The 57,671-nt window shown below is 71.8% G+C and carries 45 protein-coding genes and 1 pseudogene; 16 read left to right on the top strand and 30 right to left on the bottom strand.

Translation table 11 applies throughout. From position 1 onward, the window contains the following. Both AB0D14_RS23375 and AB0D14_RS23380 read left to right on the top strand, forming a co-directional pair. A partial coding sequence (locus tag AB0D14_RS23375; RefSeq protein WP_362781994.1) for an MFS transporter occupies window positions 1-931 on the top strand: 931 nt, incomplete at its 5' end. A gap of 211 nt (window positions 932-1,142) precedes the next feature. Continuing rightward, window positions 1,143-3,509: an AAA family ATPase gene (locus tag AB0D14_RS23380; RefSeq protein ID WP_362781996.1), complete on the top strand. Its 2,367-nt coding sequence runs from the start codon at window positions 1,143-1,145 to the stop codon at window positions 3,507-3,509. Window positions 3,510-3,660: 151 nt separating this feature from the next. On the opposite strand, the gene AB0D14_RS23385 is transcribed toward AB0D14_RS23380, so the two are convergent. From AB0D14_RS23385 to AB0D14_RS23395, 3 genes are all read right to left on the bottom strand, one after another. Then, window positions 3,661-4,008 (bottom strand): hypothetical protein, encoded by a 348-nt coding sequence (locus AB0D14_RS23385; protein ID WP_362781998.1) that lies wholly within the window; start codon window positions 4,006-4,008, stop codon window positions 3,661-3,663. Between the two features lie 174 nt (window positions 4,009-4,182). After that, on the bottom strand, window positions 4,183-5,406 hold the full coding sequence (locus tag AB0D14_RS23390; RefSeq protein ID WP_362782000.1) for a damage-control phosphatase ARMT1 family protein: 1,224 nt from the start codon (window positions 5,404-5,406) through the stop codon (window positions 4,183-4,185). A 153-nt stretch (window positions 5,407-5,559) separates the two neighbouring features. Then, on the bottom strand, window positions 5,560-6,960 hold the full coding sequence (locus AB0D14_RS23395) for a S1 family peptidase (protein ID WP_362782003.1): 1,401 nt from the start codon (window positions 6,958-6,960) through the stop codon (window positions 5,560-5,562). 361 nt (window positions 6,961-7,321) lie between these two features. Here AB0D14_RS23395 and AB0D14_RS23400 point away from each other — a divergent pair, with 361 nt between their 5' ends. Continuing rightward, window positions 7,322-8,344, top strand: coding sequence for an alpha/beta hydrolase (locus tag AB0D14_RS23400; protein WP_362782005.1), 1,023 nt, complete (start codon window positions 7,322-7,324; stop codon window positions 8,342-8,344). Here the strand turns inward: AB0D14_RS23400 and AB0D14_RS23405 are convergent. Next, a pseudogene (locus AB0D14_RS23405) lies at window positions 8,304-8,396 on the bottom strand (DNA-binding response regulator); the annotation flags it as partial. The gene AB0D14_RS23400 and the pseudogene AB0D14_RS23405 sit on opposite strands and share 41 nt — an antisense overlap. 67 nt (window positions 8,397-8,463) lie before the next feature. Between AB0D14_RS23405 and AB0D14_RS23410 the strand changes: the two are divergent. Beyond that, a complete protein-coding gene (locus tag AB0D14_RS23410) occupies window positions 8,464-9,315 on the top strand; it encodes a GNAT family N-acetyltransferase (protein ID WP_362782008.1) in 852 nt (283 codons plus the stop codon). A gap of 122 nt (window positions 9,316-9,437) precedes the next feature. Here the strand turns inward: AB0D14_RS23410 and AB0D14_RS23415 are convergent, their stop codons facing one another. Beyond that, window positions 9,438-10,262, bottom strand: coding sequence for a class F sortase (locus tag AB0D14_RS23415; RefSeq protein ID WP_362782010.1), 825 nt, complete (start codon window positions 10,260-10,262; stop codon window positions 9,438-9,440). Beyond that, window positions 10,252-10,896: a hypothetical protein gene (locus AB0D14_RS23420; RefSeq protein ID WP_362782012.1), complete on the bottom strand. Its 645-nt coding sequence runs from the start codon at window positions 10,894-10,896 to the stop codon at window positions 10,252-10,254. Before AB0D14_RS23420 ends, AB0D14_RS23415 begins: the two co-directional genes overlap by 11 nt. 379 nt (window positions 10,897-11,275) lie before the next feature. On the opposite strand from AB0D14_RS23420, the gene AB0D14_RS23425 reads away from it, so the two are divergent. From AB0D14_RS23425 to AB0D14_RS23440, 4 genes are all read left to right on the top strand, one after another. Beyond that, on the top strand, window positions 11,276-13,513 hold the full coding sequence (locus AB0D14_RS23425; protein WP_362782014.1) for a hypothetical protein: 2,238 nt from the start codon (window positions 11,276-11,278) through the stop codon (window positions 13,511-13,513). Window positions 13,514-13,659: 146 nt separating this feature from the next. Then, window positions 13,660-14,217, top strand: coding sequence for a hypothetical protein (locus tag AB0D14_RS23430; RefSeq protein ID WP_362782015.1), 558 nt, complete (start codon window positions 13,660-13,662; stop codon window positions 14,215-14,217). 80 nt (window positions 14,218-14,297) lie between these two features. After that, window positions 14,298-15,512, top strand: a complete 1,215-nt coding sequence (locus tag AB0D14_RS23435) for a histidine kinase (protein WP_362782017.1) — start codon at window positions 14,298-14,300, stop codon at window positions 15,510-15,512. Continuing rightward, window positions 15,509-16,111 carry a response regulator transcription factor gene (locus AB0D14_RS23440; protein WP_362782019.1) on the top strand — a complete coding sequence of 201 codons (603 nt, stop codon included), beginning with the start codon at window positions 15,509-15,511 and terminating at the stop codon, window positions 16,109-16,111. The genes AB0D14_RS23435 and AB0D14_RS23440 overlap by 4 nt, the downstream gene beginning before the upstream one ends. Here AB0D14_RS23440 and AB0D14_RS23445 read toward each other — a convergent pair. From AB0D14_RS23445 to AB0D14_RS23490, 10 genes are all read right to left on the bottom strand, one after another. Continuing rightward, entirely contained in the window at window positions 16,084-17,649 is a 1,566-nt protein-coding gene (locus AB0D14_RS23445) for an ATP-binding cassette domain-containing protein (protein ID WP_362782021.1), read from the bottom strand. The two genes, AB0D14_RS23440 and AB0D14_RS23445, sit on opposite strands and share 28 nt — an antisense overlap. After that, window positions 17,646-18,470 (bottom strand): ABC transporter permease subunit, encoded by an 825-nt coding sequence (locus AB0D14_RS23450; RefSeq protein WP_362782024.1) that lies wholly within the window; start codon window positions 18,468-18,470, stop codon window positions 17,646-17,648. Before AB0D14_RS23450 ends, AB0D14_RS23445 begins: the two co-directional genes overlap by 4 nt. Next, complete coding sequence (locus AB0D14_RS23455; RefSeq protein WP_362782027.1) at window positions 18,467-19,420, bottom strand: ABC transporter permease; 954 nt, start codon at window positions 19,418-19,420, stop codon at window positions 18,467-18,469. The genes AB0D14_RS23450 and AB0D14_RS23455 overlap by 4 nt, the downstream gene beginning before the upstream one ends. After that, window positions 19,417-20,994 (bottom strand): ABC transporter substrate-binding protein, encoded by a 1,578-nt coding sequence (locus tag AB0D14_RS23460; RefSeq protein ID WP_362782030.1) that lies wholly within the window; start codon window positions 20,992-20,994, stop codon window positions 19,417-19,419. The genes AB0D14_RS23455 and AB0D14_RS23460 overlap by 4 nt, the downstream gene beginning before the upstream one ends. Window positions 20,995-21,068: 74 nt before the next feature. Further along, complete coding sequence (locus AB0D14_RS23465; protein ID WP_362782033.1) at window positions 21,069-21,884, bottom strand: class I SAM-dependent methyltransferase; 816 nt, start codon at window positions 21,882-21,884, stop codon at window positions 21,069-21,071. Next, the gene (locus tag AB0D14_RS23470) at window positions 21,881-23,131 is read right to left on the bottom strand and encodes an MFS transporter (RefSeq protein ID WP_362782311.1); all 1,251 of its coding nucleotides are present in this window, start codon (window positions 23,129-23,131) and stop codon (window positions 21,881-21,883) included. Before AB0D14_RS23470 ends, AB0D14_RS23465 begins: the two co-directional genes overlap by 4 nt. Window positions 23,132-23,133: 2 nt before the next feature. After that, window positions 23,134-24,180 (bottom strand): dipeptide epimerase, encoded by a 1,047-nt coding sequence (locus AB0D14_RS23475; protein WP_362782035.1) that lies wholly within the window; start codon window positions 24,178-24,180, stop codon window positions 23,134-23,136. Continuing rightward, the gene (locus AB0D14_RS23480; RefSeq protein ID WP_362782037.1) at window positions 24,177-25,289 is read right to left on the bottom strand and encodes a PLP-dependent cysteine synthase family protein; all 1,113 of its coding nucleotides are present in this window, start codon (window positions 25,287-25,289) and stop codon (window positions 24,177-24,179) included. The genes AB0D14_RS23475 and AB0D14_RS23480 overlap by 4 nt, the downstream gene beginning before the upstream one ends. Then, window positions 25,286-26,164 carry a DUF364 domain-containing protein gene (locus AB0D14_RS23485; protein WP_362782314.1) on the bottom strand — a complete coding sequence of 293 codons (879 nt, stop codon included), beginning with the start codon at window positions 26,162-26,164 and terminating at the stop codon, window positions 25,286-25,288. The genes AB0D14_RS23480 and AB0D14_RS23485 overlap by 4 nt, the downstream gene beginning before the upstream one ends. 5 nt (window positions 26,165-26,169) lie before the next feature. Continuing rightward, window positions 26,170-27,426 carry an ATP-grasp domain-containing protein gene (locus AB0D14_RS23490; RefSeq protein ID WP_362782040.1) on the bottom strand — a complete coding sequence of 419 codons (1,257 nt, stop codon included), beginning with the start codon at window positions 27,424-27,426 and terminating at the stop codon, window positions 26,170-26,172. 254 nt (window positions 27,427-27,680) lie between these two features. Between AB0D14_RS23490 and AB0D14_RS23495 the strand changes: the two genes are divergently transcribed. Continuing rightward, the gene (locus AB0D14_RS23495) at window positions 27,681-28,403 is read left to right on the top strand and encodes a peptidoglycan-binding domain-containing protein (RefSeq protein WP_362782041.1); all 723 of its coding nucleotides are present in this window, start codon (window positions 27,681-27,683) and stop codon (window positions 28,401-28,403) included. 115 nt (window positions 28,404-28,518) lie between these two features. Here the strand turns inward: AB0D14_RS23495 and AB0D14_RS23500 are convergent, their stop codons facing one another. Next, window positions 28,519-31,794 carry a family 78 glycoside hydrolase catalytic domain gene (locus AB0D14_RS23500; RefSeq protein WP_362782044.1) on the bottom strand — a complete coding sequence of 1,092 codons (3,276 nt, stop codon included), beginning with the start codon at window positions 31,792-31,794 and terminating at the stop codon, window positions 28,519-28,521. Between the two features lie 220 nt (window positions 31,795-32,014). Here AB0D14_RS23500 and AB0D14_RS23505 point away from each other — a divergent pair, with 220 nt between their 5' ends. Together AB0D14_RS23505 and AB0D14_RS23510 are read left to right on the top strand one after the other, a co-directional pair. Beyond that, window positions 32,015-34,633: an AAA family ATPase gene (locus AB0D14_RS23505; protein WP_362782045.1), complete on the top strand. Its 2,619-nt coding sequence runs from the start codon at window positions 32,015-32,017 to the stop codon at window positions 34,631-34,633. 126 nt (window positions 34,634-34,759) lie between these two features. Beyond that, a complete protein-coding gene (locus tag AB0D14_RS23510; RefSeq protein WP_362782047.1) occupies window positions 34,760-36,157 on the top strand; it encodes an FAD-binding oxidoreductase in 1,398 nt (465 codons plus the stop codon). Between the two features lie 42 nt (window positions 36,158-36,199). Here AB0D14_RS23510 and AB0D14_RS23515 read toward each other — a convergent pair whose 3' ends face one another. The 4 genes from AB0D14_RS23515 to AB0D14_RS23530 form a co-directional block, all read right to left on the bottom strand. Continuing rightward, the gene (locus AB0D14_RS23515) at window positions 36,200-37,009 is read right to left on the bottom strand and encodes an SAM-dependent methyltransferase (RefSeq protein WP_362782050.1); all 810 of its coding nucleotides are present in this window, start codon (window positions 37,007-37,009) and stop codon (window positions 36,200-36,202) included. 35 nt (window positions 37,010-37,044) lie between these two features. Further along, window positions 37,045-37,587 (bottom strand): hypothetical protein, encoded by a 543-nt coding sequence (locus AB0D14_RS23520; protein ID WP_362782053.1) that lies wholly within the window; start codon window positions 37,585-37,587, stop codon window positions 37,045-37,047. 218 nt (window positions 37,588-37,805) lie between these two features. Further along, entirely contained in the window at window positions 37,806-38,051 is a 246-nt protein-coding gene (locus AB0D14_RS23525; RefSeq protein WP_362782056.1) for a DUF397 domain-containing protein, read from the bottom strand. A gap of 3 nt (window positions 38,052-38,054) precedes the next feature. Further along, on the bottom strand, window positions 38,055-38,876 hold the full coding sequence (locus AB0D14_RS23530) for a helix-turn-helix transcriptional regulator (protein ID WP_362782317.1): 822 nt from the start codon (window positions 38,874-38,876) through the stop codon (window positions 38,055-38,057). A gap of 291 nt (window positions 38,877-39,167) precedes the next feature. On the opposite strand from AB0D14_RS23530, the gene AB0D14_RS23535 reads away from it, so the two are divergent. The 3 genes from AB0D14_RS23535 (at window position 39,168) to AB0D14_RS23545 (ending at window position 42,063) form a co-directional block, all read left to right on the top strand. Next, window positions 39,168-40,598: a hypothetical protein gene (locus AB0D14_RS23535; protein ID WP_362782059.1), complete on the top strand. Its 1,431-nt coding sequence runs from the start codon at window positions 39,168-39,170 to the stop codon at window positions 40,596-40,598. Window positions 40,599-40,837: 239 nt separating this feature from the next. Next, window positions 40,838-41,416 carry an ATP-binding protein gene (locus AB0D14_RS23540; RefSeq protein ID WP_362782062.1) on the top strand — a complete coding sequence of 193 codons (579 nt, stop codon included), beginning with the start codon at window positions 40,838-40,840 and terminating at the stop codon, window positions 41,414-41,416. A 17-nt stretch (window positions 41,417-41,433) separates the two neighbouring features. Next, window positions 41,434-42,063, top strand: a complete 630-nt coding sequence (locus AB0D14_RS23545; protein WP_362782064.1) for a DUF6624 domain-containing protein — start codon at window positions 41,434-41,436, stop codon at window positions 42,061-42,063. Between the two features lie 71 nt (window positions 42,064-42,134). Here AB0D14_RS23545 and AB0D14_RS23550 read toward each other — a convergent pair whose 3' ends face one another. From AB0D14_RS23550 to AB0D14_RS23570, 5 genes are all read right to left on the bottom strand, one after another. Next, complete coding sequence (locus AB0D14_RS23550) at window positions 42,135-42,488, bottom strand: hypothetical protein (protein WP_362782066.1); 354 nt, start codon at window positions 42,486-42,488, stop codon at window positions 42,135-42,137. 157 nt (window positions 42,489-42,645) lie between these two features. Continuing rightward, complete coding sequence (locus tag AB0D14_RS23555) at window positions 42,646-45,681, bottom strand: AAA family ATPase (protein ID WP_362782068.1); 3,036 nt, start codon at window positions 45,679-45,681, stop codon at window positions 42,646-42,648. 63 nt (window positions 45,682-45,744) lie between these two features. Next, on the bottom strand, window positions 45,745-46,095 hold the full coding sequence (locus tag AB0D14_RS23560) for a UBP-type zinc finger domain-containing protein (protein WP_362782071.1): 351 nt from the start codon (window positions 46,093-46,095) through the stop codon (window positions 45,745-45,747). Next, complete coding sequence (locus AB0D14_RS23565; RefSeq protein WP_362782073.1) at window positions 46,092-47,564, bottom strand: ATP-binding protein; 1,473 nt, start codon at window positions 47,562-47,564, stop codon at window positions 46,092-46,094. The genes AB0D14_RS23560 and AB0D14_RS23565 overlap by 4 nt, the downstream gene beginning before the upstream one ends. Beyond that, window positions 47,561-49,237 (bottom strand): FAD-dependent oxidoreductase, encoded by a 1,677-nt coding sequence (locus AB0D14_RS23570; RefSeq protein ID WP_362782076.1) that lies wholly within the window; start codon window positions 49,235-49,237, stop codon window positions 47,561-47,563. The genes AB0D14_RS23565 and AB0D14_RS23570 overlap by 4 nt, the downstream gene beginning before the upstream one ends. Window positions 49,238-49,413: 176 nt before the next feature. Between AB0D14_RS23570 and AB0D14_RS23575 the strand changes: the two genes are divergently transcribed. Beyond that, window positions 49,414-50,241: a DUF1206 domain-containing protein gene (locus AB0D14_RS23575; RefSeq protein WP_362782079.1), complete on the top strand. Its 828-nt coding sequence runs from the start codon at window positions 49,414-49,416 to the stop codon at window positions 50,239-50,241. A gap of 80 nt (window positions 50,242-50,321) precedes the next feature. Here AB0D14_RS23575 and AB0D14_RS23580 read toward each other — a convergent pair whose 3' ends face one another. The 4 genes from AB0D14_RS23580 to AB0D14_RS23595 all read right to left on the bottom strand — a co-directional run bounded on the left by AB0D14_RS23580 (window position 50,322) and on the right by AB0D14_RS23595 (window position 56,359). After that, window positions 50,322-52,769 (bottom strand): GH92 family glycosyl hydrolase, encoded by a 2,448-nt coding sequence (locus tag AB0D14_RS23580; RefSeq protein ID WP_362782081.1) that lies wholly within the window; start codon window positions 52,767-52,769, stop codon window positions 50,322-50,324. Between the two features lie 321 nt (window positions 52,770-53,090). After that, window positions 53,091-54,236, bottom strand: coding sequence for a S1 family peptidase (locus AB0D14_RS23585; RefSeq protein WP_362782084.1), 1,146 nt, complete (start codon window positions 54,234-54,236; stop codon window positions 53,091-53,093). Between the two features lie 169 nt (window positions 54,237-54,405). Further along, complete coding sequence (locus AB0D14_RS23590; protein ID WP_362782087.1) at window positions 54,406-54,846, bottom strand: PPOX class F420-dependent oxidoreductase; 441 nt, start codon at window positions 54,844-54,846, stop codon at window positions 54,406-54,408. A gap of 205 nt (window positions 54,847-55,051) precedes the next feature. After that, window positions 55,052-56,359, bottom strand: coding sequence for an endo-1,4-beta-xylanase (locus AB0D14_RS23595; RefSeq protein ID WP_362782320.1), 1,308 nt, complete (start codon window positions 56,357-56,359; stop codon window positions 55,052-55,054). A 358-nt stretch (window positions 56,360-56,717) separates the two neighbouring features. Between AB0D14_RS23595 and AB0D14_RS23600 the strand changes: the two genes are divergently transcribed. Further along, window positions 56,718-57,485, top strand: coding sequence for a L,D-transpeptidase family protein (locus AB0D14_RS23600; protein WP_362782090.1), 768 nt, complete (start codon window positions 56,718-56,720; stop codon window positions 57,483-57,485). Window positions 57,486-57,671 lie beyond the last annotated feature (186 nt).

The following is a 57,671-nucleotide window of genomic DNA, read 5'->3' on the forward strand; positions in this document are numbered from 1 at the left end:
ACCCGTCCTGCGCGGACCCGTCCTGCGCGGACCCGTCCTGCGCGGACCCGTCCTGCGCGGACCCGTCCTGCGCGGACCCGTCCTGCGCGGACCCGTCCTGCGCGGACCCGCAGGGGGCGAGACGTCGAGCGCCCCGGTCGTACGGCGGCTCGACGTGCCGGGCGCCGGTCTCCTGGCGGTAACCCTGATCAGTCTGGTCCACACCCTCGTCGGCCTGCCGGAATCCGGCTGGACGGCCGCCACCGCCCTCGGATTCCTGTGCGCGGCGGTGGCCCTGGTCGCTTTCGTCCGGCACGAACGCCGTACGGACGGGCCGCTGATCCCGCCCGAGGCGTTCCGCTCGGCCGCGGTCACCTCGGCACTCGGCGTGCTGGTGAGTGTGTCGGCGGCGATGTTCGGCGCGCTGTTCCTCGGCACGTACTACCTGCAGGACGTCCTGGCTCTGGACCCTCTGCGGAGCAGCCTGCACGCGCTGCCGCTCGCCGTGACGATGGTGGCCGGGGCGCCGGTCTCCGCGGTTCTGCTCCGCCGGCACGGCCCCCGGCGGGTGAGCGTGGCGGGCATGCTCCTCGTAGCCTTCGCCACCCTGCTGATGTCCCGCCTCGACGAGGCGTCGGGCTCCGTGGTGATCGGCGGCTGCTTCCTGCTGCTGGGCGCCGGGTTCGTTGCCGTGCTGGTCACCGCGACGGCGGTCGTCGTGCGGGAGTCGTCCGTGGAGTCTGCGGGCGTCCTGGGCGGACTCCAGCAGACCGCGATGAACGTCGGCCCGGCGCTCGGGGTGGCGCTGGCCGCGACGCTCGTCCGCACCGACGCGGCCTTCACCTCCTCCGCGATGGGCCACGCACTGGTCGTGCTCGCGGCCGTGGCCGCGCTCGGCGCGGTGCCGGCCGCCCGGCTGCCGGCCCGCGGCCACGTCCACTCCTACGCGTAGAACGGCCTCGGTCGCAAGCCGGTCGCAAGCCGGGCGCGGGGCGCCGGGTCCAACCGCATCGCGAGGCGTCCGCGGGTATTCGATCCTGGACGCCCGGCGGTCCAGCAAGTGGCCCCTGGGCGCCAGGGGCCGCGCCGAACCCTCTCCGGGCGCACCTCCGCGGTACTACCGTGTAGAGGGGTATATGCGCCATCTGCGGAAAGGTTGACGCGTGAGCGATCAGAGCCTGTCCACGCGAGGCAACCTGCCCGCCGGGCTCTCCCTGTTCGTCGGGCGGACGAGCGAGTGCGCGGCTGTCGCCGAAGCCCTTGAGGTGAACCGGCTGGTCACGCTCACCGGAATCGGAGGGGTGGGAAAGACCCGGCTGGCCCTGCAGGTCGCCGGCCATGTCCAGTCCCGGTTCGCCGACGGGGTGTGGCTGGTGGAGCTGGCCGAGTTGCGGGGGCGTGCCCTGCTTGTACGCGCGGTGGCCGATGCGGTCGGGCTGCGGGAGCGGTCCGCGCGCCCGCTGCCGGAGGTACTGGCCGAGTTCCTCACCGACAAGAGCACGCTGCTGATCCTGGACAGTTGCGAGCATCTTCTCCACGACTGCGCGGCGCTGGTCCGCTCCCTGCTCCGTAACGCGCCGGGCCTGCGCGTCCTGATCACCAGCCGCCAACCACTCGGCCTGCCCGGGGAGCAGGCCGTCCCTGTGGCCCCGTTACCGATCGAGCCGCGGCCCGCTCCGCACGGTGCGGACGAACTCTCCGACGCGGCGCGGCTGTTTCTGGACCGTGCCGCCCGCGTGGCGCCCGACGCGGCCACCGAATGCCACCGTCAGCTGCTGGCCGTGCAGGCGCTGTGCGCACGGCTGGAAGGCATCCCGCTGGCGATCGAACTCGCCGCCGCGCGACTGCGCGTCCTGTCGGTCGGGCAGATCGACGCGATGCTCAAAGACCGGTTCGCGCTCCTGGCCAACCACACGCGCGGCACACCCCTGCGCCATCGCGCGCTGCGCGCCGCGATCGGCTGGAGCCATGAACTGTGCACCCCCGCAGAACGGTTGACCTGGGCTCGGCTGGCCGTCTTTGCCGCCGCCTTCGACGCGGACGCCGTCGCCGAGGTATGCGCCGATGAGAACCTGCCGCGCGACGACATCCCGGAAGTGCTGGAAACGCTCGCCGACAAGTCCATCCTCATCCGCGAGAGCGGCCGTGGTGACGTGCGCTACCGCATGCTGGACACGGTGCGAGAGTACGGCGGCACCTGGCTGCGGGAGCTCGGCGAGGAGCAACGGGTGCAGTGGCGGCACGCCGCGTTCTGCCTGTGGCTGGTGCGCCGGGCCGAAGCGGCCTGGTCGGGTCCCGCCCAACTCGCCTGGCACGCACGGATGTCGGCGGACATGCCCGACCTGCGCGCCGCCCTTGAGTACCTGCTCTCCCACCGCGGACCCGAGAACTCCCGAATGGCCCTCGAAATCGCCTCCCGGCTGTGGGTCGAGTGGATCGGCTGCGGACGCCTGCGTGAGGGCCGGGATTACCTGGAACGGGCGTTGCGGCTGCTGCCGGTCGAAGCGGGTACCGACCGTACCCGGGCGCTGTGGGTGTGTGGCTGGATCGCCAGCGTGCAGGTCGACGCCGACGGTGCCGCCCCCTACCTGGAGGAGGCCGCAGCCGACGCTGCCCGGCTCGGCGACACCGAAGGCACCGCATTCAGCATGCAGTGGCTGGGCCAGGTCGCCTTCCTGCGCGGCGACTGGGACCAGGCCATCGCGCTGCTCACCCAGGCCGTCGGCCTTCACCACCCGAAGGCCCCCCTCAACCCCGGCCCGGTCCCCGCCCGTTGCGCCCTGGGAGCGGCCTGGCTCGCCCGCTCCCGCACTCGGGAAGCCCGCGCGGTCCTGGAAGAGGCCCGCGAACTGTGCACCGCCAACGGAGAGATCTGGATGCGCTCGCACCTCGACTGGCTGCTCGCTCAGACCGACCGGTCCCTCGGTCGCTTCTCCGCCGCCATCGCCCGCGTTCGGGACGCCCTGTGGGTGCAGTACGCCTTCCACGACGTGATCGGCATGGCCGTCACCCTCGAAGTCCTGGCCGGACTGCGTGCCTCGCTTCTCGACGGCGAACGGGCCGCCCAACTGCTCGGCTCGGCACGCACGATGCGCCAGACCTACGCCGTGGCGGTCACCGGGGCGCCGTTCCTCGCCTCGATACGGACACGGGCAACCAGAACCGCCATGGAACAACTGGGCACCACCACTTACGAGGCAGCCTTCGCCAAGGGCGCCCGGATGCACATCGCAGAGGCTGTCGCCTACGCGCTGGACGCACCGCTCGCGCCCCCACCGCCGACCCCGACGGCGCACAGCCGCCCGCTCAGCACCACCGAGGCAGACCTCTGCCGACTCGTCGCCGAGGGCCTGGACGACCAGGCCATCGCTGAACAGCTGCGCATCGACCCCCGATCCGTCGCGGATCGCATCGCGGACGTCCTCACCAGCCTCGGACTCGCCGACCGCTCCGGGCTGTCCTTCTGGGCCACCCGATACGGATCCACGGACCCCGGCAACGACCATCCCACCGCGCCCCAGCCGAGCTGAGGCGACCGCGCACAACCGGAATCTCGTACGCCTTGCCACACAGGTCCCTTTGCACAACCCCCGCACAAGGGCCGGGAGGCCCTCCCCGGGGGAGTGCCATGAATCAGGCTCTGCTCCGTAGTCCGCGCTTGGTACTGGTGGGCGCTCGTATTCAACTGTCGCCAATTCCCCGTGGAACCCAACCTGCTGGTGACCGTGTGTGATCTCCAGCGGCGTATCGGCTCCAGGTCCCGCCGGTCTCGTTGAGGAGTGCGGACAGGTGGTCGGGGCGGAAGGGCTGACCCGCCCGGCGTCCGGGGAACAGCCAGGGGGATGCCTGGTTGGTGGCGGTGTTCATGTGGTCGCGGTCGGCGATGTAGTCCAGCAGCAGGGAAGGGGCCGGCTCGGGGATGGGTGAGGCCGGTTCCCCGAGCCGGAGAAGTACTGCTTCTCCGTTGTGCACCACGTCGTCGACGGTGAGCCGGACGACCCGGGTGAGGGGCTGGGCATAGAGGAGCACGATGACTCCGGCGACGCGGAGGTTCTTCGGTGTGGGTCAGCCGCGGCATCCTCACCGAACCCGACCTGTTCACCCTGCCGAACCGACGGCGTCCGCACCAGACACGGACTCAACTTGAAACTCGATGAAAGCCCGTATAACGCCCTCTCTGAGCCTGTGTCACCGCTGGAACGGTCAGAGCCTGACCTGGATCAGGGCATGCGTCCCACTCGTGCGCCAGGGCTCCGTGCTCGCGTCCAGTTCCTCCAAGGTGCTCGGTGCCAGCCCGGTCACGACGTCGCACTTGAGCGTCCGCAGGGCCGCCACCGGGCCGGGGAAGTACGCGGTGGCCTCGGCGAACGGGGTGGTGGCCGGCCAGTGCCGGTCGCCCACCAGGCGGCGGTAGTTGAGGTCGCCCTTCATGACGGTGAGCGAGGCGGACGCGAAGTCCTCCCGGAGGTCGGCGGGCATCCGGTCGTAGGAGTGTGGCGCGCAGGAGAACGGGTGGGTGCGCAGGACCAGCCGTCCGTCGCCCACGGCCTGCCGCAGCCGTTCGCCGACCGCCGCCGCGTGGCCCGACGCACCGGTCAGCCGGTCGAGGCAGGCGAGCGCGTCGGCGGTGGTGGCGTCGGAGACGTAGTACGGATACGGCTTGAGGTGCAGGACGACGGAGGCGGCCCGCCCGGTGGTGAGCAGGTGATCGGTGAGGACGAGGTCGGGGAGCAGTTCGGGGCCGGCGTTGTCGGCGACGAGACAGACCCTGCCGGGCTCGCCGGCCGCGAGGTTCTCCCACAGCGCCTGCGAGTCGTCGACGACGAGACCCTGCACCCTGTCGGCCAACCCCGCCTCGCCCGCCGACAGCCGGAAGCCGAGATCGGCACGGTTGCCCCAGAGGGAGGAGAGCAGGAGCGTACGGTCCTGCTCCTTCGGGGGGAGCCCGGGGAGGCGGTCGAACGCGGACAGTTCCTCGTCGACCTTGGCGCCCGCGAGTTCGGCGTTCTTGAAGGGGGCGAAGGGATCGATGCCCTGCCAGGGGCCCGGCGTGAAGTGCCGCAGGGCGGCGAGGAGTTTGCGGTAGAAGAAGCTTTCCGCCCAGAGGAACGGCACATCCGCCCAGCGCTGCCCGTAGTACGGCTCGTCCCGCCAGTCCCCGGCGCCCGGTTCGCCGTCGTCCAGCCGTCCGACGAACCCCTTGGTGATCTCGTCGAGGAGGGCGTCCAGCGCCCGCTGCAGTTCGGGTGGGTACGGGGTGGCCCGCCGTACCCGCTCGATGAGGGCCGGGTGTCGCTCGTCCAGCACGCTGCGGGCGAAGGAGCCCGGGGCGCCGACGACGACGGGGGCACGGTCTTCGGCGGCGGCTGCGGCACCTGCTGTGACGTCGGCGGGGGCTCGGCCGGTGTGGCGACTGGGGTGCGTCATGCCTCCAGTAAACCGCCCGTGCCGCTCACCGGCCGGCGAGCCCGTCCCACCGTGACGTCTGCCCCACCGTGACGTCGGCCCGCTCTCCGGTCGGCAGCCGGCGGAAGTGGTCGTGGAGGTCGGCCGGGGCGCGGACGAGCACCGCCTCGATGATCAGCCCCAGCTCTGTGCGTACTGGTTGCGGTAGCGCCTGCGACCCCGTTGCGAACGGATCCGCAGGGCCACCAGCGCGAGCAGACTCCCCGCGATGACGAACAGCCCGGGGCCGAGGTTCCTGTACTCCCCGAGCCGGTCCAGTGCCGAGGTCACGCTGCCAGTCTGCCCCTGGGGGGCCGTGTCCACCGGACCCTTGGCGCCCGGCAGGGCCGCGCCACCGGGGGCGGTCGAGGACGTGGCGGGCGGTACCGCCGCGCCCGCGGCACCGCTGCTGCCGGACGAGGGTGTGCCCTGGCCGGCCGCTGCGGGATCGCTCGCCAGCTTCACACCGAGCGAGTCCAGCGCCTTGGTCACCGGCTGGAAGAACGTCGTGCCGCCGGCCGCGCAGTCCCCGCTGCCGCCCGAGGTGACGCCCAGGGCCAGTCCGTCGGCGAACATCGGGCCGCCGCTGTCGCCCGGTTCGGCGCACACAGTGGTCTCGATGAGGCCGGAGACCGTGCCCTGCGGGTAGTTCACCGTGGCGTTCAGGCCCGTCACCTGGCCGGACTGAAGGCCGGTGGTACTGCCGCTGCGGAAGACCTTCTGGCCGACGGCCGGATCCGCCGCCCCGATGATCCGTATGCCCTGGCCGTCGCCGACGCTCACGATGTCGGCCCCGTTGAGGGCGGTGCCGGGGTCGTACCGCACGAGCGAGAAGTCACTGCCGGGGAACGAACCCGCGATGGTGGCTCCGACCTGTTTGGTTCCCTGCTGGTCCGAGAACCACGTCGTGCCCACGGGGCCGCAGTGGCCGGCCGTGAGAATGAAGTTGTTCTGTCCGTTCGTCACGTTGAAGCCCGCCGAACAGCGTCCCGAACTCGCGAAGATCGAGTCGGCGCCGTTCAGCCGCGGGGTGAACGTGCCCTCCGTCCGCTCCATGCGTACGGACTTGCCGATGCCCTCGGCGACCTTCGTCATCCGCGCCCACGCGGCGGCGGAGACGGTGCTGTCGGCGCGCACCACCACCTGGTTGGTCGCGTAGTCCATGGCCCAGGAGGTGCCGGCCACCTTGGGCGCGTCCTTCAACGCCGCGGTGGCGGACTTGAGGTCGCGCATGGTGTGGCTGACGACCTTGGCGACGGCACCGGCGTCGCGTACGTCGGCCGCCGCCTTCTCGTCGGTCACCGCGACTACCGGGCGACCCTTGGCGTCGATCCAGCTGCCGGCCGTACGCGAGGTGCCCAGGTCGGCGACCAGGCCCTGGCCCGTCCGCGCGGCCCGGGTCTCGGCGTTGGGAGTCTTCGGATCGCCCGACGTCTCGCTCGCCATGGCTTGCGAGACCATCAGCCCTCCGCAGGCCAGCCCGCCGATGGCGGCGAACCGTGCGATTCGCTGAACATTCCGTCGTGCGTGCCTCATCCACTGCTCCCGTGCGACTGTCCTGACACAGCGTCACTTTCGCGAGCGTTCCCGCGAGGTGAACGCCCTCCTTCAGTACGTGCCGTCGCACGGTCCGGTTCACCGAGCCGCCAGGGCGTTCGGAGTCGGCGCAAACCCGCCTGTCATCCGGGCGGCGCCGGGTCACGCCGGGTCATGCCGGACCGTGTCGGCGCACCCCGGGACGCCCGGAGCGGTGAACGCGGCGTCGGCTCCGTCTCCCGACACGCTTTTGCCGAATCTGCCGAATTTGCCGAAACGGCAACATCCTTCGCCTCTCGGTGCGGGCGACGCCATGATCGGCAGCAGCGGAACCCATGCCAACCCGCGTCAAGGAGGACATATGTCGCAGGACGTCAGCCCGTTCACCCCGGCGGAGGCCCAGCACCGACTGGTCGACGTCCCCGGCGGCCGCATCCACCTGGTCGAGCAGGGCACCGGCCCGCTGGTCCTGCTGGTCCACGGCTTTCCCGAGCTCTGGCACTCGTGGCGCCACCAGCTCCCCGCGCTCGCCGCGGCGGGCTACCGCGCGGTAGCCATCGACGTACGCGGCTACGGGCGCTCCTCGGCACCGGACGACGTGGAGGCGTACCGGATCGGGGCCCATGTCGAGGACAACGTGGCCGTCGTCCGGGCGCTCGGCGAGGAGAGCGCCGTGATCGTCGGCCACGACTGGGGCTCGACCATCGCCGCCGACTCCGCGCTGCTCAGGCCCGACGTGTTCGCCGCCGTCGGGATGTTCGGTGTGCCGTACGCGCCCCGGGGCGGTATGAGGCCGACCGACGCCTTCGCCATGATCGGCGGGGACGAGGAGTTCTACGTCAGCCACTTCCAGGAGCCCGGCCGGGCGGAGGCGGAGATCGAGCCGGACGTACGGGCATGGCTGGCCGGCTTCTACGCCACGCTGGCCGCCGACACGATGCCGGCGTCGGGAGAGGGCGCGGTCTTCTTCGTCCCGAAGGGCGGCAAGCTCTCCGACCGGTTCGTGAAGGACCGCCCGTCCTGGCTCACGGACGAGGAACTCGACTTCTGCGCAGCCGAGTTCGAGCGGACCGGACTCACCGGCGCGCTCAACCGCTACCGCAACATGGACCACGACTGGGAGGACCTCGCCGACCACGAGGGCGCTCCCATCACACAGCCGTCGCTCTTCGTCGCCGGTGAACTCGACGCCTCCATCGCCTGGTTGGCCGACGCGATCAAGGCGTTCCCCAGCACCCTCCCGGGCCTGGTCTCCTCGCACCTCGTCGAGGGCTGCGGCCACTGGGTCCAGCAGGAACGCCCCGACGAGGTCAACCGGATCCTGACCGACTGGCTGAAGTCCCTCAACGGCCCGACGACACCAGCCCCGACTCGTACGCGATGATGACGAGCCGTACCCGGTCCCGGGCGCCGAGTTTGGAGGGGAGCCGGGACACCGGCACCGTTGCAAGAGCGGTCTCACGCTGAGACGGCCCCATGCTGCGAAGGGAGCACAGAGAAGCCATGAATGCCGACCGATCGCCCCTCTTCTGCGACACCGTTCTGGCCGAGCGCATCGAGCGGGTCGAGGCGCAGCTCATCGCCAAGGGCAGCGAGGCGGCCCACCGGCGCAGGCCGGACACGGCGGGGTTCGTGATTCCTGTCGCGGGCGGCGTGGCGAGTTTCGCCGAAGAGGACTCGCCGCTCAACAAGGTCGCGGGGCTCGGCTTCGGTGGCGTACCGAGCGCGGCCGATCTCGACGAGGTCGAACGGTCCTTCACCGCCTGCGGCTCCCCCGTACAGATCGAGCTCGCCCACCTCGGTGACCCCGCGATCGGTGCCCTGCTGACCGAACGGGGCTATCGGCTCGTATCGTTCGAGAACGTGCTCGGCCGTGGTCTCAAGAGGGAGCACGAGTGCGTCACGCCGACCGGGGTCGAGGTCCGGCCGAGCGGCGACGACGAGTTCGAGCAGTGGCTCGACGTCGTGACGGAGGGCTTCGCCCACCCCGACGCACAAGGGGTGCCCTCGCACGAGGAGTTCTCGCGCGAGGTCATCGCCAGGGCCGTACGCGATCTCGCGGCGGCGGCCGGCGTCATGCGCTGCGTCGCGCTGCGCGACGGGGTCATTGCCGGCGGCGCCGGCTACCGCATGGCCGAGGGCATCGCGCAGCTCACCGGCGCGGCGACCGCACCGGCGCACCGGCGCCGGGGTGTCCAGACCGCGCTGCTTTCGACCCGGCTCGCCCACGCCACGACCGCCGGCTGCGACATCGCCGTCATCACCACGCAGCCGGGGTCCAAGTCCCAGCAGAACGCGCAGCGCCAGGGCTTCGATCTGCTCTACACCCGAGCCATTCTGGTGAAACGGCCCTGAGAGCCTGTGTCCACCGCCGCCAAGTCCCCGATGCCGCCGCGCGGGGTTCTGGCGTCCCGCATCCCCGTCCGTCGGGTGTGTTCCCGTCTGTCGGGCGCCGCCCAGCAGACGGGAACGTGGCCCTAGGTATTGCGCCAGGGCCCCCGTGCCGTCGTCAGATGTGCGAAGACGACGACATTGCTCTGGTAGCCGGTCTTCCGGTCGTACACCCCGCCGCAGGTGATCAGCCGAAGCTCCGGACGGTTTCTGGCGCCGTACACCTCCTGACTGGGAAAGCGCGCCTTCTCGTACGTGCGGACGGCGTCCACCGTGTAGACGGCGGTGCGTCCGTCGGCGCGCCGGGCCTCGATGAGCCGGCCGGGAGTCAGTGTGCTCAGGCCGGCGAAGACCGCGGGCCCGGAGCGGGTGTCCAGATGGCCGACCACCACGGCGGTGCCCACCTCTCCGGGGGAGGGCCCGCCCTCGTACCAGCCGGCCAGCTTGGGTTTGTCGAGCGGTGGGGGAGTGAGCTGCCGCCGCCGGTCCAGACGCAGTCCGACCAGCGGCGCCTCCAGGCCGAGAGACGGGATGCTCAGCGCTGTGGGCTTGGACCGCGGGAGCTGGAGCGGTTGAGACGGCAGAGGTGTCTGAGGCGCTTGGGGTACCTGGGGTACTTGGGGTGCTTGGGGTGACCAGGGTGGTCGGGTCGGCAGGGTCGGACGGCGGACGGGAGGCTGTTCGGGAACGGAGCTGCGCCGGGGCTCCGGTGTCGCGGAAGCGGGCGGACCCGGGGACGCGAACGCGTCCCCGGGTTCCACCGTCGAGGCGGCGGCCGGCACAGCGGGCCGGCCGTCGTCCTCAATCCACCAGATGCCGCCCATCACCAGCGAGAACGCCAGGATCGCCGTTCTCGTCAGGCGGTAGGCACGCGTGTGGTACCAGGGCCTGGGCGCGTGACTAAGCGACACCGTTGGGCCGGCGACGCAGCTGCCGGAAGTAGACCAGGCCGGACACGCCGACCAGGCCCACCGCTCCGGCGGCCGCGACCGCCGACACGGTCGGCACGTCGGCGAGACCACCGCCACCCGCGGGCACGGCGCCTGTGGGGGCCTGGGCCTTGGCGTCCGGCTTGGCATCCGGCTTGGCTGCCACGTCCGCCTTGGTCGCCGCGTCCGGCTTGCAGTCGACCTTGAAGATCTTCTCCTTGCCGGCCCCCGTCACGCCCACGGGCTTGAAGGTGAGCTTGTAGTCGCCGTCGGGCAGCGCCAGCGTGTCCGTGTAGCCGGTGCCGATGGGGAGGGCGAGGGTGCCGGTGAGCGTGGCGCTGGCCGAGGCCAGCGGCTGTGGCTCGATGGTCCAGGTGACACCCTCTACGCCGTCGAAGTTGAAGGCGGACAGGTAGAACTTGCAGACCTTCGACTCGGTGCGCTGGTCGGTGGGGGACGTCGTCTCGGCGTGGATCTTGACGTCACCCTTGTCGCCGGGGGCGGCGGCGTATGCGGCCGGTGCCCCGAGGAGGGCGGTGCCGGCGAGGGCGACCGCGGTGAGGGTTGCGGCGCCGGTGCGGGCGCCGACGGAGCGGGAGAGCGGTGAGATGGGCATACGAGTCCTCCGAGCGGAATGATTGTCGTACAAATCGTTTCTGCATCCGACTCCCTTTCACGTTTGCGGGCGGGAAACGCGGCGCATCGCTGATGCAGAGTCAGATGTCGCCCGTCCGGACCAACGTTCTGGGGCCCGCAGCCTCACCGACGTCCTCGGAGGACCCTGCCTCGGCGAGGTGAACCAGCGGACGGGAGACCGTGTCGCATTTCTGCGGGACAGTCGTATTTCTGCGGGACAACGGAAAGGATCGTTGACGCGGCGGGAGCACGGTGCCAACGTTCACGCACCAGTCCTCCCGGCCGGTCGGGACCCTGGGTGGCGTCGATGGACGCCGCCCGTTGCACGGCGCATCAAGGCGAACGGAGGACTTGTCGCCATGTCGACAGCCAGTGGAGACCCGACCACGGGGACGGCCGACTTCTCGGCGCCGCCCCTGGCCGACGCGTCCGTCCCCGAGGAGTGGGACGACGGACAGGACACGATCCAGGACCGGAGCGACACCGAAGCGAGCGCGGCGGAACAGCGCCCGACCGCCGGTGGATCAACCGCGCAGGCCGGTGGCTCGACCGCGCACGCCGGGCCCGGCGCCGCACTCCCGGCCCACCGACCCACCCGCGGCCGCTACGGCGGCAGCAGCAGCGGCTACGAACTGGACCTACGCGTGGACGTCGACAGCGTCCCCGGCGGCCCGAAGGTGCTGCGGAAGGTCAGCGGTGACTTCTTCAGTACGAGCGGCGGTACGAAGGCGTACTTCGGCTCGTTCATCGTGGACGCGCCCACCGTCTCCTGGAGCGCGACCCACGTCGTCATCAGGGGCGTCGCCACCTACACCTGGCAGACCGCGTTCGTGCTCGTGCGGGTCACCATCCCCCGCAGCAGGGCGAACCAGCGGCCGGGCGCCGCGACCGTCGAGTTCCTGCGCCCGCCGAGCCAGCCGGGCGCCACCTACGTCTGCCCGTACGTCTCGCCGTACTTCCGTACCGTCGAGTGGGAACAGGACTCCGTGACCGGGGCCGTGCCCTTCCTCTCGTACGACACCGGATCGCTTCCGCAGCCCGCCAACAGCCCGGCCCGTACCCTCACCGTGCCCAGGGCCTACGCCGAGGCCGGTATCGAACTGCTGGTCTCCGGCACCGCGAACACCATCGCGAACAGTCAGAGCGGCTGGACCAACACCGAACTGCACGGCGCCATGGAGGCCAACTTCAGCCTCTGGCGCAACACCCCGCAATGGAAAGTGTGGCTGCTGGTGGCCAGCAGCTACGAAGGCATGGCGGGCGTACGCGGCATCATGTTCGACGCCGCCGACTCCTTCCAGCGGCAGGGCTGCGCGGTCTTCTACGACCTGATCCAGGGCGCCGACCCGGAAGCACAACGCGCCATGCTGCGCACGTACGTTCACGAACTCGGCCACTCCTTCAACCTGTTGCACTCCTGGCAGAAGAATCTGGCGACGCCCCCGGCCCCGCTCGGCGGCAACAACGGCTTCGCCGACCTGTCCTGGATGAACTACCCGCAGAACTACCAGCCGTTGAACGGGAACGGCGGAGCGGCCGCCTACTGGGGCGCCTTCCCCTTCCAGTTCACCGACAACGAGCAGATCCACCTGCGGCACGGCTTCTACCGGAACGTCATCATGGGAGCCAACGCCTTCGCCACCGGCGCCGCCGACATCGAACCGGCGCTGTTCGACGAGCCCCTCACCGACGAGTCCGGCCTCCGCCTGGACCTGCGTTCCGACAACGCCGGCTTCTCGTTCGGCGAACCCGTGGTCGTGGAGCTGAAGCTGGAGACGACCGACCTGCGCGGCCGCTCCACGCACAACCACCTCCACCCCGACGACGAACTCGTCAGCATCGCCATCCGGCAGCCCTCTGGACGCACCGTGCTCTACCGGCCGCTGCTGCGCCGCTGCGTCGACCAGGACCAGACCGTACGCCTGGACGCCGGCCGGCCCGCGATCTACAGCAGCGCCTACATCGGCTACGGCCGCGACGGGCACTACTTCCAGCAGCCGGGCACCTACCAGCTGCGCGCGGCCTATCTGGCGTCCGACGGATCCCGGATCGTCTCACCGGTGCTGCGGCTCGACGTGCGGCACCCCGTCAGCCAGGACGACGTCCGGCTCGCCGAGCTGATGATGGGAGAGGAGCAGGGCAAGATCCTCGCCCTGCGCGGCTCCGACTCGCCGTCACTGCAGTCCGGCAACGACGCGCTCCAGGAGATCATCGAGCGGCACGCCACGCACCCCTTCGCGGTGTACGCGCGCCTCGCCAAGGGCCTCAACTTCGAGCACGAGTTCAAGAGCCTGAGCCCCGACAAGACCGAGCTGACCGTGCGGCCCCCTGACCCCAAGTCCGGGATCGAGCAGCTCACCCAGGTCGTGAAGGCCTCCGAGCAGGGCAAGGGCGTCGACAACCTGACGCTCAACCTGGTCTCGCGGCGCCTCGCCCGCGCCTACGCCCGCCAGGGCGACCTGGAAGAGGCCAACTCCACGCTCGACCAACTGGTCCGGCACTTCGACACACCCGCGTTCAAGCCGTATGTCGTGGAGGCCGTACGCGACCAGGCCGACACCACGAAGGCACGGCTCAGCGCCGAGTTCGGCGGCTGACCCGCGCCGCGCCCAGGAGGGCACTCACGGGAGCCCCTCTGCCCGTGAGCGCCCTCCCGGCGGCTCGCACCGGCGGGCTTGTGGCAGCATCGCGGACAGGCCCCGGACGACGGGAGACGGGGAGGCGCAGGAAGGGAAGCCACCGCGTGATCGACCTCGTCCTGTACGGGCCGAGCGGCCCCCAGCCCCTCGGCCGCCCGGTTGCCGTACGGGTGGAGCTGCGCAACACGGGCGAGCGCGACCTGTGGATCGCGGGAGTGCTCGACGGCTCCGAGAACGGACTGCGCTTTCCGCGCTATCTGCCGACCGTGCGGCGTGTCGAAGGCGCCGAGGGTGCCGAAGACGTCGAGCGCGTCGAGGGTGCCGAGGACGGCCTCGTCGTGGCGTCCCCGGCACCGGCCGAGGACCCCCTCGTCGGCCCGCTCCGGCCTGCGGACCTGCGCCGGCTGGCGCCGGGCGAGTCGTGGGACCCGACCTCGGGCCCGGGCTGCCTGCCGCTCATGACGTTCGCCCACTTCGCTCCTCGGCGGTCCGGCCGCTACCGCTACACCCTCACGTTCGACACCGAGGCCGCCCGGCCCGAGGACTGGCTGGGCGGCTTCGGGGTGGCGACCGGCACCGGCCGGGAGGACCTTCTGGCACTCGTCGCGCGGGTGCCTCGTACGACGGTCGTGGCCGCCCCGGTGGAGGTGGACTTCCGCTGAGCGGCGGTCGCAGGCCACAGGTCACGGACGGGGCGGGGCTGACCGGGCTCCGGCGCCATACGTGGTGGACCGTGCCGGGCATGGCCGTGTGCGTTCAGCTTCTCTTCGTCGGGGAGTGGATCCTCGACGAGGACGTCGCACTCTGGGCCCGGGGCCCGGCCGCCGTCGCGCTGGCGGTCGAGGCGGTGGCGACCGCGGTGCTGCTCACCGGACGACTGAGACTGCTGCCGGCGGCGGGCACGCGCCCGGGCGGACCGCCCCTGGGCTGGCTGATCGCCGCTTGCGCGGCCGGGGTCGTGCTGGCGGTGTGCCCGCTGGCCGTGCGCAACTACGAGTTGTGGGCGGTGGCGCCCGCCACGGTGGTGGCGATCGTCGCGACCTACCTCGCACCGCACGGCAGACGGCCGCTGATCATCGCCGCGGTGGTCCTCGCGCCTCTGCCCGGCGGTGTCGTCAGCCTGGCCGCCGGAGACGGAGAGCTGGCGCACGCCGCGCTGTTCCCGGCAGGGCTGGTCGCATTCACCGTCTGGGTCGTGCTCGGGCCTCTGTGGGCGTGGGACACCGCGCGACGGCTCGACGAGGCGCGGCGGCTGGAGGCGGAGCTCGCGGTGAAGGACGAGCGTCTCCGGTTCGCCGCGGACCTGCACGACATCCAGGGGCACCACCTTCAGGTCATCGCGTTGAAGAGCGAGTTGGCGGCCAGGCTCGTCGAGGTGGCCCCGGAGCGCGCCGCCGCCGAGATGAAGGAGGTGCGGCAACTGGCCGCCGACGCCCTCAGCGACACACGTGCCGTGGTGCAGGGCTACCGCCGGACCACCCTGGACGACGAGATGGCCAACGCGACCCGGGTGCTGTCCGCCGCCGGCATCGAAGCCCGGACGACCCTCGAACCGGCGACGGCCACCACCGGACTGGGCGAGTCCGCCCGGCACCTGCTGGGCCTGGTGATGCGGGAGGCCACCACCAACGTGCTCCGCCACAGCCGGGCCCGGCACGCGGAGGTCGACTACCGTGTCACCGGCGGACGCGCCCGTCTGCGCGTGAGCAACGACGGCGCCGACGAGCACCCGGACGCCGGCCATGGCACGGGACTGCACTCACTCGCTGAGCGACTGCGGGTGGCCGACGGCGAGTTGACCTGGGGCCGGGACGGTGAACACTTCGCGGTCACGGCCTCACTGCCGACGGACCCGGCCCGTCAGGCGGCCCCGGCCCGTCAGACTGCCCGGGCGAACCCCGCCGCCCCGGCGAACCGGTCCGCCCCGGCGAACCCCGAGAACGGAGCGGCGCGTTGATCCGCCTGCTGATCGCCGACGACGAGGACCTTCTCAGAAGCGCCCTGGCGGCACTGCTCGGACTGGAGCAGGACCTCACCGTGGTCGCCGAAGCCGCCACCTCCACCGACGCGGTACGGCTGGCCCGTGAGCACCGTCCCGACATCGCCGTCCTCGACCTGGAGATGCCGCCCACCGACGGACTGCGCGCCGCCGAGGAGATCCGGGCCGGGCTGCCCACGCAGATCATCCTGGTCACCCGGCACGCCCGCCCCGCCGTGTTGCGCCGCGCGCTGGCCGTCGGCGTCCGCGGGTTCGTCCCCAAGACCACCTCTGCGGCGGTGCTTGCCGGAATCATCCGCGACATCGCCGCCGGCCGTCGTTACGTCGACCCCGACATCGCCGCCTCCGCGCTGACCGAGGACGACTGCCCCCTAACCGACCGCGAACTGGAGGTTCTGCGTGCGGCCCGCACCGGAGCCTCGGTCGTCGAGATCGCCGCCGTGGTCCATCTGGCCCCCGGCACGGTCCGCAACTACCTCTCCGCCGCCATGTCCAAGCTGGGAGCGCCCACCCGGCACGCCGCCGCCCATCAGGCCTGGCAGGAGGGCTGGATCTGACCCGAGGCCGCCACCAGCGACACGGTGAACGGATGCGAGGGCGCCGTCAGAACCTCCCGGGCGGGTCCCTCCTCGACCACCTCCCCGGCATCCAGCACCGCGATCCTGGTGGCGAGCCGGGCCGTGTCCAGGTCGTGGGTGATGAGGACGAGGGAGAGGTCGTCGCGGTCACGGAGCAGCCCGGCGAGCAGGCCGAGGATGGCCCGGCGCGTGACCGAGTCGAGTCCGGAGGTGATCTCGTCGCACACCAGAACCCGAGGCTGTGCGAGCAGGGCCCGGGCGAGCGCGGCCCGTTGGAGTTCACCCCCGGACAGCAGGGCGGGTGTGCGCGCCGCCGACTCGTCCGGCAGGCCGAGCCTGTTGAGCGCGTCCACCGCCTCGGTCCGTGCGTCCGCGGCCGGCACTCCTCTCAGCCGTACCGCCGTCCTGGCCACCTGGTCGAGCACCGGCCGACGCTCGTCGAAGGAGGCGCGCGCGTCCTGGAAGACGTACTGCACGGCCGCCAGCCGGGCTCGCCCCCGGTCACGCAGACTGCGGGGCAGCCGGACCCCGTCGAGCAGCACCTCTCCCTCGTATGTGCGATGAAGTCCGGCCAGACAGCGGGCGAGAGTCGTCTTCCCGCTGCCCGAGCGGCCGAGGACGGCGAGGCATTCGCCGGGGCGCACGCCGAGTTCCGGGACCCGCAGCACCTCGACACCGGGCCGGTGACGGGCGCGCAGCCCACGGACGCGCAGTGCGGCCTCCGGACGAGGTCCGGTCGGAGCGGCCTCCGCCTCCGCGAAAGCCGGCCGTTCCGCGAGGAGTCGACGCGTCCACGGGTGTGAGGGAGCCGACCACACCCGTTCCGTGGGGCCGGACTCCACGACTCGGCCGTCGCGCAGGACGAGTACCTCGTCGGCGAGCGCGCGTACCGTCTCCAGGTCGTGGCTGAGCAGGACGACCCCGATCCCGCGTGCGGCGACCGCCGCCAACTCCGCGACGACCCGGCGCCTGGTGAGCGCGTCCTGCCCTGTGGTGGGCTCGTCCGCGACGACGACCCGCGCACCGAGCAGCAAGGCCTGGGCGAGTACGACACGCTGCTGCTGGCCGCCCGAGAGCTGATGCGGGAAGCGTCGCAACAGCGTTGTTCCGCCGGATAGTTCGGATGGTTCGGACAGTTGGGCCGCTTTCAGTGCGCGCAGGACGCGCTCCCGTGCTGCCGGACGCCGCTCGGGGCGAGGCAGCTCCCGCACCTGACCGCGCGCGATGTCGTGCAGCAGCGCACCGATCCGCCGCGCGGGATTGAGCACCTCCGCCGGGTGCTGCGGGACGTAACCGACCAACGCCTGCGTCACCCGTACGGAACCGGTGACCCTCGCGCCCGACGGGAACTCGCCCAGCAGCGCACGCCCCGTGGTCGTCTTCCCGCTGCCGGAGGCCCCGACCAGCGCGGTCACCCTGCCGGGCAGAACCCGCAGGCTCACCCCGTCGACGATGCGTCTGCCGCCGACCTCCACGGTCAGCTCCTCGATCTCCGCGACCGCCGTTGTCCCGTTCATGAACTGTTCCGTTCGGTCCTGAGCAGCGCGTCGAAGAGCAGGTTGCACCCCGTCGTCAGCGCCACGATCAACAGCGCCGGGACGACCACTGCCCAGGGCTGCACGAGCAACCCCGTACGGTTGCGGTCCACCATCACCGCCCAGTCGGCCGCGTCCGGTGCCACCCCGATGCCCAGGAAGGCGGCCGTGGCCACCAGGTACAGGACACCGGTCAGCCGTACCCCCGCGTCGGCTGCGAGCGGCCGCAGGATGGACCGCCCGACATGACCCACGGCGATACGCCACCACGACTCGCCCTGCATCCGCAGCGCCTCCACCGCCGGCCGTGCGGCCACGTCCGCCGCGGCGGCCCGGACGATCCGCGCGGCGTCCGGGATGTTCACGAGCGCCACCAGCAGCGCGAGCCCGGTGGCCCCGGGGGTGAACACGGAGGCCACCAGCAGGATCATCAACAGGGACGGCACGGCCAGCAGGACGTCCAGCGGCCGCATCAGCCCCTCCTCCAGCCAGATTCTGTGCGTCAGGGCGCTGATCAGCCCGAGCGGCAGCGCCACGAGATACGCCAGCGCCGTCGCCGTGAGCGCGACGACCACCACGGGCCGGCCGCCGAGCAGCACCTGCCGCCACACGTCACGCCCCACGAAGTCCGTGCCCAGCCAGTGCCCGTCGCCGAGCGTGAACGAGGCGGCCCGCGGTCCGGGTCCGCCCGCGACCAGCGGCCCGCACAGCGCGAGAACGAGCGGCACACACACCAGCACGGCCCCGAGCGCGAACCGAGCCGCCGGCAGCCCCCGCCGAAGCCCTGTCCGAGGCGCCTTCACGCGGCCACCTCCGCCCGCGGCGCGAACCGGTGGGCGACGAGATCGGCCCCCAGGTTCAGCACTACCGTGAGCACCCCGAAGACCACCGCGAGTCCCTGCACCACCGGCACATCCCGCTCGGCCACGGCGTTCATCAGCACGGTCCCGAGGCCCGGAATCACGAACAGGGCCTCCACGACGATCACCCCGCACAACAACCAGTCGACGGTACGGGCGAGTTGCTGGGCGGCGGGCGCGACCGCGTTCGGCAGGGCGTGCGCGTACCGCACCCGGGCGCCCGGAACCCCGTACCGCCGGGCATGCGCGACGTACGGCGAGGCGAGCGCGTCGATCATTCCGGCGCGCACCAGCCGGGACAGCGAGCACACCGGGCGGGACAGCAGGACGAGCACCGGCAGGACGAGCGCGGCCGGATGCCCGGGCAGATCCGTGCCGTAACCGACTGCCGTCGGCGGCAGCCAGTCGAGCCGCAGCGCGAACACCGTCACGAGCAGCACCCCGAGCGCGAACTCCGGCACCGCGTACACCCCGAGCGTCACCGAGCTGACCAGCCGGTCCACGAACCGCCCTTCGAAACGCGCGGCCAGCACCCCGAGCCCGACTCCGATCGGCACCAGCAGCGCGAGGGTGAGCGTGGCGAGCAGAAGCGTGGGACCGAAGGCACCGGAGATGTACGAGGTGACGGGCCGCCCGGAGGCCAGCGAGGTCCCGAAGTCCGCGTGCGGCAGCCCGGTCGCCCAGTCGGCCAGCCGTTCGTACGCGGGCCGGTCCAGCTCCATCGCCTCACGGATGGCGGCGATCCGGGCGGGGTCCGGCTGGTCCCCGGCGAGAGCCACCGCCGCGTCGCCCGGCAGTGCCTCGGTCAGCGCGAAGACCAGCAGCACCACGGCCACGGTCTGCGCACCGCCGAGCAGCAACCGCCGGGCGACCCACGAGCCGAGTCCGCTCACGCCAGCCAGACCTTGTCGAACCGCGCCCAGTCGAGCGTGTTCGCGGGCGCCTCGCGCTCGACTCCCCTGACGCTCCTGGCAGTTCCGATGATCCAGTCGGCGAACCCCCACACCAGGAAGCCGCCCTCGGCGTACAGCCTGCGCTGCATCCGCCCGAACACGGCGGCGCGTTCCTTCCCGTCCTTCGTGGACTGCGCCTGCTGGTAGAGCGCGTCGAAGTCCTTGTGGTGCCACCGGGTGGCGTTGGTGGTGGAGTCGGTGAGGAGCCGCTGCGAGAGGTGCGACTCGATGGGCATGGCTCCCGAGCGGTAGCAGCACAGGGTTCCGGAGTCGAGGATGTCGGCCCAGTACGAGTCCTTGCTGCCCATCCTGACGTCGACGGTGACGCCTGCCTCGGCCGCCTGGTCGCGGAAGATGCTCGCCGCCTCGGTGAAACCGGCCGCGACCGCCGAGGTGTCCAGGGTGACCTTCAGCTTCTCCGCGCCCGCCTTCTTCAGGAGGGAGCGGGCCCGGTCGAGGTCCTGCTCGCGCTGGGGCAGATCGTCGGCGTAGTACTCGTAGCCCTTGCCGAAGAGGTCGTTGCCGACTTCGCCCGCCCCGGACAGGGCCCCGTCGACGAGTTCCTGGCGGTCGGCGATGAGGAAGAACGCCTCGCGGACCCGCCTGTCGTCGAAGGGCGCCCGGTCGGTCTTCATGGCGAAGGCCTGCATGGCGCTGTTCTGCAGCCGCACGATCTCGATCTGGCCCTTGCCCTCGTGGGCGCGCGCGGTCGTCGGGTTCAGCTCATGGGCGTACTCGACCTGCCCGCCGAGCAGCGCGTTCACTCGCGCGGACTCCTCGTTGGCGACGACGAACTCCACCTCGTCGAGGTGCGGGGCGCCGTCCCAGTAGTCGTCGTTGCGGCGGAAGAGCGCCGAGCTGCCCGGTGCGAACGACACGAATCGGAACGGGCCCGAGCCGACCGGCTTCTTGTCGAAGCCGGAGTCCGAGGACCCGTCGGGAACGATGTACGCGCCGAACGCGGCCAGCACGTTGGGGAATTCGGCGGTCGGCCGCTTGAGGACGAACTCGATGGTCCGCTCGTCGACGGCCCGGCTCGCTTTCAGGTCGATGGGTTCGAGGGAGGCCTTGGCGCGGAACGCCTTCCCGGGGTCGGCGATACGGCGGTAGCTGAACAGCACATCCTCGGCGGTGACCGGCTTCCCGTCGTGGAAGTCCGCTTTCCGCAGGGTCACCTTCCAGCGGTCGAGCCCCGAGTTCGGCTCCCAGCCGGCGGCCAGGCGCGGCCGGGCGGAGAGGTCGTCCCCGTAGTCGGCCAGCTTGTCGAAGAGCGCCTTGGCACGGGCCACGTCGGCGAACAGGTTGGCCAGGTGCGGATCGAGCGTCTCGCTCGCGCCGCCGCCCGCGAAGGCGGCCCGCAGCCGCCCGCCGCGCCTGGGTTTCCCGTCCTTCCCGTTGCCGGAGCCGTCCGCGGCGGGGTCGTCCGGTCCGCCGCAGCCGACGAGAGCGAGGGCGCCGATGCCGGAGGCGGCCGCGAGAAGGCCTCTGCGACGGAGGCGAGGGTAGTCACGCATGAGGATGTCCTTGCTGTGCGAGGTCTGCTGGGTGAGGTGTGGCGTGAGGTGAGGCGTAGGGAGGTGCGGCGCGGTCAGCCGGCGAGACGTGCCACCACGTGCAGCCGGTCGGCGTCGGTCGCGGTGCCGGGCAGATCGCCCTCCTGCCAGGGCGGTTCGGTGCGCGGCCCCGGACCGTCGTGCAGCGCGAGCACGGCGAAACCGTGCGCGGTCAGGAAGTGGCGCAGTTCCAGCGGGAGGAGCAGCCGCCATGCCGAGCGCTGTTCGACGGGAGCCGAGCCGTCGTCGGCGGTCCAGATGCGGGTACGGCGCAGGAGTTGCGCGGTGCGGTCGATGTGCAGGGTGGTCGTCGACCGGTACGAAGTGCCTTGCCAGGCAGTGCTGTTGACCTTCGGCGTGTTCAGCAGGTCGTCACGGCCGAGGAAGTAGGCGCCGTTGCGCAGCTCGGCGACGAGGAGCCCGCCGGGAACCAGAGCCCGGCGGCAGGAGGCCAGGAATCCGTCCAGTTCGTCGTTGGTGTGGCAGTACAGGAGTGAACTGTCCAGGCACACCACCGCGTCGAAGACCCCGGGGCCGAGGGAGAAGTCCCGCAGATCGGCGCGCACATAGCGTGGGCCGGGGTGCCGGAAGCGGGCGTACGCCAGCATCGCCTCGGAGAGGTCGGCGCCGACGACCGACCGGCCCGACGCGTGCAGCTGCGCCGCGTCCCGCCCGGTGCCGCACCCCAGGTCGAGGACCGCTGGACCGGCCCCGTACCGGCGCAGGCAGTCCTCGGCCCACCGCCCGGCCAGCCGCTCGGGATCGGGGAACCTGGCCTCGTACAGCTCCGGGTGGTCGGTCAGCAGATTGCCGGTCAGCAGATCGTCTGTCAGCGGATCGGCGCTCGTCATGCCGTCGCCTCCACGGGAACCGGGCGTACGGGCAGTGCCCCGAGGCGGCGCAGCCAGGTGACCCCGCCCGCCGACGCCAGCCCGAACCCCAGGCAGCAGGCCCAGGGCAGCCAGGCCGTGTCCCACCGGCCCCCGGCGTCCATGGTCCAGCCCACGACCGTGTTGCCCACGGCCGCGGCGACCCCCGACACCATGTAGAAGATCCCGAAGTACGTGCCGGTCAGTTCCGGTCTGCCGAAACCGGGGATCAGCTCCATCACGAAGGGCTGCGCGACCATGACACCGACGTAGAGGAGGAGAACGCCCACGAGAACGGGTACGGCGTGCCACACCCGCGGGGAGGCCCCCGACACCAGCATCGGCGGCAGGAAGGCGAGCCCCATCAGGGTGAGCCCGGCACCGATGGCCCGCCTTCCGTACGCCTTCAGTGCCCGGGTGAGGCGCAGCTGCAGCGCGAGATTGGCGAGCGTTCCCACGAGGAAGACCAGTCCGGCCGCACCGTCCCAGCCCGTGGCCCGGCGGACGCCGTCGGGCAGCAGCAGGTACAGCTGGTTCTCCAGGGTGAACATGCCGACCATGGCCAGGGAGAAGGCGAGGAACGCGCGGTTGCCGACCACCTCGCGCCAGTCCGCGAGCACGGTGCCCGAACTCGGCGGCACCGCCCGCGCGGGCAGCATCAGCGCCTGTGCCACGGTGAGCAGCGCGAAGATCGCGGCGGCGGTGAGGGCGGAGGCCCGGAAGTCGACGAGCAGCAGGACACTGCCGAGCAGCGGCCCGACGAGCGCCCCAGTGGTCGCGAACACGTTGAACAGCGCGAAAGCCTCGGCCTTGCGCTCGCCCGCCTCCTGCGCGAGACAGGCCCGCACGGCCGGGTTGAACAGCGCCCCGGCGAGCCCGCTCAGCACGGACGCGGCCAGCAGCACCGCGAGTCCGTCGCCGAGCGCGAACAACGCGAAGCCGACGGTACGCACCGCGCAGCCGGCGATGATGACTCCGCGCGCGCCGAGCCGGTCCGCGGCCGAACCGCCGATGAGGAACAGCCCCTGCTGGCTGAGGTTGCGCACCCCGAGCACGATCCCGACGACGGCCGCCGACATGCCCAGGTTCTCGCCCAGATGCGTGGCCAGATAGGGGATGAGCAGATAGAAGCCGGTGCTGACGCCGAACTGGTTGACGAGGAGGAGCCGGATCGCGGGCGAGAAGCCCCGTATCTCATGCAGGGTCTTCTGCGGCGTCTTCTGTCGCATCTTCACGGCCCGTCCGCCTCTCCCGCCGGCCGCTCCCGTACGCCGAGCCCGGGCAGTTCACTCGCCCGTACGACACCGTCGGCGCCGCCGATCCCGGTCCACGGGTCGTCGGCGAGCAGCAGATGTCCGTCGAGGTCGGCCCAGCGGGCCCGGTCGGCGAAGTGCACGGCGGGCGCGAGGCCGAGCGTGCTGGCGGTGAGGCAGCCGAGCATCAGCTCGGTGCCGCTGCCGGCGATCGACTCGGCGATACGCAGTGCCGCTCGGGGCCCGCCGCACTTGGCGAGCTTGACGTTCACGCCGTGCACGCGGCCCGCGAGTCGCCGTACGTCCTCCTGGCCGACGGCGTCCTCGTCGGCGATCAGGGGCAGCGGTGAACGTTCGGCGAGCTGTGCCAGGCCCTCCGGATCACCGGGGGCGACGGGCTGTTCGACGGCTTCGACACCCAACTCGGCGTACTGGGGGATGAGTCGACGGGCCTGGTCGAGGGTCCAGGCGCCGTTGGGGTCGAGCAGGAGCCGGGTGCCGGGCACGGCGGAGCGGATGGCGCGTATGCGGTCGAGGTCGTCCTCGGGGTCCGGGGTGCCCGCCTTCGCCTTGATGAGGGCGAATCCGGCGTCCACGAGTGCGCGTGCCTGCGCGGCGGCGTGCGGGGCCGGGACGATGCCGATGGTGCGGGCGGTGCCGGCGCTCGGAGCGCTCGTGGCACCGAGGAGCCGGTACACGGGGGCGTCGGCCCGTTTACCGCACAGGTCGAGCAGCGCGGCCTCGACAGCCGCGGTCACCGCGGACGGCCGCCCGTCTGCCGGCGGCTCGCGGAGCGCGCTCTCGGGGTCGGGGAAGCGGCCCAGGGCACGGCCGGACTCGTACAGCTGCCATTGCAGAGTGTCGGTGTCGAGGCCGTAGTAGACGCTGGTGACGGCCTCGCCGTGGCCGTGCAGGCCTTCGTGCTCGATCGTCAGCCAGACGGCGTCGCGGGCGGCCGTCGTCGAACGGGAGATGCGCAGCGGCTCGGCGAGCGCGAGCCGCACGGTGCGCAGGGTGGCCTTCACGGGCGCCTTTCCAGGGTGTGCGGGGGATCGCTGGGCAGGGGATCGGCGTGCAGGGGATCGGTCACCGTGGTGCAGCGGACCCAGCCGGTGGCCTCGACGGCGCGTGCGTGCGGGATCTCGACCGGGCGGGTGGCGGCGGCGGACAGGTCGAGGCCGTGCGCGGCTGCGAAGCCGTCGTCGTAAACCGTGCCGAGATAGCGGTGGGGACCGTCGGGGAACACGGTGGCGACCTCGGCGCCGGGATGGACACGGGCCGCCCACGCGGAGACCAGTGCGACCGCCCCGGTGCTCCAGCCGCCGCTGACGAAGCTGCCGCGGGCCAGCCGCCGGCAGGCGTCGGCCGCCTCGGCCGGGCCGACCCAGTGCACCTCGTCGAAGGCCTCGTAGGCCACGTTGCGCGGATGGAGGCTGCTGCCCAGCCCGCGCATCAGCCGGGGTCTGGCGGGCTGGCCGAAGATGGTGGAACCGGTTGCGTCCACACCGATCAGCCGCAGCCTGGGCCAGTGCCTGCGCAGCGGCCCCGCGATCCCGGCACTGTGACCGCCCGTGCCGACGCTGCACACCAGCACGTCCAAGTGGTCGAGCTGGGCGGCGAGTTCGGCGGCGAGCGACGCGTAACCGGCGATGTTGTCGGGGTTGTTGTACTGGTCGGGCCAGTACGCGTCCGGCAGCGTCCCCAGCAGCTCGCGCAGCCGGGTCAGCCGGGCCGCCTGCCAGCCGCCGACCCCGGAAGGACGGTCGACGAGTTCGAGACGGGCTCCGTACGCGCGCAGCAACTGCCGCATGGACGGTTCGAGTTCGGTGTCGCCGACGAGCACGATGGGATGCCCCAGTGCCTGCCCGGCGAAGGCGAGCCCGATGCCCAGTGTCCCGGAGGTGGACTCCACCACCGGTGCCCCGGGCCGCAGTTCGCCCCGGTCACGGGCGCCGAGCAGCATGGACACCGCGGCCCGCGCCTTCATGCCGCCGGCGGCGAGGCCTTCCAGCTTGGCCCAGAACCCTGGCTGCGGACACGGCAGGTCGGCGCTCACCCTGGCCAGCGGGGTGCGGCCGAGCAGGGCGAGGAGGCCGGGGTCGGCGGCGAGGGGGCGCAGGGCGGCCGTGGTCACAGTGCGGCCTCCGTGCGGCCGTAGCGGTGGATGACACCCGGGCCGCCGTCGAGCCAGAAGAAGGGATACGGCTCCGCGCACACCGCGCTCACTCCGGCACCGAGGAACCTCGGCAGGACGGCACTGCCGGTCTGGGCGAACATCACCAACTGCCGGCCGCTGCGCAGGGCGTGCTCCCGCAGGGGCTCGAAGGACCCGTTGCCGAGTGTCATACCGGAGGCCAGTACGGCGTCACAGCGGTCGAGTTCGGCGTGGGCGTCGGTGACGACGTGCTCGCCCCACTCCGTCCTACCGCCCTTGAGGTCGCACGGTATGTACCTGATTCCCCGCGAACGCAGGGCCTCAAGAAGGGAGTTGACGACACCGACGACGAGGACGGTCTGCCCCGGTTCGAGGTCAAGGAGCTCGACGACGGCCCGCGCCCGGGCTCGGGACTTCTCCAGGGAACTTCCGGCGGGCAGGGGAAAGGGCAGTGCCCCGTTCTGCCGCGTGTGCGGGAGCCCGTGCATCAGACAGGCGTCCAGCGCCGCGACCCGGACCGAGGGGAGCGGGTGCTCCAGCAGTCGCGCGACCTCCGCCCCGGCGCAGTCGTCCACCGCGCCGCGCGGCAGCGCGCCGGGCTCGACCGCGCACGAGCCGACCGCCTGGCCGAGGCGCAGACTGAGTACCTCGTTGCGGTAGCCGCCGCGGCGCCCGTCGTGCCGCACGGCCTGACTCGTGGTGAACGCCACTGCGACGCGCAGGCTGTGCGGATCCGGACCGAACCCACCGGCCAGAACCTGCCGCACCAGATCGTCGTACGAGGCCGGTGTGGCACCGGCAACCGCTGTCGCCGCCGGTGTCGTGGCTGGTGGCAGTCCGGTCCCCGCCCTCATCGGACTCATCGGACGGACACCCGCGGTCGCAGCCCGGAGAGCAGCGACTCGACGCGGCCTCGCGCGCCAAGCCCGCCGGCGTCGCCCGCCATGACATGTCCGAGGTACTCGTTGTTGCTGCCGGCCGCCTTCACCGCGCGACCCGGCTCGGCGAGCTGCACCTCCAACACGCCCTGCACCCCGTGCACTTGGCCAGAGCCCTCGATCGACTCCAGTGTTCCCTCGGTGTCCGGCACTAGAAAGCCGACGGCGGCGCTGCGCAGTCCGGTGTCGCGCTGTCGCAGGTCGGGGGTGCGGCCGAGAGCCACGTCCACGCAGGCGGCGGCCAGGTCGAGACCGGTGACGTGACGGATCAGCTCGGTGATGCGGTTTCCGGCGGGGCGCGGGTTGACCTCGACGACGCGGGGCCCGGCGCCGGTCAGCCTGATCTCGGTGTGTGCCACGACCGAGTCGAGACCGAGCGCCTCGACCGCCCGCACCGCGGTGTCCTGGGCGGCCGCCGCCTCGGCGGGAGCGAGGGCGGCGGGGAACATGTGGCCGGTCTCGATGAAGGCCGGCGCCCCGGCGAGGCTCTTGTCGGTCACGCCCACCACATGCGTCGTGCCGTCGAACGACACGGTTTCCACGCTGACTTCGGGACCGTCGAGAAGCTCCTCAAGGAGGAGGACGGGCGCCCGCACCTGACCGCGGGCGTTCAACGGGAAGTCCGTGATCGCCCGGCAGGCCTCGGCGAGGTCCCGCTCGTCGTCGACGCGCCGCACGTACATGCCCGCGCAGAGGTCGACGGGCTTGACGACCAGCGGGAATCCGAGCTCCCGTGCGGCTTCCTCGGCCTCGGCCCGGTCGGCGCAGACGGCGAAACGAGGGCCGGGGACACCGGCCCGGCCGAGGACATGACGGGTGGCGTCCTTGCGGCACGCGGTCTCCACGGACTCGGGAGCCGGCCCGGGAAGGCCCAGACGGGCGGCGATCCGCGCGACGGTGGGCAGGTAGTAGTCGCAGGACGTGACCACCGCGTCGAAGCCGAGCGCCCCGTGCAGCCGCTCCACCTCGGGGAGCAGCGAGGCGACGTCGTTCGTTTCGGCGGTCAGCACATTGCGAGCCGCGAGCAGGGGATGGGCCGTGCCCTCCGGGGCGGAACGCAGATAGTGATGCAGGTCGCGGGTGAGGAAGGTGAACTCGTGCCCACCCTCCCGGATCGCCCGTGGCAGCAGTCTGCTCATCGACCCGACCCAGCTCTCGATCACCAACAGATGAGCCACAACTCCCCTTTCACGTACACCGGTTGAGCTTCCGGGCACGCCAGGGGCACCCCATGGCGGGGCGCGGACAACGTGACCGCCCCACACGTTATCGACAATCGTTTTCATTGTCATCTGATGGTCGACCTTTGTTGCCGTCGCGGCAAAAACGGCGGAGCGGCCCGCCCCCGCGTGCGCGGCTCGGCAGCGCTCCGTTGAACCACCGGGCGGGGGTGTCCGTATCCCTTTTCAGCAACGCGCGGAGGGAGAGCAGCTTGTCGACACCGTTCGACCCCGAAGAGCCATCGCGTCGGTCGCCGCTGGAGCCGACCAACGTCCTGCGCCGTCGCCGGCCGGGGTACCTCTCGGATCTGGTGCGGCAGGTGCAGGAGAGGGAACGTGACTCGGACGAGGGTTACGAGATCGTCGCTGTACCGGGGGCGGAACGCACCGCACTGCCCACGGTGACGGAGGACGACACCCAGGAACTGCCGCCTGTCACCGTGAGCGACGGCAGGCCGGCGCGACGCGTCCGCCCGGCCGCACGCGGGCCGGCGCACGGCCGTAGTTTCCTGCTCCGCCGTACGGTGCTCGGCGTCGCCGCGGGGGCCGCGGCGCTGGCGGGGTTCGGTGCGGCTCTGCTTCTCACCTGGGACAGGGACGCCGGTGACGCCGCGCAGGAGGCGCCCCCTGCCGCGTCGTCCGCTCCTGCCGCACCGTCCGCTCCCCCCGCTTCGTCCGCCGTTCCCGGGGGCGTCGACCCGGACGGCGCCGGCACCTTGCGCGAGGGCGACAGCGGGCCGGCGGTGAGTGACCTGCAGACGCGGCTGCTGCGTATCCCCGACGTGTACGACCAGGACACGCCCAGCGGCGTGTACGACGCCACGCTGACGGCGGCGGTGGCACGTTTCCAGCTCTGGTACGGCATCCGGGGAGACGAGACGGGCGTGTACGGCAACGACACCCGCAGCGACCTCGAATCCCGCACGGCCTCGTGACGCGCCGTGCGGCACCGGACCCTGAATGACGAGCCCAGAAGCCGGAGGTCGGATCTCCCGCAGCGGGCCGCACCTGCGGCCCGCACCCGCAAGCCTCGTTCACCCGGTGGCCCGGTCACCCAGTGGCCCGAGCCACGAACTCCCAGCCCCCGTGCGTCACTTCATACACGACGAACTCCGGATCCACCCGCACGAATGTCGCCCCGCCCGGTGCGCGCACCGCCGAACGCCCGGTCGCCGGCACATGCACCTCGGCCGTCGACCCCACCGGCACCCGCACCGAGAGCCGCACCGAACCGTCCACGACCGACCAGGCGGCCGAAGCCCGGCCGCGGACCGTGCGGACCGATGTGTGGGCCCAGTCCACCCCCGTACGGCCGTCGGGGCGCACCGTGAAGGTCCGGTAACCCGCGTCCCCGGGGCGCAGCCCGGCCACGTTCTCGTACAGCCACTGCACGACCGTGCCCTGGAAGTAGTGGTCCCGGGACCGCGAGTCGAGCGGCCACATCTCCCACATGGTGTCGGCGCCGTTCTCGAACCAGTGGCCCCAGCTCGGGTACGTACGCTGTGTCGCGATGGCACGGGCCACCTCGGGGTGACCCTGCGCGGACAGCTGTCGCAGCAGGACGCTGGTGCCGAGGGCGCCGGTGTTCAGATGGTTGCCGCGCTGCTCGATGTCGGCGAGGAGCGAGTCGACGACACTGGCCCGCGCACCCGGCGGGACCAGTCCGAAGGCGAGCGGAACGCAGTTGTTCGTCTGCCGGTATCCGGGATCCTTTGCCGTGCGGTAGTGGCCGTCCGGGCCCAGGAAGGCAGCGTTGAAGGCCACCTTGAGTCCCTCCGCGGCCTTGCGGTAGCGATCGGCGACCGCGGAGTCATGGAGCAGATCCGCGAGTTCCGCCGTGCCGACGAGCGCCCGGTGCAGGTACGCCGTCGCCGTCAGCCGGGTGTCCTCGGGCGGGTTGCCGCCGTACCCCGGCGGCAGATAGTCGCCGAGCGCGGTCACGGCGAGGCCGTCCTTCAGCCGGGAGATCTCCCAGTCCAGGTAGCGGGTGAGCGGCGTCCAGTGGTCGCGGGCCAGCCGGTCGTCCCCGTACACGCGGTACATCTCCCGCAACAGGAACGGGTACACGGTCGTCCACTCGGGGGACGGGCCGAGGTCGCCGTACCCCCAGCCGCCGCTCGGCACGATCACCGGCAGCTGCCCGTCCGGGTTCTGACTGTCCTTCAGGTCGCCGAGCCACTTGGAGAGGAAGCGGTGCACCCCGAGCGCGTACGCCATGATCGGCGCGCCCAGCTGGGCGTCACCGGTCCAGCCGTTCTTCTCGTACATCGGCGTGTCCGTCGGAATGCCGTGCAGGTTGTTCAGGAGCGTGCGCCGCATCGCCCGCTCCAACCGCTCGTAGAACGGCTCGGAGCAGGCGAAGGAACCCGTCGCCTCCACCGGTGTGTGCACGACACGGCCCAGCACCTGCGACGGCTCGGGCTTCGCGGGCAGCCCGCTGACCTGCACATAACGGAAGCCCTTGTACGAGAACCTCGGCTCCCACACCTCGTCGGCGCCGCCGCCCGCGCACACGTATTCGTCGGTCTGGAACCGGCCGGGCACGTGCCCCGTCTCGGCGTGCACACTTCCATCGGACTTCAGTTTCTCGCCGTGGACCAGGCGTACGGTCGTCCCCGCCGCGGCGCGCACGGTCAGCTTCGTCCAGCCGGCCATCGTGCGGCCCATGTCGACGACGTACACGCCCTCGCTCAACTCGTCGACGGCGACCGGGCGTACGGTCTCGACGACCTCGATCGGATCGTGCGGCTGTGCGCGCAGCGTGCCCTTCGGGGCGTCCCGGCGCTCTGTTCCCTGCCAGCCGCTGTCGTCGAACCCTGGCCGTGTCCATGCCCCGGGCGCCTTACGGGCATCGTAACTCTCGCCCGCATAGAGGGAGTTGGAGCGGGTCGGGCCCTCGGTGATCCGCCACCGGCCGTCCGTGGCGACCGTGGTGCGTGAGCCGTCGGGGTGGTCGATCTCCAGCTGGCCGAGCAGCCGTGGCTCGCCGTGCCACGGGGGGCGGTGCCAGTTCCAGACGTTCGGTGTCGTCATGCCGAAGAAACCCCGGCCGAGGCTCACACCGATCGCGTTGGCACCCCGGCGCAGGTGGTCCGTCACGTCGTGCACCGCGTACAGCACGGTCTCGTCGTAGTCCGTGAAGCCGGGGTCGAGGACCTGGCGGCCGACGCGTACACCGTTGATCTGTGCCTCGTAGTAGGCGAGTCCGCTGATGTAGAGGCGGGCGCGGGCGACCGGCTTGGAGAGGGTGAACTCGCGGCGCAGCAGCGGAGCCGGCTGCTCGGGCGCCGCGATCGACACGCCGTCGCCCCAGGGGCCCTGCCCGTAGGGCGCGAGCACCGCCGCCTCAGGCCACGAGGAGTCGTCGAACCCCGGTTGCTGCCAGCCCTGTTGTTCGTCGTCGGCGCATCGCCACCCGTTGCCCGTGACCAGCTCGGTGGCCCCCGTCCCGTGCTCCACGAGGAGCCGTACGAGCAGGCCGCCGGGGTTGACCGACGCGTTGCCGCGGTTCGTCGCGAGGGCGGCGACCACCAGGCGCGCGGAGTCGCCGGCCCGCACCTGCTCGGTGACGTCGACGAGTTGGCCCTGGCGCCAGGCATCGGTCTGTTCGGCCTGGTGCAGCACCTGCCGGCCGTCGAGATAGAGGGTGAAGTCGTCGTCGGCCGTCGCCAGCAGGGTGGCTCTGCGGATCTCCGAACCCGCGGGCGGCGTCAGCGTGCCGCGGAACCACCGGGGCCCGGCGGGCGCGTCGTTCGAGGTCGCGCCGGGCGACCAGATCCAGGACGCGCCGTCGAACGTCGGCGGCTTCGGGGCGGCCGCCGCACCGATCCAGAACCCTTGCCAGGAGTCTCTGGACAACGTTGTCTCCCACCAGCGGGGTGCGCTCCACGCCGACGGCCGGCCCTCGCCGTCCCAGACCCTGACCTGCCAGTGGTAGCGGGTGCGCGGCCGTAGGGCGGGGCCCGCGTACGCGAGGGCGACGCTGCGGTCCGACGCGACCCGGCCCGAGTCCCAGACCGCGCGCCGTCCCTCGCGCAGGTCCCGCTCGCTCAACGCGACCCTCACCCGGTAGGCGGTCTGCCGGGCACCGTGCCCGCCGGCCGCCAACTCCCAGGTGAGCCGGGGCTGTTCCACTTCCGTGCCGAGCAGCGTCTCGGCGTACTCGACGGTCGTGCGCTCGACCCGCAGCCTGCCCGGCGGTGCGGCCTCGGCCTGCGGGTGTCCCGAGGCGGAGGCGGCGGTGGCGCCGGAGGTGAGGGCGGCGGAGGCGCCCGCTCCGGCGACCGAACTCCGGAGAAAGGCGCGGCGGTTCCAACCGTTGGTCATGCGGGGTCCCTTGGTTGCGTACGTGCGCGGATGCGGATGCGGGTGCGGATGTCGAAGCGAAGGGTGGGCGGGGCGAGAGGGGAGAGGCGTGAGATGCGGAGGCGCGAAGAGGGGCATGGGGAGAGGCGCGAGGTCGTTTGAAACGTTTCACGCGTCGTTGAACGATCCTATGGGTGCCGCTGTGGGGCTTCAAGAGGCGTGCGTGTGCCAGCATTGGGCCGTGGATGGGGGGATCCTCGAACGAGACCACGAGCTGGACCGGCTGGCCTCCGCCGCCAGGGACGCGGCCGACGGAGCCGGCTGCGTCGTGCTCGTCCACGGTGAGGCGGGCATCGGCAAGTCGAGCCTGGTGAAGGCCATGCCGGGAGTGCTGCCCGCCACGGCACGTGTTCTGGTGGGGGAGTGCGACGACCTGGCGACGCGTCGGCCGCTGGGCCCCTTCCGCGATCTCGTCGGCGGCGTCGGCGCGGAACTGGCCCGGGCGCTCACGGCGGGCGGGGACCGGCCGCGGGTCTACGACGCGCTGCGGGCGGAACTCGTCGCGGCCCCGCATCCGGCCGTCCTCGTCATCGAGGACGTGCACTGGGCCGACGAGGCCTCGCTCGACGCACTGCGGTTCCTGGTGCACCGCGTGGAACGCCTGCCGGCCGTGCTGGTCCTGACCTACCGGGACGACGAACTGGACCGCCGCCACCCCCTGCACCACCTCCTCGGCCAGGTCTCCCGGGCCGAACGCGTGCACCGCCTGCCCCTGTCCCGGCTCTCCCCGGCCGCCGTACGCAGTCTCAGCGCGGTGAGCGGCCTGGATCCGGCAGAGGTGTACGCGGTCACCTCGGGCAACCCGTTCTTCGTCGCCGAGGTCGTGGCGGCCGGCGGTGCCGGTGCCGTACCGCCGACCGTGGTCGACGCGGTCCTCGCCCGGCTGCGCGACCTGGACGACCGGACCCAGGACGCCCTGGAGCAGCTCGCCGTGGTGCCGTCCGCGGTCGAACGCCCCCTCGTCGAGGCCCTGCTGACGCACGGCGTGGCCGAACTGGCGCTCGCCGAACAGCGCGGGCTGCTGACCGTGACACCGGAACGGGCCGGATTCCGCCACGAGTTGATCCGCCGGGCCGTCGCCGACTCGCTGCCCGCCGCACGGCGCATCGAACTCAACCGCCAGGTCCTCGCCGCACTCGTCGCGAAGCCCGGCTCCGACCCGGCCCGCGTCGTCCACCACGCGGCGCAGGCCGGGGACCAGGACGCGATCGCCCGGTACGGGCCCGACGCCGCCCGTGATGCCGCCGGCGCGGGCGCACACCGGGAGGCCGCGGCCCACCTGCGGCTCGTCCTGCGGCAGCGCGACCGCTTCGGCGCGGCCGAACTCGCCGGTCTGCTGGAGCGGTACGCCATCGAGAGCTACACCATCGCCGACTCGGCGGCCGCCGTGGACGCCGAGCGGGACGCGGTCGCGTTGCGCCGGTCCCTCGGCGATACCCGGGCGCTCGGCGCGGACCTGCGCTGGCTCTCCCGTATCCACTGGTGGGCGGGGAACGCGGACGACGCGCAACACGCCGCCCGGGAGGCCATCGCCGTCCTGGAGGACGTGGGCGACGACCGGCTGCTCGCACTCGCGCTCAGCAACACCTCCCAGCTCCACATGCTCTCCGAACGCACCGCCCAGGCCATCGACTTCGGCGAACGGGCCATCACGCTGGCCCGCCGCACGGGCGACACGGCGATCCTCGCGCACGCCCTCAACAACGTCGGCTCCGCCCGCTGGCGCGCCGGCGACCCGCTGGGCCGCGCCCAGTTGGAGGAGAGCCTGCAGGTCGCGCTGGCCGCCGGTGAGGTCGAGCACGCCTGCCGCTCGTACGCCAACCTCATCTGGACGCTGCTCGAACGCCTTGAGTACACCGAGGCCGACCGTTTCCTCGCGCCCGGCATGGAACTGGCCGACCGGGCGGAGCACGTCGGGTTCCTCAGCTATCTCCATGTGGCGATGGGGCTGCGGAAGCTCGCCGCGGGCGCCTGGGACGACGCGGAGCGGCACGCCGAGATCGGCGCCCACGACTTCGTCCCCGCCCGCTGCCCCGCCCTGACCGTCCTCGCCCGGGTCCGGGTCCGGCGCGGCCGCAGCGGTGGCGAGGAACTGCTCGACCAGGCCTGGGAGATCGCCGTACGCACCCGCGAACTCCAGCGCACCGGGCCGGTCGCCGCCGCCCGCGCCGAGGCCGCCTGGCTCCGGGGCGATCACAAGGAGGTGGCCGAGCTGGCCGGGGAGACCTTCGAACAGGCATGCCGTCTGTCCGTCGTCCCGCACCGCGCCGAACTCGGCCACTGGCTCACCAGGGCCGGACACCCCGTACCGGCGGACGCCTCGGACCACCCGTACGCGCTCCAGACCGCCGGCCGCTGGCGGGAGGCGGCGCGGGCGTGGCACGCGGCGGGTTGCCCGTACGAGCATGCCGCCGCTCTCGCCGAGAGCCCGGACCCCGAGGTCAAGCTCGCCGCTCTCGCCCGGCTCGACACGCTCGGTGCCGAACCCCTGGCGCGGCTGGTCCGCGCGGAACTGCGACGACTCGGTGTACGCCACGTCCCGCGCGGGCCACTCGCCGCCACCCGGGAGAACCCCGCCGGTCTCACCGAGCGCCAGCTCCAGGTCATGCGGCTGCTGGCGCAGGGCCTGACCAACCCCGAGATCGCCGAGCGGCTCGTCGTGTCGGTCCGTACCGTCGACAACCACGTCGCCGCCGTACTGGACAAGCTCGGTGCCCGCACCCGGCGCCAGGCCGCCGCCCGTGCCACGGAGCTCGGGATTCTGCCGGGTCGCGACACCCAGGCAGACGCGCGAGAATAGGCAGACGTAGGTAGGCGAGGCGGCCGAGCTGAGTGGCGGGCACGGATGTCCGGGCCCCGCCCACCCGAGTAGAACAGGCCCATCGGAGGGGCCCGAAGAGTGGGGCCCCGGATTCGGGGGACGCCCATGTCTGTCACGCCCGCACAAGCAGCCCGCCAGGAACTCACGCAATTCAAGGGCCAGTTGACCGGCCCGGACGACTCCGGTTACCAGGAGGTCCGCGCGGTCTACAACGCGATGATCGACCGGCGGCCCGCCCTGGTGGCCGGCTGCACCAGCGCCGAGGACGTGGCACACGCCGTCGGCTTCGCCCGCCACCACGACCTGCCGCTCGCGGTGCGGGGCGGCGGGCACCACGGAGCGGGTCTTGGGACCTGCGACGACGGCGTGGTCGTGGACCTGTCTCCGCTCAAGGACATCGAGATCGACCCGGCGGCGAGGACGGTCCGTGTCGGCGCGGGCTGTGTCTGGGGTGAGGTGGACCGTGCCACCAACGCGCACGGGCTGGCCACGCCGAGCGGCATCATCTCCACGACCGGCGTCGGCGGTCTCACCCTGGGCGGCGGTCTCGGCCATCTCAGCCGCAAGTGCGGGCTGACCATCGACAACCTCCTGGAGGCGGACCTCGTACTGGCCGACGGCACGCAGGTGCGTGCGAGCGCCGACGAGAACGCCGACCTCTACTGGGCGATCCGTGGCGGAGGAGGCAACTTCGGAGTCGTCACCTCGTTCCGTTTCCGGCTGCACGAGGTGGGGACCGTCGTTGCGGGGCCCACGTTCTGGCCCGTCGAAGCCGCGGCCGAAGTCCTGGCCGCCTACCGGGACTTCATCCCGCACGCGCCCCGCGACCTGGGCGGCTTCTTCCTGTTCGGCGCGGTCCCGCCGGCGCCCCCGTTCCCCGAGGAGATCCAGGGCCGCAAGGCCTGCGGCGTCGTGTGGTGCTACGCCGGGGACGACGCGGACACGGCGGCCCGCTTGATGGCGCCCCTGCTCTCCGCGCTTCCCGAGCCGCTGCTGCACGGGCCCGCGCCGATGCCGCACCCCGCGATCCAGTCGGCCTTCGACGGGCTCTACCCGCCCGGCGACCAGTGGTACTGGCGCGCCGACTTCGTCAACGAGATCCCCGGTGCCGCGATCGAACAGCACGCCAAGTTCGGTGCCGAACTGCCGACCATGAAGTCGACCATGCACCTGTACCCGATCGACGGCGCCGTCCACGACCTGGCACCGACGGACACGGCCTGGAGCTACCGGGACGCACGCTGGGCCTCGGTGTACGCGGGTGTGGACCCCGACCCGGCGAACGCCGACCGCATCAAGCAGTGGACCGTCGACTACTTCGAGGCCCTGCACCCGTACTCGGCGGGCGGCGCCTACGTGAACATGATGATGGACGAGGGCCAGGAGCGCGTCCGTGCGAGCTACCGGGACAACTACGCACGCCTGGCCAGGATCAAGGCCGACTACGACCCGGGCAACCTGTTCCGGCTGAACCAGAACATCCAGCCGGCCGCACGGACCTGACCGGCCCGGGTCCGGACACAGGCCCTGACGCCGACGGGGGCGTCAGGGCTTGCGGGCGACGCCTCCGTACACGTCCGTCGGCTGCGGGTCGGTGCCCGGCTCGGGGCGCCACAGCGGACAGGAGACGATGCCGGGCTCCAGCAGTTCGAGGCCCTCGTAGTAGGCGGCGACCTGCCGGGGGCTGCGCAGCACGTACGGAACGGCGCCGGTGTCGTCGTAGCCCTCCTGGGCCCGCTTCAGCTCGGCGTCGGTGTCCGTGCTGTCGTAGTGCACGAAGTAGCTGCCCGGCGGCAGCTCGGCCTGGAGACGGCGCACGATCGTCTTGGCCTCCTCGTAGTCCTGGATGTGGCCCAGGATGCCCATCAGCATCAGTGCGACGGGCTTCTCGAAGTCGAGGATCTTGCGTGCCGCCTCGATGATCTTCTCGGGCTCGTGCAGGTTCGAGTCGATGTAGTCGGTGACACCCTCGGGCGTGCTGGTGAGCAGCGCCTGGGCGTGCCTCAGCACGAGCGGGTCGTTGTCCACATAGACGATCCGGGCCTCCGGTGCCACGCGCTGGGCGACCTGATGGGTGTTGTCGTACGTGGGCAGGCCGGTGCCGATGTCCAGGAACTGGCGGATGCCCAGCTCCCCGGCGACGAACGTTACGGTACGGATCAGGTATCCGCGGGAGGCGCGGGCCATCGTCTCGATGTTCGGCGCGATCCGGCGATAGGCGTCGCCCGCCTCCCGGTCGACCTCGTAGTTGTCCTTCCCGCCCATCCAGTAGTTCCAGATGCGGGCCGAATGCGGCACCGTGGTGTCGATCTTGGACAAGGCGTCCTGGTCGGGAGTGGGCCGGCCGTCTGTCATGAGGGATCTCCTGCCGCGCGTTCCGTCGTCTGCAACTAACGTACCGTCAACTTACGTACGTATCTCGCCCGTTGGTGAGTGGAAGTGTCCGGTGTGCGGATAGGGGGACCGGGTCCCTCGGGGCCGGAGGTGTCAGCGGTGCCGACCATGGCGACCGTGACGACGGGAGCGTGCTGGGCGAGGGTGCGGAACGCGCGGGCGTATGCCTCGGCCGCCTCGGCGCTCTCGGCGTCCGCGGCGCGCCCGGAGCGGGCCAGTTGGAGAAGGGCCCCGTTCCGTGCCGCCACGGCCTCGGCGAAGTCGAGCGCCTGGATCCAGGTCACCCGGGAGTGCCCACGGCGCAGCGGCCCGTAGACGAGTTCATGGATGATGCCGCCGTCGACGGCCAGCCGGCCGGGAGCGGAGAGGAGTTCGCGGTACGGGCGGGTCGGATCCACGTGGTGCAGATGCCCCCGGGAGTGCCGGATCGCGAATCCGGCGCGGGCCACCTCGGCGAGGAGTGCGCCCCTGCCGATGCCGTCCGGGCCCTCGACGACCAGTGTCCGGCACTGGGCGAGCGCCTCGTGGAGTGTGCGCATAGCACTCCCTCCAGGACGGCCGACCTCCTCAGTGTGACCGGTACAACCCGGACGGTGGCAGTGCGCGTGCGGGTTGTCCGGTTGTGCGGCCGTAGTGGTGGTCGTCTGTGCCGGTGTGCTGGGCGCCGCTCCGGAAGGGCGGGCGGCGTCAGGCGACCGGGGTCAGGCGACCAGGGTCAGACGGTCGGGGTCAGGCGACCGAGGTCAGACGGCCGCGGTCAGGCGACGAGGAAGTCGGCCTGGCCGGACTTCGCGCCCCGCAGGAACGAGATCATCTCGTCCCGGGTGTAGACCAGCGCGGGCCCGTCCGGGTCCTTGGACTGGCGGAAGGCCACGCTTCCGTCGGGCAGCCGCTTGGCCTCGACGCAGCTCCCGCCGTTGGTGCCGCTCCAGGGTTTCTCCCAGCCCTCGGTGCCCAGATCGATGGCCGGCATGCCGCTGTAGATGGGGTCCATGGACGTCATGGCTCACAACTCCTCACGCAGTTCACCCAGGATGCTCCTGGTCCGGGCGACCGGCTCCGCCTGCACGGACATCCGGTCCAGTACTTCGAGGTACGTCACGACGTCGGCGGGCTGGTCGACGTAGACCGAGCCGACGAGGTTTTCGGTGTAGACGACGTCGGGAAGTTCGGAGAAGCCGAAGCGGAAGTAGTGGAACGGGCCGAACGCGCCGGCGTGCGCGCCCACCGAGAACCGCAGTATCTGGATCCGGACCTTCGGCATGTCCAGAACCTCGGTCAGGCGGTCGATCTGGGCCCGCATCACTTCGGCCCCGCCCACCGGCCGGCGCAGCACCGTCTCGTCGAGGATGGCCCAGACGGCCGGGGCGTCGGGTTTGGCGAGCAGGTCCTGGCGCCTCAGGCGCAGGGCGACGCGGCGGTCGACCTCCGCCTTCGTCTCGTTGGGAAAGCCGGTGTGCATCAGCGCGGCCGCGTAGTCGTGCGTCTGCAACAAGCCTGGGACGTAGTGGGGTTCGTAGAGACGGATGACGCTGGCTTCGCTCTCCAGGCTCACGTACGCGCTGAACCACTCCGGCAGCACATCGCGGTAGGAGTACCACCAGCCGGGCCGGTTGGCCTCCCTGGCCATCGAGAGGAAGTCGTCCACTTCCGCCGAGGGGACTCCGTAGGTGTGCAGCAACTCCCGCACGTAGGGGATACGGAGGCCGACCTCGGCCTTCTCCATACGGCGGACCGTCAGAGGGGTGACCTCGATGGCCCGCGCCGCGTCCTCGAACGAGACCCCGGCCTGCTCCCGCAGGTGCCGGAGCCGCTTTCCGAGGACCATCCGCAGGACGGTCGGCGCACTGCCGCCCGAGCGGTTGTCACTCACGTCCTGCCTCCCGGAACGCCCGTCACAGCGAGCAGTTTGCCATGCCGTCACTGACACAGACAGAGGCGTGCGGTTCGTTCTGAAATTATCAGAGCGCTTGTTACGAGTTGAGTGTGTACGCAATCATAGGCTTCGAGTGACCTACCGCACAGCGCGGCGGCGACGGCGCACAACAGCGCTCGGTCGCAGCGCACTTGACACCCCGGCGGGCCGGGCGAGCCCGCGGCACCATGACGCGAGACCTGGATGGCCACCGTGACCGACGGACAGTCGAGGACCCCCGGGAGCCCGGGGAGCCCGGGAAAGGGTCCTGCCGGGGCCAACAAGGCGCTGGCGGCCGCCCTCAGAGACGCCGGCTGCTCCTACGCCTCGCTCGCCCTTCGCGTCAACGAACTGGGCCGCAGGCAGGGTATGGAGTCCAACTACGACAAGGCATCGGTCGCCCGTTGGCTGAACGGGCAGCAACCGCGGGCGAACACACCGGGGTTGATCGCCGCCGTCCTGTCCGAGCGACTCGGGCTGCCCGTCTCGCCCACGGACCTCGGTTTCCTGCCCGAGCAGCAGCGTCCGGTCGTGGGCAGGGCGCTCGTCTACCGAGAGGACCTGGCGGACACCTTGCACACTCTGGCCGAGCTCGGTTCCACGGACATCTCGCGCCGTAGCCTCCTCGGTACCGTCCCCTTCGTCGCCGGCGCCCTGATGAGCCCGCAGCGGGAGTGGCTGCTCTGGCTGGTCGAGAGCCCGGAGGGCGCCCGTCTCGATCCGGTGGCCGGCGGCGGGCCGGTCGAGCAGGTCCACGCCATGATCGGCATGTTCGACCATATGGACAACCACTTCGGCGGCGGGGGAGTGCGCACCAGCATCGTGCACTACCTGTGCACCGAGGTCGTCCCCATGCTGCAGCGCCGCGGCACGCCCCCGCACCAGCGGTGCCTGCTGTACGCCGCCGCGGCCCGCCTCGCCGCGATGGCCGGCTGGAGCTCGTACGACGCGGGGGAGTACGGACTGGCGCAGCGCTACATGACCCAGGCGCTGCGACTCTGCGCGGAGGGCCGCGACCGTGTGCTGGGCGGGCAGATCCTGGCCGGCCTCTCCCACCTGGCCACCGGCCTCGGCCGTCCGGACGAGGGGGTGGCGCTGGCCAGGGCGGGCATCGCCACCGCGCGGGACTCGGGCAGCCCGCTCGGCCTGATGCGCCTGTACGCCATGTCGGCGCGCGGACACGCGGCGCAGAACCGCGCCGCCGAGACGACCGAGGCCCTATACCTGGCGCAGCGCCAGTTGGACGCGAGCCGGGGAGCGGCGCAGGAGTCCGTCTGGGTCCGTTTCCTCGACCACCACTACCTGCAGGCCGAATCCGCCCTGTGCTTCCGGGATCTCGGCCTGGCCGCGCAGGCGGAGCGCACGGCCGAGGAGTCCGTCGCCGCCAACGGGGACCGGCGCAGGCGCCAGGCGATCAGCCGTTCCGTGCTCGCGACCGCGCATCTGCAGCAGAACCGGCTCGACGAGGCCATCGGCACCGCGACCGAGGCGTTGAGCGGCCTCGGTACGGTGCACAGCGAGCGTTCCATCCAGGCGCTGCGCGACTTCCGCAACAGGCTGGCGCCCAGCCGCCACGAGCCGCTGGTCCAGGAGTTCGAGCGCAGGTCCCGCCCCGTGCTGGGGGCTGTGGCATGACGACAGGACCGGATGCGGTCTGTCCGCGCCCCGGCTCAGCAGCCGCCGGGAGAGGACGCGTTCTGGGCCCGGCCGACGGGCGGCAGGCCGGCCCCCCGATCGAACGTGCATGCCACACCACTACGCGGTTGCAACCGGACAACCCCCTCACTCCCTGGCCGTCCCACCCGTCCGGAGGGTTGGCTGCACGAGCAGCCTCCGAGACCGACCCCACCCGTGCTGCCCACGAAGGAGGCACGATGACGGCACCCCGTGAGCACCGCCGCCCGCCGTCGCCCTCACTGACACATCCCCCGGACCTCGACGTGCCCTCCGCCCCGACGCGGACCGGTGAAAGCGCCCAGGCCGTGGCCGCCGCCTCCGCAGTCCCTAACCTCCCCGCCACGCCGAGTTCGCCCCGGGTCCTTCGCGCCGTGGTGGCGGCGCAGCCGTCACGCGCCTCCGGCGTGCGCCGCACGGTCTCCGAACGGCTGTCGTATCTTCAGCTGCCCGATGAAGTGCTGGACAACGCCGTCCTGGCCACGGACGAGCTGTTCGCCAACGCGGTCCGACACGGCAGCCCGGGCCCCGGGGACACGGTCACGGTCAGTGTCGAGTGCACCGGCCACGAGGTGCGCGTCACGGTCGCCGACCGCTCGACCGATCTGCCGTGCCACCGCACGGCGGGCATGGCGGAGGAGTCCGGACGCGGGCTCGCCATCGTGGCCGCGCTGACCGACGACTGGGGCATCGCGGCGCCGGAGCCCGGTGAGACGGGTAAGCGGGTGTGGTTCTCGCTGGACGTACGGAACTTGGAGAACACCCGGGGCGTGCCATGACCGCTACCCACAACGGGATGGGGGAGATACACCAGGGATACGCGACCGACGTGACCGCGGCGGCCGACTCGATACCCCCGACCGCGACCGACGAGGAACGCTCGGGGCTCGCGCCCGACGGGACACGGGAGGGCCGCCCGACGGTGCTTCCGGCGCTCGCTTCCGCCCTCGCCCGCGAACTGGTCCGCCGGGTGGAGGAGGAACACCGGGCGATGACGGAAGCGCACCACAGCCCCACGCCGGCCGCGCGACACCGCATCGCACAGTGCCGCGAGGAGAACGCCGCGGCGCTCAAGGCGATCGTCCGGCGCCATGCCTGGCCGACCTCCGACCTCGTCGGGGCACCCGCCTCGACTGCGGCCCTGATGATCCTGCTGCACGCCCCGGACCTCGACTTCCAGCTCGCGTGCCGCGACCTGATCGCCCAGGCCACGGCGGACGGCCGCTGCCCGGCGCCGCATCACGCGTACATCGCCGACCACTGCGCCGTGGAACTGGGGCAGCCGCAGTTCTACGGGACCCGTGTGGACCCCGCGACCTTCCGCCCGTACCCGGTCCGCCGGCCCGGGACGCTCGACGAGCGCCGCCGCGATGTCGGGCTGGCCCCCCTCGATGTACAGATGCGGACCCTGCGCCTCAGCAGGTGAGACCGTTGGGCCCGACGGGTGAGGCGGCGCCACGGTTCACCGGGGCCGGAGCCGGGGCCGGAGCCGGCACCCTAGGGCTTGAGACGCAGCTCCCGCTCCTGCTCCTGGTCGCCCGGGGCCACGCCCTCCTCGTGGACGTTGAAGGCCGCGGAGAGCGTTTCGTCGGCCCGGCGCACCGCCTCAGGACTGCCCTGCAGGGTGACGGTCACGGACGTGGAGAGCCCCGATTCGGCGGGCGGCGTCCGGCCTCCGTCGGCCGGAGCGTCGTCGCCGAAGGTCGCCGTGTAGACCGTGGCGTCCCCGTCGCCGGGCCGGGAGTCCGCCGATCCGAAGACGGGTTCGAGCGTGTGGACGACAGCCCGCGCGTCGGCGGCCGAGCCGCCGGTGAGAGTGAGCGTCAGAGCGAGATGCGTGCCGGACGTCATGAACAGCCACCTTTGCTTGTACGAATGCGCGCCATCCGCTCGGGTAACCGGTTGCCCATGCCACAAACGGTGGCTCGGCCCTGAGGTGGGCCTGTCTCCATGACACCGCCATCCGCCGGACCCCGCAGCCGCGGCGGCACACCGGCCCGGGCGGCGGTCACCCGGAAGCGGACGGTTCCGCCCGCACCAGCCCCTCGCGGTACGCGATCGCCACCGCCTCCGTACGGCTCGCGGCGCTCAGCTTCGCCAGGATGTTGGACACGTGCACGCTCGCCGTCTTGCCGCTGATGAACAGTTCCTCGCCGATCTGCCGGTTGGTCCGGCCCCGCGCGAGGAGCAGCAGGACGTCGTTCTCCCGGGCGGTCAGCGCGGGAATCCCGCCCGCCGTCGGGGAGCTCTCCGCGAGGCGGGCCCGACGGATCAGCCGCTCCACGTCGTCGCGCAACGGCACGGCACCGAGGCGCACCGCCGTGTCGTGCGCCGCGCGCGCCTGCCCGGACGCCTCCTCGCGACGCTCCGACGCCGCCAGGCTCTCCGCGAGCCGGAGACGACAGCGGGCCTGCTCATAGACATCCCCGTGGCCGAAGGCCTCGACAGCCCTCTCCCAGGCCTCCGTGTCCGGCTCGGCGCCGGCCCGCGCCCACTCGGCCTCGGCACGCGCCAGCCAGGCCCGTCCTTCGGGTCCCTGCGGCAAACCGTGCTCGCCGTTGGCCGTCGTGAGCCGGGCCATCTCGATCAGCTCCGTCCCGGTCTGCGCCCAGCGCCGCATGTCCTCCTCGTCGCCGGTCCGGCGGGCGGCCACTGCCGCGTCCGCGACGGTGGTCAGGGCGAGCGCCGCGAGCCGCACCGCCACATGGGGCGTCGTGCCGGCGTCGTCGACGAGGGCCGCGACCGTCGTACGGACCTGTTCGACGGCTGCCTCGGGATCGTGGCGCAGTACCGCCGCGTCGGTCAGGAGGATGCCCGCCACGAGTGTGGCCATCCAGTCGAACGGCCCGTCGAGGAGGGACCGGGCCCGCTCGGCCGCGCCCAGATCACCACGCGCCAGGGCCACCGACAGCGCCGGGCCGATCGCGTAACCCCCCGCCGCCGGCAGCCGTTCGGCGTCGCTCTCCGCCGCGCGCACGCACGCGTCCCACTGGCCCAGGGAGTAGAGGACCAGGGAGCGCAGGTAGCGCATCTCCAGCGGATAGGGCGAGGCGAGCAGCCCGGCGCGGCCCGCGCGCTCCAGGCCCTCGGAGAGCCAGCTCAGGCATTCGTCCAGGTCACCGGCCTCGTGCGAGCCGATGGAGAGGTTGAACAGTGCGCGCACCTCGATGGCCGTGTTCCCCGCGCGCCGGGCCAGCTCTCGGGCCTTCCGCAGCCGGCCCTGTCCCTCCGGGGTGGTCCGGTTCTCCCCTTCGAGGCTGACCAGGGAGATCATCAGATCGGCCTGGGCGTCGGGTACGTCGAGTTCCTCCGCGATTCCCAGGGCCTGGCGGGCCACGCGGCGGGCGGTCTCGTCGTCGCCCACATAGGTCGCCGCCATGACGTGGGTGCACGCGGCCCAGACCCAGGTACGCGACGGAGGGTCGGCGGGGATCATCGCCAGGGCCTCGCTGCTGTACGTGAACGCCGCTGTCAGGTTGTCGACCCGCATGAGGTTGCCCGCGAGCGTGTAACGGACCCGGGCGGCCAGTTCGGAGTCCTCGTCCGAGCCCACCCGCGCGAGCGCCGCCCGGGTGAGCGAGACCGCCCGGTGGGTCTCACCGGCGTGCGCGGCGGCGGCCGAGGCGCGCAGCGTCAGCGTGACCGTGTCGAAGCCGTCCGGCCGGGCGTCAGCGGGTACCGCCGACCACAGGTCGAGGGCGGCTTCCAGGTGACGCAGTTCCTCGGCGGGCGCGCGGACCCGCCCGGCGTGGTCGGCGGCCTCCAACGACGCCGCCAGCGCGTCGGGCAGATCGTGGCTCTCCCGCGAATGGTGGGCCCGCTCCGCGGCGCTCTCGGCGGGCCGGCCCCGCCCGACCAGCACCCGGGCGAACGCCCCGTGCAGCCGCACCCGTTCACCCGGCAGCAGATCGGCGTAGACCGCCTCACGGATCAGGGCGTGCCGGAAGGAGTAGGTGTCGCCCTCGCCGGCGACGAGGAGCTGCCGGCCGACGGCCTCGCGCAGCGCCGACTCCAGCTCCTCCTCGGGCAGTTGCACCGCGTCGCGGAGCAGATCATGCTCGACGCGGCGCCCGGCGACCGCCGCGGTACGCAGCACCTGCTGGGCGGTCGGCGGCAGTTGTTCGAAACGGATGAGCAGCACGTCGGCCAGCCCGCTGGGCACGGCGGTCGCGGCGCCGGGCATGGTCTGCGAAGTGGCGGCGAGCAACTCCTCCGCGTAGAACGCGTTGCCCTCGGCGCGCTCGACGATACGGCGGACCGTGGCATCGGGCAGTGGGCCGGTCCGCTGGGAACGGACGAGCCGGGTCACCTCTTTGTCGGGCAGCGGCCGCACCTCCAGCCGCTCGACGGCGGGCAACCGCACCAACTCGGCGAGCAGGGGCCGCAACGGGTGTCTGCGGTGCAGATCGTCGGCGCGGTACGAGGCGAAGACCGCCAGGCGCTGACCGAGCGCGCCACCCGCGCCTCCCGTGCCGCCTGCGCCGCCTGCACCTCCCGCACCGGAGGGCACGCCGGCTGCCCGCAGCCGCGCCCGGGGATTCTGCAGGATGCCCCTGCTGAGCAGGAAACGCAGCAGGTCACGGGAGGACTGGTCCGCCCAGTGCACGTCTTCCAGGACCAGCAGCAGCGGGGCGATCTCCGTCAGTTCGGCCAGGATCGCGGCCATGCCTTCGAACAGCTGCGGACGTCCGTCCGCGTCCCGCGCGGTGCCGCCGCCACCGAGCAGGCGGTCGACCACGGGATGTGCGGCCATCGCCGCGGAGAACCGCTCGTCACCGGCGAGGACGCCCAGGATCTCGGTGAACGGCAGATACGGCAGCCCCACGTCCCCGAGGTCGACGCAGTGCCCCGTGACCACCGTCGTGCCTGCCTCCGCGGCGTGTCCGGCGGCCTCGGCCAGCACGCGGGTCTTGCCGACCCCCGCGTCCCCGGCGACCAGCACGGCCCGTGCCTCACCGGCCCGGGACCGGTCCAGAACCAGGGTCAGACGGGCGAGTTCGTCTTCACGCCCGATGAACGGCGTGGTGAATGCGGTGGTCGGCACAGATCCATCCTGGCACGCGCCACCGACAGGCCCCCGGCACCCGGCTCCTGCACCCGGCCCCGGTCAGCGCAGCGTCCGCGCCCAGTCCGCCGGAACCCGTCCGGCGGGGCCGGGCGTCGGCTGGTCCGCCGGGTGGCTGAGCGGCGGGGCGAGGTCGGGGCCGGACTCGTACAGCTCGGACGTCTTGAAGTTCCAGAACCAGGCCTCGCCCGGCTCGAAACTGCGGATGAAGGGGTGGCCCGTGCTGTGGTGGTGGGCCGTGGCGTGCCGGGCGGGGGAGTCGTCGCAGCAGCCGATGTGACCGCACTGGGCGCAGCGCCGCAGATGGAACCACCATCCGCCCGCGGCGTCGCACTCGACGCACCCCGTGCCGCTCGGCGGCACACTCGGGTCGATTCCGTCCGAAGTGGTCATGAGGCCTCCTGAGAGGTGTCGGATTCCGTGTCGGACGCCGTGCCGGTTTCCGCCGCGGTGAGCGGGAGGAACACCTGGAACCGGGTGTCGCCGGGCACGGAGTGCACCTGCAGATGCCCGTGGTGTTTGTTCACGACGATGCGCCAGGAGATGTCGAGGCCGAGCCCGGTGCCCTCGCCCACGGGCTTCGTGGTGAAGAACGGGTCGAAGATCCGGCCGCGGATCTCCTCCGGCACCCCGGGCCCCGTGTCGCGGAACTCGACGAGCAGTTGCTCCCGTTCGGACGCGGTGCGCACGGTCAGTACGCCCTCGCCGCCCATGGCCGAGACGGCGTTGTCGACGAGGTTCGTCCACACCTGGTTCAACTCGCCCGGATAGGCGGGAATCCTGGGCAGCGAGCGGTCGTAGTCCTTGACGATCCGGACGCCGCCGCCCATCTTCCCGCCGAGCATCATCAGGGTGCTGTCCAGCAGTTCGTGCACATCGGCGATCTGGTAGGGCGCCCGGTCGAGCTGCGAGTACTGCTTGGCCGCGTTCACGAGCTGCGAGACCCGGGTCGTGGAGTCCTCGATCTCGTTCATCAACAACTCGGTCTCCACCGTGTAGTTGAGCCACCTGACCGCGCCTTCGAGCGTCCCCTCGTCCACCGTCGCAGCCACCTGGTCCAGCCAGTCGGTGTCCAGCCCGGCCTGCACGAACGTCGGCGCCAGCTCCCAGCCGCCCGCGATGCCGTGGTCGTCGAACCAGTCGCCGAGCGCGTCCTCCCGGTCGGAGGCCTCCAGCGGACTCAGGGCAGAGGCCTTGGCGACCTGCTCCGCGGTGCGTTCCTGGATCTCGACGAGCGTTCCCAGGGCGTCGCGCGCGAACGGGCCCGTCGCGATCATGCCGAGCTTGTGCCGCATACCGGCCACCCGCTCGCGCAGCGCGGACGTGGCCCGGACCGCCGCCGCGGCCGGGTTGTTCAGCTCGTGCGTCAGCCCGGCGGACAGCGAGCCGAGCGCCAGCAGCCGCTCACGCTGCCCGATGGTCCGCTGGATGTTCTGGCTGCCGAAGAAGAGCCCCTCCAGTAGATGTACGGCCATGGGGAACCACTCCCGCAGGACCGCGGAGAACGTCTCGGCCGGCAGGACGAAGAACCGCGAGGGCTCGGTGACCCGCAGGGAGCCCTTGTAGCGCACGTCGTCCGGGGCGGTCAGATAGGCCTGCATGGCGCCCGAGTACACCCCGCGCTGGGACGTACGGCTGATCTCCACGTCGTCGCCGCCGACCCGGCGTGACATCACGAGCGTGCCCTCCAGGAGGACGAAGAAGCACGTGGCGGGCTCCCCCTCCTCGTAGACGTAGCCGGGCTCGAACAGCTCCACCCGGCCCTCGGCGCACAGCCGCCCCAACTGCTCGGCGTCAAGCTTCTCGAACAGGAACAGCGTGCCGAGCTCCGTGACGTCGCACGGCATCGGCCGCCCGCTCACGACTGCTCCAGATACCGGTGGACGAGCATCACGGCCATGGCTCCCTCTCCTACGGCGGAGGCGACACGCTTGGCGGACTCGGCGCGCGCGTCGCCCGCCACGAACACTCCGGGCACGTTGGTCTCCAGGTGGTACGGCGGCCGGTCCAGCTCCCAGTCGGGCGGCGGCTGCCCGCCGGCGGCCAGGTCGGGCCCGGTGACGATGAACCCGCGCTCGTCCCTCAGGACCGTGTCGTCCAGCCAGTCGGTCAGCGGCGCCGCGCCGATGAACACGAACATCCACTGCGCGTCGACGAGTTCGGTGTGGCCGCTCGCCAGGTCGCGCAGGGTGAGCTGCTCCAGGTGGCCGGAACCGTGCACCGCGTCGACGACCGTCCCCGTACGCACCGAGATGTTCGGCGCGTCGGTGATCTGCTCGATCAGATAGTGGGACATCGACGCGGCCAGGGAGGAGCCGCGCACCAGCAGGGTGACCGACTTAGCGCCCCTGGCCAGGTACATGGCGGCCTGCCCGGCGGAGTTGGCCCCGCCGACGATGTACACATCGTGCCCCTGGCACGCGGGGGCCTCCGTCAGCGCCGACCCGTAGAAGACCCCGCACCCGGTCAGGTCCTCGGCGCCCGGTGCGTCGAGCTGCCGGTACGACACACCCGTGGCCAGGATCACGCTGTGCGCGGCGATCGCCGAACCGTCCGAGAACCGCACCGTGCGCGAGGCCCCGGTGACCTCCAGGCCGGTCACCTCGCGTGCCGTCAGGATCTCGGCGCCGAACTTCGACGCCTGACGCCGCGCCCGGTCGGTGAGCTGCGCCCCGGACACCCCGTCCGGGAAGCCCAGGTAGTTCTCGATGCGTGAGCTCTGGCCCGCCTGCCCGCCGGTCGCGGAGCGCTCCACCAGTACGGTCCGCAGGCCCTCCGAGGCGCCGTACACCGCCGCGCCGAGACCGGCCGGTCCGCCGCCGATGACGACGAGGTCGTAGAACTCGGCGGTCGGCGTCGTGGCCAGGCCCACCTGGGCGGCCAGCTCCGGATCGTCGGGCTCGACCAGCACCGCCCCGTCCGCGGTGACCACGAGCGGCAGCCGCTCCCCGTCCTGTCCCGCGCAGGCCAGCAGGCGCTTGCCCTCCGGCTCGTCCGACGAGTACCAGCGGTAGGGCACCTGGTTGCGGGCCAGGAACTCCCGCACGTCCGACGAGCGGGCCGACCAGCGGTGACCGACGACCTTCGTGATCGGAACGGCCCGGTGGTCGGAGGTCCGCCAGGCGGCCAGCAGGTCGTCCAGGACGGGATAGAGCTTCTCCTCGGGCGGGTCCCACGGCTTGAGGAGGTAGTGGTCGAGGTCCACCACGTTGATCGCGTCGATCGCCGCGTTCGTGTCGGCGTACGCGGTCAGCAGCACTCGCCGCGCCCCCGGGTACACGTCCAGGGCCTGCTCCAGGAACTCGATGCCGTTCATCTGCGGCATGCGGTAGTCCGCCAGGATCACCGCGACGAGATCACCGCGCAGCTTCAACTCGCGCAGCGCGTCGAGAGCGCTCTGCCCGGACTCCGCGCGCACGATCCGGTACGCCTCGCCGTAGCGACGGCGCAGGTCACGGGCCACGGCACGCGAGACTCCCGGGTCGTCGTCCACGGTCAGGATGACGGCCCGGCTTGCGTCTGTGCCCTGTGCCATTCGTCTCCCACCCCGAGTGGTCGGCGCCCTGGCGCGCTTTCGCGCGACGCCGCTCCAGTTGCCTGCTCATCGTATGTTCGATCGCCCCGCTTCGCTCCGGAAAGGGGAGGTACCGCCCGGTCGGAGCCGTGGGTGTCGTCCGGCCGGGCCGGGGCATCCGGAGACGGGAGGCAACGATGAACGCAAGCACGTTGACGCGAGGCAGTCGGGTGGGGAAGCACAAGGCGTCCCCGGCCATGGAGGGCGCGGCCCGGGCGGGTTTCACCGCGCGCGGTGTCATCTACCTGTTGGTGGGCCTGCTGGCGCTGCAGATCGCCTTCGGCGGCAGCGGGAAGCAGGCGGACCAGGGGGGTGCGCTCCAGGAGGTCGCCGGGAAGCCCTTCGGAGCGGTCGTGCTCTGGACGCTGGGCGTCGGACTGGTCGGTATGGCGCTCTGGCGGCTGTCCGAAACGGCCTTCGGCGCGGCGGGCCCCGACGGCCACAAGGCGAAGAAGAGGGGGGCGTCGGCGGCACGAGCCGTGTTCTACGGCTTCGTCGCCTACTCCGTTCTCTCGTTCGCCGCGGGTTCCGGCGGCAGCGGATCGAGCGACGGCAAGTCCCGGGACGCGACGGCCAGGGCCATGGACCTGCCCGCCGGGCGATGGCTCGTGGGTGTGGCGGGCGTGGTGATCCTGTGCGCGGGTGTCTGGATGGTGGTGCAGGCCGCGCGCCGGAAGTTCCACAAGCACATGAGGCTCGGTGAGATGTCACGCCCGGTGCGCCGGACGGTCGACGTCACGGGTGCCGGTGGCGGTGTGGCCCGCGGTCTGGTGTTCGCGGTCGCCGGAGGCTTCGCGGTCCGGGCGGCCGTGGACTACGAACCGGACAAGGCCAAGGGCATGGACGACACCCTCCGCTCGTTGGCCGAGACCCCGGCGGGTCCGTGGCTGCTGGTGTTCATCGCCGTCGGCCTGATGCTGTTCGGGGTGTTCTCGTTCGCGATGGCCAGGTATCGCAAGCTCTGACCGGTCGACGCACATGGGTGTGGCCCCGAGTCCGGACGGACTCGGGGCCACACCCATGTCGTGCCGGTGGGAATGTGGTGTCAGCGGGGCAGTCCGGCGGGCTCTGTCGCCCAGCCGGTGTCCGGCTCCGCCACGAGGCTGAACTTCAGCGTGCCGCCGGTCCGCAGGAGGCTGCCGTCCGTCCAGGACCGGTCGTGCGTACGGCCGTTGAGCCGGACTCCGCCGACATACGGGTGCGTGGCGTCGGCGGCGGGCGCGTCGATGACGAGGTCGGTGCGGCCGGGCCGGCCGATCACCGCGTGCGGGAACAGCGGTGCGCCGAGCAGGAGGTTGGCGGTGCCCGGGGTCTGCGGGTAGATGCCGAGGGCCGAGAAGACGTACCAGGCGGACATGGTGCCGAGGTCGTCGTTGCCGGGCAGTCCCGTGGGTCCCGTGCCGTAGACGGTGTCGACGATCTGCCGGACGGTCGCCTGGGTCTTCCACGGCTGACCGAGCGCGTTGTAGAGCCAGGGTGCGTGGATGCCGGGCTCGTTGGTCGGGTCGTAGCGCAGCGCGTCGCCGCCCTTCACCGACCAGGAGCCGTCGGCCTTGTGGAAGAAGTTGTCGAGCCGGTTCGCGGCGACCTCACGTCCCCCCATGGCCTCGGCGAGGCCCTGGACGTCCTGCGGCACCATCCAGGTGTACGTGGCACTGGTGCCCTGGGCGAACCCGCGGTCGCTGCCGGGGGTGAAGGGTGTGACCCACGACCCGTCCAGGTTGCGGGCCTGGATGTAGCCGTTGGTGCCCGCCCCGTCCGTGGCCTGCGGGTTGTAGACGTTGCGCCACCAGCCGCCCCGCTCGGCGAAGGCGGCGGCCTGCTCGTCGAGGCCGAGCAGCTCGGCCCAGCGGCCGAGCGCGTCGTCGGCGACCGCGTCCTCCAGGGTCTCGGCGGCGCCGCCCCAGCAGTGGCACACGTCCTGCGCCGCGTACCCGGAGGTCATGTACTGCGCCAGGTTGGGCCGTTGACCGGTGCACTGGCCGGGGCAGCCCGCGTCGGAGAGCCCGTCCGGGTGCGGCACGGTGGCCTGCTCGGCCAGCGAGTCGAAGGCACCGCGGTAGTCGAAGTTGCGCACCCCCATGGCGTAGAAGGTGGCGAGGGTGGCCGCCGTCGGGTCGCCGGTCATGACATGCGTCGGGCCGTTGATGTGCACCCAGCGGTCCCAGACCCCGCCGTTCTGCTGGGCGAAGTTGTAGAGGGACTGCGCGAAGTCCCCTGCGATACCCGGCTTGAGCAGGGCGAGGAGCTGGATCTGCGCCCGGTACTGGTCCCAGCCGGAGAAGTTGCTGTACTGCGCCCCCTGCCCGCGCTCGATCCGGTGCGCCCTGCCGTCCATGCCGGGATAGCGGCCGTCGGTGTCGCTGACCAGGTTGGGCTGCTGGAGGGAGTGATAGAGCGCGGTGTAGAAGGCGGTCCGCCGGGCCTCACTGCCACCGCCGACGCGCACGGAACGCAGTTCGCGGTCCCAGGCCCTGCTGCCGGCCGCCGCCACCTTGTCGACGCTCGCCTTCGGCGCTATCTCCTCGCGCAGGTTCGCCTCGGCTCCCGCGAGACTCACGTACGAGATGCCGAGCCGCATGCGGACATCGTTGTCGGACCCGGTGTCGAAGCCGACATAGCCGCCGGAACCGCGGCCCGCGCGGGCGGCGCCCGTGGCGTACCCCTCGCCGCCACTGCCCGTGGTGGCACCGGGGGAGAGGGTGCCGTCCTTCCACGTCCCCGTGGTCGAGAAGTCGCGGTCGAACGAGGCGGTGAAGTAGAGCCGGTAGTAGCTCTTGCGGTTGTTGACACCGCCGTTGGCACGCCGGCCGCAGAACGCGCCGGTCAGCACCGAACCGGTCACCTTGCGCTTCGCCCGGTCGATCTTCACCTCCGCGTCCTCGCTGCCGTTGAGCGAGTTGGAGACCCGGAAGAGCAGGTTGGCGGGCTTGTCGGCGGGGAACGTGAAGTCGGCGACGCCGGCCCGCTGCGACACCGCGAGGTCGGCGCGGGCGCCGGAGTCGAGCCCCACGGAGTAGCGGCCCGGCACGGCCTGCTCGTCGGCGTGCGAGAAGTTCGCCGCGTAGACGGCGTCCTTGGTGTCCGCCGAGGGCGAGGAGGTGACGTCCCCGACGAACGGCATGATCGGTACGTCGCCGGCGGCGCCCGGGTTGCAGCCCGCGCCGTTGACATGGGTGAGGCTCAGCCCGCGCAGCCGGGTCGCGCCGTACTCGTAGCCGTTGGCCGCGCCGGTACTGGTCTGGTCACCCCGGGTGCTGGTCGGGGACCAGCCGATCATGCCGTACGGGAGGTTGGCACCCGGGTAGGTGTTGCCTCCGTTCGCCGTGCCGATGAGCGGGTCGACGTACGCGGTGGGGCGGACCGGCGCGGTGGTGGCGTCGGCCGCCGAGGAGAGCGGGCCGGGAAGGGCGGCGGCGAGTGCGGTGGTCAGCGCGAGAGCTGCCGCTCTCCTGCCGAACCTCCGCGATACGGCGGCGGAACTGAGGACCATGTGCCAGGGGACCTTCCGTGAGGACGGACCACGGGGCCGGCCGCCCGGCAGGCGGCCGGCCCCACGAAGTGCGGCCGAGCGTAGACGCCCGGGATACGGCGCGCACCGACGGAACCGGCAGCCCCGGTGAACGCGCGGTGAATCCAACGCGCCAACCCCGCCCCGCCAGGGGCGCGGGGAACGGCGCGCTCAGCCCTCCGCGACCCGCACACGACATCGCCCCGTGCGGAGCGCCGAGGTCCACATGGACACGGAGCACGCGGGTAGAGACGGGCCCGCCACCTCCCGGCGATGGAGCCCGTCCAACGGCGCGCGCCGACGTCAGGCCGTGTGCAACGTCAACCCGTACCGGTTGAGGATCTCGTTGATCGGCTGGTACCAGGTCTCGCCACCGGTGGAGCAGTTGCCCCAGCCGCCCGACGTGACGCCCTGCGCCTGGTCACCGCTGATGAAGGAGCCGCCCGAGTCGCCCGGCTCCGCGCAGACGCTGGTCTTGGTCATCTGGTGCACGGCGCCCTGGCTGTAGTTCACGGTCTCGTTCTTGGCCAGCACGTTGCCGCAGTGCCAGTGCGTGGTCGATCCGGACCGGCAGATGGAGGAACCGACGGGTGCCTCGGCGGACCCGCGTACGAGCCGGTCGGAGATGGTGCCCCAGCCGAGCACGACGGGAACTGTCCACCAGCCGCTGCCGACGTTGACCCAGGCGTAGTCGTTGTCCGGGAACGAGGAGCCCTGGATGTTGCCCACGTACGAGCGGTCCCAGCCACTGACGCCCTGCCCCGCCCCGCCGCAGTGCCCCGCGGTGACGAAGCCGCCGTGCACCGAGAAGCCGATGGAGCAGCGGACGTTGCCGGTGTAGAAGGGGTCGCCGCCGACCGTCCCGGCCGCGAAGGTCTCGGGTGCTTTCGCGGTCTCCTGGACGGTCACGGGACCTGCGGCCCGGGCCCGCGCGAGGAACGACCGGACATCGTTGTCAGCACGCTCTGCCGCGACGACGCCCACGACGACCGAGCTCGCCTCGGCGTCGACGTACCAGTTGCTGACTCCCTCGGGCGCGTCCAGCTTGTCGATGCGTGCCTTGGTCGCGTCGAGCTGATGTGCGCTGTACTTGACGGTGCGGACGGCCGCCCCGGTCTCGCGTACGGAGTCGAGGGTGGCGGCGGTGGTGCCGGACTTGACGGCGACGGTCAGTCTGCCGCTGTCGGCGTCGAACCAGGAGCCTCCGTACGAGGATCCCGCCGCACGCCGGGCCTTCGGCTCGGTGGCGGTCGCCGTCTTCTCGGCGGCGAGCCGTGCCTCGGCTCCGGCGCGTGTCAGGCCGAAGTCCCGCTGCATGGCGTCGATGAGGGCCGCGGAGGCCGGGGCTTTCGAGGTGGGGGCGGCTTCGGGGGCGGCGGCCGAGGCGGGTCCTGCGCCGACGGCCGCCCAGGAGCCGATGAGGAGGAGTGAGGCCAGGCCGGTGCTCATGCTCGTCGTGCGTCTCAAGGCGATAGCCCTTCGTTGTTCCAGCGAGGTGGGGGCGGAACAGCTGAACTGTGAGAGCGCTCTCATGGGATGCGGGGCAGAGCCTAGCGGCTGATTATCGTCAGGTACAGACCAAAAACAGAGGCTGTCGGCGGGCGAGGAGGACGCAGGGTCAGCGTGCGAGGGGGACGCCGTACGCGCGTTGGACGTGAAGCCGCAGGACGAGGCGGCTGTCGCGGACCATGGCGGCCCGGTAGTCGTCCCAGTCGGGATGCTCGCCCTGCACGTCCCGGTAGAGCCGGATCAGCTCCTCCACGGTCTCGTCGCCGGGGTCGCCGGCCACGGGTGAGAGGTCCGCGATGCCTTCGACGACGGTGTAGGCCCAGCGGTCCGCGGTGGTCACGTGGTAGGAGGCCCGCGGGTCCCGGCGCAGGTTGCGTGTCTTGGCGCGGCCGTCGGTGAGTGAGACGCGCACGATCCGTTCGCCGGGGTGGTACGCGTGGTTGACGTTCGAGAGCTGCGGGCGTCCGTCGCGCTTGAGCGTCGTCAGCACTCCGCCGTCGTACTCGGAGAGGAGTTCGAGCAGTGCGTCCTGGCTGGTGTCATCCGTCATGTGCCGTCAACGCCCGTGACGGTGCCGGGCATTCCGCCACACCCGGACGGTTCGTACGTTTTGCACGGTGTATCCCGCCTATCCCGCCTATCCCGCATTTCGCGGTCTGTCCCACGGCGTATTCCGCGTCCGGGCGGGTACTCCGGGACACCGGACGTGGCGCGGCGACCGGAACCGCCGCGCCACGCTCTCGGTTCCCGAGAAATCAAGAAGCGGTGCAGGAACCGAGCGTGGGTGCCGAGGAGTTGCCGTTCTTCATGACGGTGAACCCGAAACTCGTCGACGCTCCCGCCGCGAGGCTCCCGTTGCCGTTCGGCTTCATGGTCATGACGTTGCCGCTCGAATCCCAGCTGGGCGTGCCGTTCCACGTCGTGGAGATCTTCTGCGGGGAGGCCACCGTGACGGTCGCTGTCCAACCGGTGATGGCGGCGCTGCCCGCGGTCACCGTCACCTGGCCGTTGAAGCGGTCGCTCCAGTCGGCCGTCCTGCTGTACGACACCGTGCAGGCGGCGTTGCCCCCTCCGCCACCCCCGCCCGAGCCGCTGCCGCCCAGGGCCGTGAGTACCGCGGTGTAGGCGGCCTTCTTGCCGTAGTTGCCGTCGAACAGCAGCGGTGTCCCGCTCGCGCGCCAGGAGTACTTGTCGGTGACGCCCCAGACGGTGATACCGGTGCAGCGGGAGACGCCCAGGCAGGCGTTCACCACGTTGATGTAGCTGCTGGCCTGCGCGCTGCCGGAGCCCTCGATGTCCAGCTCCGTGATCTGTACGTCGACGCCCAGGTCGGCGAAGCGCTGCAGGTTCGCCCGGTAGTCGCCGGGCACGGGGGAGGCGCTGTTGAAGTGGGACTGGAAGCCGACGCAGTCGATCGGCACACCGCGCGCCTTGAAGTCCTTCACCATGTTGTAGACGGCCGTGCTCTTCGCGTTGACCCCGTCGGTGTTGTAGTCGTTGTAACAGAGCTTGGCGGCCGGGTCCGCCGCGCGTGCGGTGCGGAACGCCTCCTCGATGAAGCCGTTGCCGAGCTTGTCCTGGAAGGGGGAGCTGCGCCGGGCGCCGCTACTGCCGTCCTGGAAGGCCTCGTTCACGACGTCCCAGGAGTGGATCTTGCCCTGGTAGTGCTGCATGACCTGGGTGATGTGGTTGTTCATCGCCGTCCTGAGGTCGGCGGCGCCGAGCCCGCCGACCCAGCCGGGCAGTTGGGAGTGCCAGACGAGGGTGTGCCCGCGGACCTTCATGCCCCTGCTCTGGGCATGGCTGACGATCTGGTCGGCGGATCCGTACGAGAAGGAGTTGCGGTTCGGCTCGACCGCGTCCCACTTCATCTCGTTCTCGGGGGTCACCGAGTTGAACTCCGTGTCGAGCGTCGAGGCGTACGCGGCTTCGCCCAGATGGTTGGCCGCGACCGCGGCGCCGAAGTAGCGGCCCTTCTCCGCCGCCGCGCCGCCGAGGGTGCTCGCCGCCACGGCCGTTCCCGCGAGAGCGGTGACGCCGGCCGTGGCGAGCAGGCTCGCCATGCCGAGCACCAGGGCTCTTCGGGCGCGGGACCGGCGGGGCGGTGGGGTGGTTGTGTGGTCCGTGAAAGTGCGGGCGACCATGTCGTCCCCTTCTGTAGGTCGAAAGTTTCGAGCATGTTTCCGAATGGCTGCGCAGACCCTACGGCTGGCTCAATAGGGCGTCAACGGGCTGTGCCGCAACGGATTTGGGATGGCTCAAGATGGTCGGCTCACCTCGTGTGTCTCACCAGTGCCCTTGCCCGATGGCGATTTCGTGCCTAGATTCCGCAGAACAATCGTCCTGCGACGCGAATGTTTCGAAGAAGATGAATCGTGTCGGCCTGACGAGTTCCGCCTGTGTGTCGGTCAGGGTCGACGCATGATCACGAGCACACGCGGCGCCGTACGCCGTCCCGCCGCCGTCCTGGCGGCCTCACTTCTCCTTGTCGGCTGCGGCGCCGGAGCGGCGTCGACGACGGACCGCGAACCGGGCGCGAACACGACGAGGGCGGGCGCGGCCAGGCCGGCTCCCGCCCCCCGGATCTCCCTGGACGTGGCGCCACGACAACTGCCGGGCCTGGGCTCCGGGACGTGGGCCGAGATCCCGCCGAAGACGAGTCAGGTGCTCGTGGTCACGGGCCGCGGGCGGAACTCCCCCCTGTCCACCGCGGTGTTGCACGAGCGCACGGCGTCCGGCTGGCACGGCGGACCGGGTTGGCCCGCGCACAACGCACTCAAGGGCTGGACCGACCGCCACCGGGCCGGCGATCTCCGCTCACCCGTCGGCGTGTACGCGCTCACGGACGCGGGCGGCCTGCTCCCCGATCCCGGCACCCGGCTCCCGTACGACCACTCCGGTGGATTCGCCATCGACGGGACGGGTTCCGGGGGCGAGCCCCTGGCCGGCTCGTTCGACTACGTCCTCGCCATCAACTACAACCGCGAGCCCGGCACCACGCCACTGGACTGGACGCGGCCTCTCGGAGTGGGCCGCGGCGGCGGCATCTGGCTCCACGTCGACCACGGCGGTCCCACCCAGGGCTGTGTCACGCTGCGCGAGAACCACATGAAGGCCCTGCTGCGAGCCGTGCGCCCCGACCGCCGTCCGGTGGTGGTCATGGGTGACGCGGCCGCGCTGAGACGCTGAGCTGAAGGGACTCCCCGCCGCCGGTTGGGTGGTGGTCCGGATACCAGGAGCCGTGGTCCTGCCCACAGGAGAGATCTGGTTGCTCCGGCACCTCTGGCGCACTGTGGACCCATGGACACCACTCAGCAGCCGGAGGTCAGTATCCGTGTGACGCCTCTGCGCCGCCTCAGCGGAGGCACGTACGTG

The organism is Streptomyces sp. NPDC048484 (genome assembly GCF_040651415.1).
In the GTDB taxonomy this organism is placed as follows: Bacteria; Actinomycetota; Actinomycetes; order Streptomycetales; family Streptomycetaceae; genus Streptomyces.

Coding starts and splice junctions, on each gene's coding strand:
- AB0D14_RS23390 (WP_362782000.1), bottom strand. CDS start 5,406: ATGACGCACCCCAGTCGCCACACCGGCCGAGCCCCCGCCGACGTCACA.
- AB0D14_RS23395 (WP_362782003.1), bottom strand. CDS start 6,960: ATGAGGCACGCACGACGGAATGTTCAGCGAATCGCACGGTTCGCCGCC.
- AB0D14_RS23400 (WP_362782005.1), top strand. CDS start 7,322: ATGTCGCAGGACGTCAGCCCGTTCACCCCGGCGGAGGCCCAGCACCGA.
- AB0D14_RS23410 (WP_362782008.1), top strand. CDS start 8,464: ATGAATGCCGACCGATCGCCCCTCTTCTGCGACACCGTTCTGGCCGAG.
- AB0D14_RS23420 (WP_362782012.1), bottom strand. CDS start 10,896: ATGCCCATCTCACCGCTCTCCCGCTCCGTCGGCGCCCGCACCGGCGCC.
- AB0D14_RS23425 (WP_362782014.1), top strand. CDS start 11,276: ATGTCGACAGCCAGTGGAGACCCGACCACGGGGACGGCCGACTTCTCG.
- AB0D14_RS23435 (WP_362782017.1), top strand. CDS start 14,298: ATGGCCGTGTGCGTTCAGCTTCTCTTCGTCGGGGAGTGGATCCTCGAC.
- AB0D14_RS23445 (WP_362782021.1), bottom strand. CDS start 17,649: ATGAACGGGACAACGGCGGTCGCGGAGATCGAGGAGCTGACCGTGGAG.
- AB0D14_RS23460 (WP_362782030.1), bottom strand. CDS start 20,994: ATGCGTGACTACCCTCGCCTCCGTCGCAGAGGCCTTCTCGCGGCCGCC.
- AB0D14_RS23465 (WP_362782033.1), bottom strand. CDS start 21,884: ATGACGAGCGCCGATCCGCTGACAGACGATCTGCTGACCGGCAATCTG.
- AB0D14_RS23470 (WP_362782311.1), bottom strand. CDS start 23,131: ATGCGACAGAAGACGCCGCAGAAGACCCTGCATGAGATACGGGGCTTC.
- AB0D14_RS23485 (WP_362782314.1), bottom strand. CDS start 26,164: ATGAGGGCGGGGACCGGACTGCCACCAGCCACGACACCGGCGGCGACA.
- AB0D14_RS23500 (WP_362782044.1), bottom strand. CDS start 31,794: ATGACCAACGGTTGGAACCGCCGCGCCTTTCTCCGGAGTTCGGTCGCC.
- AB0D14_RS23510 (WP_362782047.1), top strand. CDS start 34,760: ATGTCTGTCACGCCCGCACAAGCAGCCCGCCAGGAACTCACGCAATTC.
- AB0D14_RS23515 (WP_362782050.1), bottom strand. CDS start 37,009: ATGACAGACGGCCGGCCCACTCCCGACCAGGACGCCTTGTCCAAGATC.
- AB0D14_RS23520 (WP_362782053.1), bottom strand. CDS start 37,587: ATGCGCACACTCCACGAGGCGCTCGCCCAGTGCCGGACACTGGTCGTC.
- AB0D14_RS23525 (WP_362782056.1), bottom strand. CDS start 38,051: ATGACGTCCATGGACCCCATCTACAGCGGCATGCCGGCCATCGATCTG.
- AB0D14_RS23530 (WP_362782317.1), bottom strand. CDS start 38,876: ATGGTCCTCGGAAAGCGGCTCCGGCACCTGCGGGAGCAGGCCGGGGTC.
- AB0D14_RS23535 (WP_362782059.1), top strand. CDS start 39,168: ATGGCCACCGTGACCGACGGACAGTCGAGGACCCCCGGGAGCCCGGGG.
- AB0D14_RS23540 (WP_362782062.1), top strand. CDS start 40,838: ATGACGGCACCCCGTGAGCACCGCCGCCCGCCGTCGCCCTCACTGACA.
- AB0D14_RS23545 (WP_362782064.1), top strand. CDS start 41,434: ATGGGGGAGATACACCAGGGATACGCGACCGACGTGACCGCGGCGGCC.
- AB0D14_RS23550 (WP_362782066.1), bottom strand. CDS start 42,488: ATGACGTCCGGCACGCATCTCGCTCTGACGCTCACTCTCACCGGCGGC.
- AB0D14_RS23560 (WP_362782071.1), bottom strand. CDS start 46,095: ATGACCACTTCGGACGGAATCGACCCGAGTGTGCCGCCGAGCGGCACG.
- AB0D14_RS23570 (WP_362782076.1), bottom strand. CDS start 49,237: ATGGCACAGGGCACAGACGCAAGCCGGGCCGTCATCCTGACCGTGGAC.
- AB0D14_RS23575 (WP_362782079.1), top strand. CDS start 49,414: ATGAACGCAAGCACGTTGACGCGAGGCAGTCGGGTGGGGAAGCACAAG.
- AB0D14_RS23580 (WP_362782081.1), bottom strand. CDS start 52,769: ATGGTCCTCAGTTCCGCCGCCGTATCGCGGAGGTTCGGCAGGAGAGCG.
- AB0D14_RS23585 (WP_362782084.1), bottom strand. CDS start 54,236: ATGAGCACCGGCCTGGCCTCACTCCTCCTCATCGGCTCCTGGGCGGCC.
- AB0D14_RS23590 (WP_362782087.1), bottom strand. CDS start 54,846: ATGACGGATGACACCAGCCAGGACGCACTGCTCGAACTCCTCTCCGAG.
- AB0D14_RS23595 (WP_362782320.1), bottom strand. CDS start 56,359: ATGGCGAGCCTGCTCGCCACGGCCGGCGTCACCGCTCTCGCGGGAACG.
- AB0D14_RS23600 (WP_362782090.1), top strand. CDS start 56,718: ATGATCACGAGCACACGCGGCGCCGTACGCCGTCCCGCCGCCGTCCTG.